Raw genomic sequence first — 57,671 nt, forward strand, 5'->3', positions numbered from 1 at the left:
AGATAAATCCCGTCACGCGGGTCGAGAAAATGTGGCAATGCCAAGTGTCTTGCTCGTGCATGTAGCATGCAGCGGCGTCGTTACGATGCTTATGCGCAGCTATGGATCACCAACGGGAACACGCGTGACAGCCTCGATATGTTGATCGATACCGACTTCGTACTGCCTAAAAACTACTTGACGTCTTGCAGGAGAAAAATAGGCGAGGACGAGTATCAGGAGGGCGCTATTGCAAGGCACCGCGCGGCGGCACAGCGCTGACCTCATGCATCATCGGAGGCGGCGTGGCCGCTCGATGCTTGCTCCTGTCAGCGCAGGTAGCCCTGCCTGGCTTGAACGGGCATGACCGAGCCAAGGTGAGACCTCACGCTCGCAGCGGCTGCTCCGTTGCGCAATGAGTGCGGATCTTTTAGCGGCGTGGGCTGCGCACCCTCAATTCGTCGGGCGCTTGGTGCGGCTCCGCATCACCGGTGGATGTATAAACACGGGGTATTCGCCGAATGGCAGCATCCGAGGGCTTCGCAGGGCAATGGCCGCCCTGCTTGTAGGAAAAGGACTACAAGGAAGTCAGAAAAACCTGCCTTGCATTGCGAAATGCACATCGCTTTCACCAGTGGCATATTGTCACTGCAGCGCGGTCCAACAGGGGAAAGGGACATGGAGCGGCAGTTGTTTCGGCAACAGGTCGTAGAGGCGAAGTCTGCTAAGTCATTTGGGGCGGTCCGCTTGGCCACTCCGCTCTCATTTCAACTGTCTGCAGCAGCTGCGCTAGTGATGGGTGGGAGCATTCTGCTGTGGCTTCTACTTGGAACCTACACTCGGCGCGAGCACGTCGATGGAAATCTGATTCCTCAAGCGGGCCTTATCAATGTCACCGCCCGGAGCACCGGCGTGGTGTCGTCCGTCGAGGTGTTTGACGGCGACCTCGTAAAAAAGGGTGATGCGCTCGTATCTCTTTCCGGAGAACGAAGTAGCAAATCCATGGGGAACACCTCGGCTGATATCAGCCAAACGCTACGTAGCCAGCAAGAGCAGTTGTCCGAGGAACTTAAGAATACACAGCGTCTGGCAGACGAACAGCGGACCGACTTGGAAATGCAGCAGCGCATGCTCGAACGAGAGATTGAGCAGGTCGGCGATCAAATCGGCATCGAGCAGCGAGAAGCATCCGACCAAGAAAACCTTCTGCGGCGGATCGAGAGCTTAGGTCCTAAAGGCTACATTTCAGCATTGCAAATCCAGCAACAGCGCACGCAAGAGATGGATGCCGAGCAGCAGGTTAAAGCGCTCGAACGGCAGCGTACCGAGTCGCTACAGCAGCTTAAGGGCGTTCAAGACCAACTGACGCAACTTCCATTAGTCACGCAAGGGAAGCTTGACGAGACGCGTCGGGAGATCGAGCAAAACACCGCGACGCTCGCCCAAAATGAAGCTGATCGGGAGTCGATCATTTCGACACCCGAAGATGGCCTGGTAACAGCGGTGCTAGCGAAGCCTGGTCAGTCCGTCTCGCCTGGACAGACACTTATGTCCGTCATGCCAAAAGGGTCGTCGTTACAGGCGCAGCTATTCGTTCCGAGCAGCGCTATCGGTTTTGTTCACGTAGGAACACCCGTCGTGCTGCATTACCAAGCGTTTCCGTATCAGAAATTCGGCATCCAGCATGGCTCGGTTGTGGATGTCTCCAGGAGTGCGCTGACGCCGGTAGAAATTGGGACGGCTTTGGGTCGTCAGGCGCCGCCGGAACCGCTCTATCGAATCGTGGTGGCGCTTCAATCCCAGGCGGTCCAGGCTTACGGCAAACCCGAAGCATTGAAACCCGGAATGCTGCTGGACGCGGACCTGCTTCTCGATAAGCGCCGTATTTTTGAATGGATCTTCGAGCCTCTTTTTGGCATGGGACGTCGCTGGGCGAGTGCCGGATGATGAAACCAACGAATTCCGAAGCTGTGACCGGTGGTCGAGGCTCAACCGGCGATTTCGGGGGCTCGGTCGAACTGTCCTCGATGTTGCGGTTCAAGCGTGCCAGGCGTCTGCCGCTGATCCGCCAAAGCGAGGCCTCCGAGTGCGGCCTAGCTTGCCTTGCGATGATTGCCGGCTATTACGGACACCACGTCACGTTACCTCATCTGCGACAGCGTTTTGCCCTGTCCTTGAAGGGCGTGAATCTGGCGCGGCTGATCGAAATGGCACAGGAAATCGGCTTTTCTTCACGCCCGATACGGGCGGAGATCGATGAGATTTATCTTCTTTCAACCCCGTGCATTGTGCATTGGGATATGGACCACTTTGTGGTGCTTGCGAAAGTCGAGCGCAGAAGCATCACCATATTTGATCCTGCTGTAGGGGAACGGACGATCTCGTTCGCCGAAGCCGGTTTGCATTTCACCGGTATCGCGCTGGAATTGACCAAGGGGCCGAATTTTCAAAGGAAGCGCCCCGATCCCCCGGTGTCCCTCAGAGCCCTTGCCGGTTCGGTACACGGCTTGGGAAAGGCGCTGACGACAATCTTCGGGCTGGCGCTGGCACTTGAAATCTTTGCGCTGCTCACTCCGCAGTTTTTACAGATGATCGTGGATCAGGTGCTTGCTGACGGCGATCATGATCTTCTGACGTTCCTGGGTTTGAGCTTTCTATTGCTGTTGTTCTTGCAGGTGACTGTATCGGCGGTCCGCACTTGGACGGTCATGTGGCTCAACGCCAACATCACTCTGGGATGGACCGGAAACGTCTTTCAACATTTGCTGCGCCTGCCACAGGCATATTTTCTAAAGCGTCACATGGGTGATGTGGTGTCGCGCTTCGGAGCCGTGGACGCCATCCAACGAACGCTGACCACTCAGTTCGTCGGCGTGATTCTGGACGGCATCATGGCGATCTTCACGCTGGCCGTGATGGCCCTCTACAGTCCCATGCTCACCGCCATCACGATCCTGGCAATGGCCCTCTATGGGATGTCACGAGTGCTGTATTTTCGTGTGTATCGCGAATCCAATCTGAGCCAAATTGTGGTCGCCGCTAAACAGCAAAGCCACCTTATCGAATCTGTCCGGGGGGCACAGACCATCAAACTGTATGGACAGACCGCTCGCCAGACGGCGCGGTACTTGAATGCTACGGCCGACACGGTCAATACCTCGATCGCGGTGCAGCGGTTGAATCTGCTGTTTGGCTCACTGAACAGTGTAACCAGCGGCGTGCAACGTATTGTCATTCTTTGGCTGGGTGCATGGCTTGCTCTGAAATCGCAATTCAGCGCAGGTATGCTGATGGCCTTTGTGGCTTACTCGGATCAGTTTACCGGGCGCGCGGGTAGCTTGATCGATTATCTGGTCCAACTGCGTTTGACCCGCCTGCAGGGGGAGCGCCTGGCAGACATTGTGCTCAGTCCAACCGAGAGTTTCGGCGAGGGAAGCTACGCGGATGTCGTGCCGGAGGCTTCCATCAAGTTCGACAACGTGAGTTTTCGCTACGCGGACGGTGATCCGTGGGTGGTTCGCAATTGCTCGTTTGAGATCAAAGCTGGTGAGTCCGTGGTCATTACAGGCCCGTCAGGGGCGGGAAAGAGTACGTTGGTGCGCCTCATGCTGGGCCTCATCGATCCGCAGCAGGGGTCCGTAATGGTCGGAGGCATCGATATCAGGCACTTTGGGAAGGATGCCTATCGCAAGATGATCGGTAGTGTCATGCAGGATGACACCCTTTTCGCCGGCTCGATTGCTGACAACATCAGCTTTTACGACGAACACGCGACTCCCGAGCGGATTCAAGTGGCGGCGCGTCAAGCGTGCCTGCACGATGAGATCATGAGAATGCCCATGGGATATCAGACGCTCGTGGGCGATATGGGTTCCGCGCTCTCCGGCGGCCAGCAGCAGCGAGTGCATCTCGCCAGAGCGTTCTATCGCAAACCAAAAATGCTTGTTTTGGATGAGGCATCGAGTCATCTGGACGCGTCGCGCGAGATGAAGATTAATGAGGAAATCGAAAAGCTAAACGTGACGCGTATTGCTATCGCGCATCGCATAGAAACGGTGCGAGCAGCTAAACGAGTGTTTGTATTTCTGGATGGAAAGGTAGTGGAGACGCAAGTGGAAGCTTCTGCGGAAGTGGAAATCGCGTGATACAAGTCGGGCGGATGGCATTAGCTCCTGCTGCTTGTGATGGCCTTAACCGATGGAGGAAGAAATGCGTAAACACGTAGTGATGAAGTGGGTGGTCGTTTCTCTGACCATGCTGGTGAGTGGAGGCGCATTTGCCGGATCTTGTTCTGCGCTCACACAGGCGATGAAGGAACAAGCGCAAGCAGCGTCTGCCAAGGGGGACGTTAACGGTGCGTTGGAGTTCGCTGCAATGACGGGGGACGTCAACGGCGTGCGCGCCGCTGTGGACGCACTAAAGCGAAACGAACCCTCAGCGACGGAAAATTCAAGCGTCCTCAAAGCCTTGAATAAGGCGCTCTACGATGCGGCGATGGTTGGGCAAGTATCAACCATACAGGCCCTTGCCAATGCGGGCGCGAATGTAAAGGCGGCCGACGCGCCCGCGCTCATTGGTGCTGCCGAGTGCGGGCAGATTGAAAGCATGCGGGCGCTGGTGAAATTGGGTGCCGATGTGTCGCAGCGCGCTGCTATCGAAGTTCAGGCCAATGTGCCCAGCACGCCCCTAGAGACGGCGCTTGGCGGAAATCAGTTCAAGGCCGCGGCTTGGCTACTCAATCAAGGCGCGGACACATGCTCGGCACAGACTCGCAGTCGGCTGGGCCGCTTCATACAGAGCCCGACCGTGAGGAAGGGGCTGTCTACCGAAGACTTCAGCAGGCTTCGGTGCAAGTCGTAGGAAGAGTGCTTAAACCAATCGTGTGCAATCTGACAGAAGGATATTGAAATGAGAGCAGTGCGAGCAGAAGAACTGAAATATATCGCCGGAGGACTTATACCTCCAGGTGGCGGTGGAGGCGGCGGCGGCGGTGGTGGCGGCGGGGGCTCCGGGGGTGGCGGTGATAGCGGTGTGACAGAAGCCGAATTGGAAAATGGCTTGAAATCCGCACTGGACCTGGGGTCGGAAGGTCTGCTGGATACCGGCCTGGTGGGTGCGGCGTTCAAGGATACCGATTGGGCAGCGATGCTCGCGGATGTCAACAGCACACTCTTTCAACAGGGCGAACACGACTACACCACATTTGAGAACAGTGGTATTGGCGAGCACGATCCGCCGCAATACATCAACGTCATCCAGTGGAATCACATCGATTGGCATGCGTACGACAATGGAGGCAAAGCGACTCCGGCGCAGGCCATGCAGAATCTGCTTAACGACATCAATAACCACCATCACGTGTCGCTCGATCCAAACACGACACAGAGCGGCGTGAACTACGGCGCCTACGTGGGCGGGTGGGATGACGATGGTGCGGACGGTGAGTTTATTGCAGTGAACGCCAACTTCACCGTCTTCGACCCGTCGGTGACGGTAGGTGATCTGGTCGATATCTGAGCCGACGTTGCAACCGTGACCGTGATGCCACGGTATCACGGTCACCCTGTTCTGCTGCTTTCGAAGAGAAAAGTGTCCATGACCTCACGGGACGACGCTGCTCGAGCGCGCGAGAGACCGCAACGCGTATCATCTGGCGCCTGTCCGGCGACGGTCGAGGACGGGGCGTTTTCTCGTCTTCCGTCGGAGTCCTTTGTACCGTTCAAGGCTCGGCGGCTCAGTCATGCATCGCTGATTTACAGAGATGAGATTCTCGGGCCATCAGCCGAGCGGATCGTCGGTGAGTTCGGATTCGCAGTTCCCTCCGAGCTTGATCGGGACGGTTTCGGGAAGGAGACCCGGACATTTCATGCCGATCGTTACGGAGGGCTTGGCGTATCGCGGCACGGCGGAAGTGGTCGGTGCGGTGCGGCTGGACGGTGGCAAATCAAGGGCATCGGTCGTACCCCGTTGCTTGATCGCCAACCTACTGAGTCCTTTTTTTGGCACTCCCATGGCGGCGTCGCGCTCAGTGATGGGCTACAGGAGGTGATATGGAGCCGTCTGTTTCAGACAGCCCTTCCTTATGGTGCAGTCGAATCACCGGCACTCATCGCTACCAACACAAAAACCTGGTTCGAACATGAGATTGGCGAAAAGGGGCAGGCGCCGCGCGTTTTGATAGTGCGCGACCAGGCGATTCGTCCTGCGCACTTCGAGCGATCTGTCCATTTCAGTTTAAAACCGGTGGGGCGCGTCAACGACGATACGGAACGGGTGCGAGCTGCCATATTCCACTTGCCCACACTTCTCCCCCAGCCTCGGCATCGATCTGTGCTTTCGCAGCATGATGCCTGTGAGGCGTTGGAAAGCGGTCTGCAGGAAATGCTTCGTCGCTTCGCGGCCCAGATCGCCGTCTCGCAGTCCAAGCGATTAGTTCACGGTGCGCTCGGGTCCGCCAATTTTTGTCTGGATGGTCGGTATATTGATTTCGGGACAGCGTGTCAATTTCCACATTACCTCGATTCGCGCAGTTACAAACTTCCGGATAATTTGCCGACGTTTTGGAGACAGCGAAATCAACCCGCTGAAATCGTGGACAGCCTGTGCTTTTATATCAATAAATACTTTCCGTTCAGCGAAGGTCGCAGGAAGCTCAAGTCAAAAGTGTTTATTGATGGGTACTTTGATTCCTACCGCGATGCACTGCACCGATCATTGCTGTCCTTGTGTGGTTTTCCGGAGCATTTGATTAGCAAAGTGTCTTCAAGGAGCGAACTCAGGCTCTTGGCGGGACTCCTTTTCAGCCATGTACGCAAACGCCGCGGAGTGGTGCTTCCGGCACAGAGTGATCTTCGTGTCTTGGGGCCGAACGACCTGGAGCATCTGCTACGACTGTTCATGAGCGTTGACATTTTGAGGGGCGATGACTCCCGGTCCAATTCTGGCGATGTCAGTGCGCAGGATGAGATGTTTGCTGAGGTCTACAGACGAGCGACTCGAGTCATCGCTGAAGAGGCGGAAAAGGAAGGGGTGAGCGTTCATGCTCTCGGAAGGATGATGAGACTTCACATGGCAAAGCAATTGGTGTTCATGCCAGAGTTGTCGCGCGATGGCATGAGAACGAACAATATCGAATTGATGAGCAATTTCGATGCCGGTGTGGTTGGCAGAGATGATATCCAGCGATACGTCGACGAGCTCTGTTGGCGCGGGATGGTTCTTTTCGCGCCGATTGGCGATTTCCGTACGCTTCTGTGGCGAGACCGCGGAAATGAGTTGCTGTTTGACGCCAGGCAAGACTGTTTGGTGTTGCAAAGGGTGAGCGGACAAAGCGCAACGCGCTACTCGTTGAATGACTCGACCGTTCCGTATGTGTCAGAGGCGAGTCTGCTGTTGGGGCTATCTCTGCCTGACATGGCGGCGATGGCACCGGCGCACTGAACTATGGACCATTTCTTTGAAAAGCTTGGCATTGCGACGCGGCTTTTAGCGGAAGCCGATCTGCGTGGTTCTATTCATAGTGGCTACATCGTCTCGAATATCATGGTCGCTATCGCTCATGAACAGATTCGGTTCGGCTTCGACGACGCCGCACGTCCGATTTGTTTTTGGACTTGGGCCTATCTGGCTGCCGATGTTGAGCGACGCATATTGTCCTCGAACGACGCTTCCCTTCATTTGAGCGAATGGAATGAAGGTGGCAACCTCTGGATCATTGATTTCGTCGCGCCGCACGGCCATCTGCGGTCCATCATCGAGTACATGCACCGGTACTTTTCTCCGGGGCATTCCAGGGGCTATTCGATGAGACGTCGTGAGGACGGTGCGGTGCGCAAAATCAACGGGTGGGACTGTGGACGCGCTCAGAAGTTGAACCAGACTGAGTTTAGATTACCGGATACGGCGTTCGCGGACAGCAAAACGTCGTGGTTGGAACAGAAGAGGGCGCGGTAAGAGGAAGAGTGTTCTCGAACTAAAATTCAAGAGGAGGGGCAATGATCGCTGTTGCTAGTGTTTCGCGCGATAGTTCATCCGAGTCGACTAGACAGGTTATAAAACCTGGGCTTCGTGCAGTGGTCATAACGGGCATTGCGGCGCTGGCATTGTCGGTCGGTTGGCCCGCCTATAGCTCAACCATTGGCGACCCGGGTCGCTTTGCTTCCTATAATAGACAGGGTCTTCCAAGCAATCGTTTGATGCGAGGGCTTGGAGACCCCGATCGGATCGAACGACGGGAGGATGGCACCTCGATATTTTGGTATCGCTGGATCGTTGAGCGGCGTGATGGTCACATCGCGGCACGCGGAATGGCAGCGTTCTCATTTGCTAAGAACAGTAGGTTGAATGGATTTGAGATCCTGACGATGGATGAGAAAGGCAAATACGTCGATTCAACGCTTGATTCGATTTTAAGCCTTGCAAAATGATGAGGTGGCTGCTGCGAGGGAAAGGTGTCGCCTGCGCGTAGCGGCGGGGGCATTCACCCACAACCTTGGTTTACTAGTGAAGGCGAGATCACAGCGCTGCCTGTAGGTCGGCCAGCGTGATCATCAGCACCAATGGGTCAAGCGGCGACGGATCGAAGCCGAGCCGTTCGTAAAACGCCTTGGCATCGGCAGAGAGCGCATGCACCAGCAGACCGCGCACGCCAATCGCGTCGGCGGCCTGCAGGACACGACGGCCGGCATCTTGCACGAGAGCGCGGCCGATGCCTTTCCCTTGCTGCGATTGGTCTACCGCCAAGCGGCCGAGTACCACCACAGGAACCGGGTCCGGCATATTGCGCCGGAACCGGCCCGGTGCTGCCTCAACCGTCACGGCACTGGCTGCGAGCGAATAGTAGGCCACCACGCGAGCACCTTCGCAGACGACGAATGTGCGGGATGCCCCGCTGCTTTGATTCTTTAGGGCGCGCCGCTTCAGCCAGGTGTCCAGTGTTTCGACGCCGGATTGAAAGGGCTCTACATCGTGCTGCGGCCCGAGCGGTTCGGGCGCGGCAAGGGTCACACCTTCTCCCAGGGGGCAGGGGTCTGCATGGTTTTACGCAGGCGTTCATTTGGCCGCGGCGGCATGTCCAGGCGGGCCAGGAAGGCAGCGTAAGCCTTCGCGTCGGCCGTGATGCTGGTTCGGTCCAACAACGCTTCCTCGGCGGCCGCGCGCGCAGCATCCAGCACGAACGAGGTGCGGTTCTTTCCTCGCGCTTTGGCCGCCCGGTCGATCAAGCTTCGTTCCTCGGGCTTGATCCGAAGGTTGAGCGCTTCCCGCTTGGGATGGTCGGTGGTGGTGGACATGGCGCAGGCTCCTGTGTTTCGCCTAGTCTACCATGCTGTAACGACATCGTCATTACAGCTAGACCATGCCGTCGCGCTTTATGCCTTCGAGCGCCCAGGGGTGGCCCGTTGCTGCTACTGAGGTCCGATTTTACTTATGCACGTGGGAGGTAGGCGGGCATATCAGAGCGTGCGTTGGTATTTCTGTTGGTATAAATACTCATGGAGTTTAGAAAAGTATTTATACATCAATAGGTTATGGAGCGATATGGATGCCTCTCTCCGCCACTAACGCAAAGACGCCCGAGCGGGCGTTTTTGCGTTAGTGGCGCCGATAATGTTTCGCGAGCGAGCATTTGTTGTCCATGATGAAGGCGGTGCAGGTCAGCGAATAACTGTTCTGCAGCGAAGACATGCAGCAGCCGACGATACCGGACTCAGTCATCGCGTTGCGGGATTCGGCCTACGTAGCTGGCGCGTGGGCGAATCAAGTTACCGCCTTCCTGTTGTTCCAATGCATGCGCCAGCCAGCCCGCCATGCGGCCGGCTGCAAACATTGAAAGCGCAGCATCGGCGTCCAGGTCATAGGCCGAAGCAATAGCGGCCAGTGCAAAATCCAAGTTGGGTCGCCGACCGCATTGTGATTGCGTCGTGTCAACGAGCTGCTGAATGGCCGATAATTTCGCGGGACGCGGATGCGTCGCATGCAAAGCGTCCAACAAAACCTTCGCGCGCGGATCACCCTCATCGTAGAGCGGATGCCCAAAGCCGGGCAGGACATCACCGCGGCGAAGTCGCTCGCGCACGCGTTCAGCAGGTTTTTGTTCGCGCAGTATCTCTTGAATGAAGGCGTGCGCCCGTCGAACTGCGCCGCCATGATGCGGCCCGGAGAGCGTCACTAAGCCTGCGCACACTGCGGCGTGCAGGCTGCTTCCGGTCGACGCAGCCACGCGCGTTGCAAAGGACGATGCATTCAGTTCGTGGTCTGCACACAATACCAGGGCACAACGTACCAGTTCGAACAAGTTGGCTTCATCCTTATGCCAGCTTGTAACCATCACGTGATGTATCGGCTGAGTGTTCCATTGGGTTGCACATAAAAGCGCTGCTGTTCCACGCAGCAATCGCGCCGCTTCGTAGCGACGATGACGTGGATTCGTGCTGTGTGCGTGAGTCGCGTCAAGGGCGAGCAGTGGTAATGCAGCGAGGGTCCTTTCAAGCGGAGGTAGATGAGGTTGTTGCAATAACAGCGCTATGGCGTCGGACCATTGATGCGGCAACGCGACAGCAAACGGATCGTAATCTCCGCAGTCCCACAGGAGTCGAGCTGCGTCTTCCAGCGTGCTGCCGCCCTTTGCCAGTGCTATGGCCGATTCGCCGCGGTAGTAGTGCCCGTGCGAACGAATCAGCGAGATTCGGGTTTCCATCACCGGCAAGCCCCAGGCAAGACTGTGTGCGGCCCCTTGAGCTGCGCCACGGCCAGCTTGCTTTCGTTCGATCAGTTGCTCGACATCGCTGGCGCTGTATTCGCGACTGCGGCGGTCGGCGGCGGGACGAGAGTCGATTCGGCCGCGGCTTACATAGGCATAGAGCGTGGCAAGGCTGACGCCAAGCTTCGCTGCGGCCACTTGGGCAGAAAGGTAATCCGTACGCATGTATATATATTGATCCTATCAATCAAGATTGATCAACATATTTTGGCGTGCGAAAGTGGAGTCATCCCCATCGCCTACGCGCCTCCCCATGTCCCGTTGGAATTGGCAAACAGTGTGCTTACCCCACAAGATTTGGGAGGTGGATGGCCCGGTCCTTGTCGTATGCGCCTTCATGACGTCACTAGTACTTGTCATGGCTGGCTTATGTCATTGGCATGGTGGCGGCGCGCAAGATCTGTCGCGTGTTTCCTGCGCGTTCGGCGGGCAGGTACTGCGCCGCGACATGGCCGTAGTGAGCAATCACTTACAATTTACTGTTTTGGAGAACCACGATGACTCAGCTTGATTCTGCTGGCTCCCGTTTTCGCGCTGCGCTCGCTGCCGAAAATCCCTTGCAGGTGATTGGGGCGATCAATGCCAATCATGCGTTGCTCGCTCAACGGGCGGGATATCGGGCTATTTACCTTTCCGGCGGTGGTGTCGCGGCAGGGTCGCTTGGCTTGCCGGATCTGGGTATCAATACGCTGGATGACGTGCTGACGGACGTGCGTCGCATTACCGATGTCTGCGATCTGCCGCTGATGGTAGATATCGATACGGGGTTTGGACCGAGTGCATTCAATATTGCACGTACGGTGAAAAGCTTGATCAAGTTCGGCGCTGCCGCTTGTCACATCGAGGATCAGGTGGGCGCCAAGCGCTGTGGCCATCGCCCGGGTAAGGAAATCGTGCCAGCGGCTGAGATGGCCGATCGCGTCAAGGCGGCTGCGGATGCCAAGACGGATTCCAATTTTTTCCTGATTGCGCGTACTGACGCTATTGCGGTGGAAGGTGTCGACGCTGCCATTGAGCGTGCGGTGGCATGTGTCGAAGCAGGCGCGGATGGCATCTTTGCCGAAGCTGCCTACGATGTGCCGACTTATCGGCGCTTTGTCGATGCGGTTAAGGTGCCGGTGCTTGCCAACATCACCGAGTTTGGCAAAACGCCGCTGTTCAGCGTCGATGAATTGCGTGCCGCCGGTGTCGGTATCGTGCTTTATCCGCTTTCTGCATTCCGCGCGATGAATAAGGCGGCGGAAACGGTTTATGAAGCAATTCGGCGCGACGGCCATCAGCGCAACGTGGTGGACATGATGCAGACCCGTGAAGAACTTTACGAGCGCATCGGCTATCACGATTACGAAAAAAAGCTGGATGCGCTGTTTGCCGACAAGCAATAAATCGACCTGATTTCCAGTGGCCAAGTTTCGTTGACGGTCACGACTGATGTATCGCACCCTGGAGCACTACCGATGAGCGAACAATCCACAACCGCCCCCAAGCCGAAGAAATCCGTTGCCCTGTCGGGTGTGACGGCGGGCAATACAGCCCTGTGCACGGTTGGCCGCAGTGGCAATGACCTGCACTACCGTGGCTATGACATCCATGATCTGGCAGCCAAGGGCTGTTTTGAAGAAGTGGCGTACTTGCTGGTGCATGGCGTGCTGCCGAACTGGGCCGAGTTGAATGCTTATCGCGCCAAGCTCAAGCGCCTGCGTGGATTGCCGGCGCCGATCAAGAGCGCACTGGAACTGCTACCTGCGGCCACGCATCCGATGGACGTGCTGCGCACCGGTTGTTCGGTGCTGGGCACCGTGCTGCCTGAGAAAGAGGATCACAGCATTACCGGCGCCCGCGACATCGCCGACCGCCTGATGGCCAGCTTTGGTTCGATGCTGCTGTATTGGTACCACTTCAGCCACAACGGCAAGCGCGTCGAAACAGAAACAGAGGACGAGTCGATCGCAGCGCATTTCTTGCATCTTTTGCACGGCAAGAGGCCGAGTGAACTGCATGCACAGTCGCTGGATCGCTCGTTGGTGCTATATGCCGAACACGAGTTCAACGCGTCTACCTTCACAGCACGCGTCATCGCCGGCACCGGCTCAGACATGTACTCATCCATCACCGGCGCGATCGGGGCCTTGCGCGGTCCCAAGCACGGAGGCGCGAATGAAGTGGCCATGGACATCATTGCCCGCTATCGCAATGCTGCAGACGCAGAAGCGGATATCCGTGCGCGCGTGGAACGCAAGGAGATCATCATCGGCTTCGGCCACCCTGTTTATACGGTGTCCGATCCGCGTAACGAGATCATCAAGGAAATTTCGCGCAAGCTTTGCACGGACGGTGGCAACCCCACCTTGTTTGAGGTTTCCGAGCGTATCGAAAAGCTTATGTGGGAGCAGAAAAAAATGTTCCCCAACCTCGATTGGTACTCTGCCAGCGCCTATCACATGATGGGTGTGCCGACGGCCATGTTCACTCCGCTGTTCGTCATTGCGCGCACATCCGGATGGAGTGCACACGTTATCGAGCAACGTGAAGATGGCAAGATCATTCGGCCCAGTGCGAATTACACCGGGCCGGAAGACCGCGCCTATACGCCAATAGAAAAGCGTTGATCGTTGATTAGGTGTCGTGGATATAAAAAAGGGCCTTCGGGCCCTTTTTTACGGCTTTTTTTATCCATAGGTGTTGCAGCAGCGATACATGAGTGATGCAGGCGGGCGGCTCGTGTAATGCGCGGTCTTTTTGCGGCACACAGCGGCAAACAAAGCGTGTTCGAGGTTTGTGATGTTCGCGTTGTTTCATGCGCGTTGCACTTTTCACATTTCACCACCTTTGCACGTGAGTGATGCGACGGACGCAATCCATTGATTTGCCTCGTTGCTTTAATTTCTGATGCGCTTTTGCCGGCGTGGCACGCGGTTTGCCTCATTCAGTAGCTGCATGAGGTGAAAAACCAGGGGGTTATTGCATTCGTTCCGGGAGGAATACATATGCGCAAGACTCTTCTTTTTACGGCATTGACGCTTGGCTTGGGACTTGCTCTCCCGGCTATGGCACATAACAGCCAAGATCCGAGTCAGATCAACAACTCCAGCACCCACACCAAGACCATCACCACCAGCGGTGACGATCGCAATAATTCCGGCGACGTCTACAGCGACGGGATGGGGACTTCGGCGGCGAACAATGGTGCAACGGCCACCTCCACGGTCAGCGATGCATTCAATACCAGCAAGGCTATTGCAAAGACCGACCTTAATGGGGCCGTGAGCAATGTTTCCGTCTGGGGCATCGGTAATTCTGCCGTGAACAATGGAAATGCCAACGGTGGCAAGGGTGGCAGTGGTGGCAACGGCTTTGGAGGCAAGGGCTATGGCGGGGACGGCGGTGCCGGCGGATACGGTGGCGACTCCCATGCGCGTAGTGGCCATGCGGGCGGTTCCGGCTCAAGCAGTGGCGATGCTTATTCAGGTAGCGGAGCAAACGGCGCCGGTGCATGGGGCGATGGCGGTGACGCATACGCTAATGCCCACAGGCATAGCAATAGTGGCAACGCCACTGCAGGGAACAGCGCGAGTACCGGCGGCTCCAACACTGCGGGCTCGGCGACATCCACCAGTGGTAGCAGCAGCGCCACAGGAGGAACCAGTGGCATGGTCGCGAGCGCGGGAGGAAACGGTGGCGCAGGCGGTAGCGGTGGATCGGGCATGGGTGGCGCGGGAAGCGGTGCCTCGGGCGGTAATGGCGGTAATGGCGGAGAGAACCTGGCGGATGCTGGCAGCTTCGATATGTCCAACACGATGGACAGCGCTGCAGCAGCGGCGGCGGGAATCACCACCATTGCACAGAACAGCGGCGCAGCCGCTTTAATCCAGCAAGGCGTTACGGTTCAGGCGAATCTGAACGTAGGCGGCCATTGAGTCCAACTGTCCGACTGGTGTAGTGGAGCGCGCATCGCTCCACTACGTCCAGGGCTGGCCAGCGGTGAATTCCGCTGGCCAGCATAGGGTCGTATGCGATGCGCCGATCAGAACTGGAGTGATGCCATGGCTCACGCAAATCCCGTCATAGGGCTGGTGCTGTTGTGCATTACCGGGGGGGCGCTCGCGGCAAATCCATCGCATGTGAACCATGAGCAGAACAAAGGTGACAGGTCTGCAATGCCGTCGGTGATGGTGGATGGCTTTGGCGCCGCGGTAAGCGGTAACACGCTGCAGCACTACGTCGGTGCCGGCCTCGTGCAGGACACTATGACGATGACTGGCGCGGTGACAGGGAATAGCGCTACGCAAGTCAATACGGGTGCCAATTCCATTACGGGTGACTCCTTTTCAGGTGCTTCAGGCTTGCCCACCGTCATCCAGAACACTGGCAATAATGTGCTCATTCAAGATGGCGTGATCGTCAACGTGCAGTTGAAGCCATGAAGCTTTCGCTCACATCACTCATCGTCATCTTGCTTGCGTGTACTCCGATGCATGGTTTGCGTGCGGCCAACATGGCGCTGAACGATAACGCCGGGCAAACCTACAGGTTGCACATCACTACGCTGAAGGAAGTGAAGTATCGCAACACCATTCATCAAAGGTACGACTTCAGTTGTGGTTCGGCGGCAGTGGCAACGCTATTGACCTACCAATATGACTATCCGGTCAATGAACAGGCCGTGTTTGAACAAATGTACTCGCACGGCGATCGCAAGAAGATCAACAAGGAAGGTTTTTCATTGCTGGATATCAAGCTCTATCTGGCGAGTCTGGGTTTCGAAGCCGATGGTTTTCATGCGAGTCTTGAACAGCTGCAGCGGGCGAATTTACCCGCGATCGTGCTGATTGAAGACCGCGGCTATCACCATTTTGTGGTGATCAAGGGTGTGCGCTACGGGCGCGTGCTGGTGGGCGATCCCGCCCGCGGTGCCCGTGCAATTCCGTTGACCCATTTTTACCAGTTATGGAAGAACGGACTGGTTTTCGTTATCCATAACCGACGCGATCTGGCGCATTTCAATACTGATAGCGATTGGCGCAATGCGCCGATTGCACCGTTGGGAATAGGGATTGATCGTCGTGGGTTGGACACGATCACCCTATCCAAATACGGACCTGGCGATATATGAGGTGACCTGTCATGTCTTATGGTCTCTCGTTGCGCGTAATCACCCTATTGGGTGTGTGGGGATGTGTAGCCGTAGCGCACGCACAGCAACATGTGTCTGTTACCCGCTCGGTGGAAGGCCTGGGTATTCCGGTTCCAATGGAGCGGCTGGCCAATACACGTGGGGGCTTCGATCTGGGAGATGGGTTGAACATATCGTTTGGAATTGAACGGGCGATATATGTCGATGGCAACTTGGTGACCTATCTCAACGTTTCGATTCCCGACATTGCGCATATCACTACTCAACAAGCGATGGCACTGGCTACGGCACTCAGCACAGTTAACGTGCAGATTGGTCCTGGCAACACCTTCGATCCTTCTTCGACAACGCCGGCCAGTATGAGCGCAGCGGGGCAAGTTCCCGTGAATGCTCAAGCCGGCAGCAGCGGTGTCAACGCCGTGCCTGCGACGCAATCAAATATGGCGACGGTGATTCAAAACGCGTTGAGCAATCCCGCTGTACGTAGCAGTGTGACTCCTTCGTCGCTGTCGCAAGCGAACGCCGCCACTGTTATTCAAAACACAGTGGATAACCAAGTTATCAGCAGCCTTACTACGTTGAATGTAGCAGTCAATGCGTTGAATGCCCTTCGTAATCAAGGGCTGCAGCAGAGCTTACAGGCATCACAATGGCAGGCTCTGTCGCATTGATGCGGGCATGTGCGGGTACTGTTTTGCGGGGAGAACAGCATGAACAAGAAGGAACGGAAGTCTAAGCGCGTTGCCTCAACCCAAGCATGGGCTTGTGCTGCCGGCTGCGCCGGGCTCATGCTCTTTTGCGGCTTAGCGGTTGCGCAAGAGGCAACAAGCACCACCGCGTCGTCTCAAGGGGACGATGCCTCCTCGCCAGCTATACGCCAACGTTTGGCGGAGCAGGGAGCTCGCATCGAGACGATGCGTGGCCAGATCGAGGCTTTGCAGCGACAGCTTGCGCAGCAAGAAGCGGATTACAGAGCGCTGCGTCACGCCGTGGGCATGGATGTATTGGCGAGCCAGCGCGGAGGCAGTATCGCGGCCGGTGGCGCAGGGGCTGCAGCATTGTCGATGCCCTCGCCGGATGCTTCCGCGGCGATACAGGCGCAACAAGGCTCGTCGACGCCTGCCGCACCTGTTGGTCAGGCGCCAGCAGAAAATTCACGCCCGCCCGAGGTGGCTCCTATTTTTCAGCAGCCTGGCGTACTCACTCCAAAGGGGAAAGTAGTCATTGAGCCGACATACCAGTTCGGTTATTCCACCGCCGATCGCGTGGCTTTGGTGGGATACACCATCATTCCGGCCATTCTGATCGGGCTGATCGATGTGCGTCAGGTGCGCAGTACGACCCAGACGGCCATTCTCACGGGCCGCTACGGCATCACCAATCGTCTGGAGTTGGAGGTTCGTATTCCGTATGTTTACACGCATACGGATACAGTAAGCCGCGAGGTGCTTACAGGGACGGCGGAAAACAATGTATTCAGTTCCAGTGGCAAGGGTTTAGGCGACGTCGAGGCGACGATTCGCTATCAGATCAATAACGGCGGTGCGGACAAGGCTTATTACATAGGGTGGTTCCGCTTCAAGTCGCGTACCGGCACTGATCCATTTGAGGTACTGACGGACTGTGTGACACGCTGCGTACAAAATCTCACGGGCACCGGTTTGCCGTTACGCCAGCCGACAGGTTCCGGGTTCTATACCTTGCAGCCAGGATTGACCTGGTTGTTTCCTTCCGATCCAGTGGTGTTTTTCGGTAACTTCAGTTATCTGTACAACGTCGAGCGCCATAACGTCTACGAACATATTCTTCTCGGAGGCACGCAATATCTCGGCAACGTGAAGATGGGCAATGAAGCCGACATCAGCATCGGCATGGGCATGGCGCTTAACGACAAGGCTTCTCTCAGTATTGGCTACGACCAGACCTTCATCGGCACGACTTATGAATCCGGGCAAAAGCTACCGGGCTCGACGAAGGTATGGCTTGGCTCCTTGCTGATCGGCGGCTCTTATCGTTTCAATGAGAAGCACACACTGAATTTCACGCTCGGTGTCGGCGTGACGCGGGATACACCCGATACCACGCTGATCGTGCGTGTCCCCATGACGTTCTGACGACAGCGAGCGGCTAGGTACGGATATCCGTGCACTAATTCTCTTGCTGCATGGGTGTATTTGGTTGAATGCAGTATTCGTGTGCAGAAAAATGCCGCGATTTCCACGGTGTGTGCACAACCTGGCTCCCTAGTATCCGAAGCGAAAGGCTTTCGTCCTTTTTGGCAACGCCGTGCAGTCGTTTCGGCGCTTTCGTTGAAGGAGCTATGGAGTCCCATTATGCGTTGTGCCGCTTCAACACGCAGCTGCCGCTGCTTTGTATTCGCCGTTCTGGCTTTGTCGGCAGGAACAGCAACAGCCGATAACGCAGATCCGGATGTTTCCCCTGCACTCGATCGCATCAGCTTATGGCTCGGTGGCTATTACGCCGATACAAGCACGACCATCAGTGCAGGTTTGAATAATCCGAACGTCAAGGGTCGACTCAATCTCCAGCATGATCTTGGCTTTCCATCGCATCAGACTGTGCCGCGTGCGCGTTTTGATTTTCTCCTGGGCGAAAGCCAGGGTTTTTCGTTCGACTACTACCAGATCGATCAATCGCGCACTAAGTCGCTCAGTACGGCCGTCGGCTTCAATGGGAATACGTTCGGTGCGTCTGCTTCAGTAACCGGTCGCATCGATTTTGATTTTGGCAGTGCCGCCTATCGATGGTGGTTCGGCCATGGAATCGACGTGTTCGGTATAGGCGTGGGTGCTGCTTATTATCGAGTGCATGCGGGTATTAGCGGCGAAGCGACGCTCCATGCTGGTCCTTTTGGGCAGGCGTCGGGATACACCTCGGCCTATACCACTGAAAGTGCATGGGCGCCGGAGCTGCAGCTGGGTTGGCGGCACGCGTTCAGCAATAATCTGCGCATGTACTTCAACGCTTCAGGTGTAAAGAAAAACGGCAGCCATCTAGGCGGTCATATTTACGATGCTGCATTGGGCATGGAGTGGTTCCCATGGCAGAACGTTGGATTTGGTGCCGAGTACGATTACACGCGCATCACAATCCATCAACGCCATACCGATTACAACGATGCCTTGGCTATGCGAATGGATGGACCGTCGGTCTTTCTGCGTTTGCGTTTCTGAGGCGGGGCTCGGAGCCGGCTATCTGCTTGCAGATTGCGGCCGGCACCGAGCAGGAGGTAGCACGCGGGTCTTATGGGCCGTTGGCCTCCATGACGGCTTCCACGTGGGGATTCTCGTCTGAATGCTTCCAGGATTGAGAAGGCCGCTGAATCTACCTGTCTGCCTTTCGCTCATCGAAGTACTAACAAAAAGGTAAGCATCTGCCCACGGGGCGATAGCTAGCGAGCCACTCGCGAGCCTTCCGTTGGGTGTTCAGTCGCCGAAACCGATTATGCAAACGTTGGCCCGCCGATGCGCGCAATGCGGGGTTGGGGTTTCGTCAGCAAATAAAGCGTTGAGCGCCGAACGAGGGTTTGAACGCCAGGTCCACATCTGAACTGGGAAACGCACCCCAGCGATTTACTTCAGGCGTGCCCTTGGCGAGCCATTTCCATTGCGGCGCGTTAGGCCTTCAGGCCTTTTTCGTATTGCGATTGAACAAGTATCGGCCGCCGCAAATCAGCAATACCAGGCTTATTTCCAGCAAATGTTTTATCCAGCTATGCCCATCAAACCAATGGCGCCACAGCAGCTCATGGCTGATCATCCTGCCGGCTGTCCATGCGATGGCCGCAGCGCCTGCGTAGACGATGATGGGCAGGCGTTCGATTAATTTCAGAATCAGCGTCGAGCCCCACACCACGAGAGGTATGCTGATAAGCAGCCCCATTACGACCAAGCCCATATGTCCCTTGGCAGCGCCGGCGATAGCCAGGACGTTATCCAGGCCCATTAATACGTCGGCGAGCACGATCGTACGAAGCGCCGCCCAAAAGCCTGTTGCCGCAGCAACGGATCGATGAGTGTCTTGCCCGGGCTTCAACAGTTTCCAGGCGATCGGGATCAATAACAGGCCGCCTGCCAGCATCAGGCCGGGTAGTCCCAGCAAATACACCACCAAGACGGTAAGGACTATCCGTATGACAACGGCGCCCAGCGTGCCCCATAGCACGGCTTGTGTTTGTATTGGGCGGGGGAGGTTGTGCGCGGCGAGCGCAATCACAATGGCGTTATCGCCGGCCAGGACCAGGTCCAGCAATACGATGGTAAGCAGGTCTGAGAACAGATGCGCGGGGAAAGCCATGTGGGTTCCTTGGCACGCGACTCAAGCGGCGACGACGGGCGCGCGCCGGCCCGTCACCACCGCAAAAGTCTCGTCCGAGGCCTTGGCCACTGCGGCGCCCGGAGCGATATGTCGCTCGTGATGACGATCGCCGCACGGATACGAAGGCCGTATCCGGAACTACTCCCCTTTGGGATGAACCAGCATTCTCGGAAGTGAGGGCACGCAGGTCAAGTTTTTGCGTGTGCGGGAGTGGGGGCGCCGCGTTCAGTTGGCGGCGTTAAACAGGGCAGCCAGTTACAATGTACGTTTTCCTAACCCACGAGATCTCCCATGAGTGCGCACGATATCCGCTCTGCCAAGCGTCCTGATCCTGATCAACCGCTGGTCGACATCGCCCATTACGTTGCCGATTACCGAATTGATTCGACCGAGGCTTACGACACCGCGCGCTACATGCTGCTCGACTCGCTGGGTACGGCCATGCTGGCGATGAAGTTTCCGGAGTGCGTGAAGCATCTGGGGCCCATTGTTCCAGGCGCCACCTTGCCGGGGGGCGCGCGCGTCCCGGGTACGAGTTACGAGTTGGATCCGGTACAGGCGGCTTTTGCCATCGGCACGCAGATTCGCTGGCTGGATTTCAATGACACATGGTTGGCCGCAGAGTGGGGGCATCCTTCGGACAACCTTGGGGCAATCCTTGCGGTGGCGGATTACCTCGGACGCCAAGCCCAGCGCGAGGGCGGCAAGGCGCTGACAGTGCGAGATGTGCTGGCGTATGCAATCAAGGCCCATGAGATCCAGGGCTGTTATGCGTTGCTAAATAGCTTCAATCGTGTCGGACAAGATCACGTGATCCTGGTGCGTCTTGCCTCTACGGCGGTGGCCACGGCCATGCTGGGTGGTAACAAGGATCAAATCATTACAGCGGTGTCCCACAGTTGGATCGACAACGGTGCGCTGCGTACGTATCGCCATGCTCCGAACACGGGGCCACGCAAGAGCTGGGCGGCCGGTGATGCCTGCCGTCGCGCGGTTACTCACGCCATCAATGCAGTGTATCGCGGCGTCGTGGGGTATCCATCCGCCCTCACAGCCAAGACCTGGGGTTATTACGACGTGGCGTTCAAGGGCAAACCCTTCGAGTTCGAGCGCCCATTCGGCAGTTATGTGATGGAAAACGTGCTCTTCAAGATAAGCTTCCCTGCTGAATTTCATGCGCAGACAGCGGTTGAGTGCGCTATGAAGCTACACGCGCAGGTGGCCGGCAAGCTCGATCAGATCGAGAAGGTGGTGATCGAGACACAGGAAGCGGGCTGCCGCATCATCGACAAGACCGGCCCATTGGCCAATTATGCTGATCGCGACCATTGCATCCAGTACATGGTGGCGGTTCCGCTGATCTTTGGCCGCCTTACCGCGGATGATTACAACGATGACGTGGCGGCCGACCCCCGCATCGATACGCTGCGCGAGAAGATGGTGGTGACAGAGAATCCGCAGTTCACCAAAGATTATTTCGACCCGGAAAAACGCTACATCGGAAACTCGGTGCAAGTGTTCTTCAAGGACGGTTCCAGCACCGAGAAGGTTTCTATCGACTATCCGATCGGCCACCGCAAGCGGCGGGCGGAAGGTATCCCTGTACTGCTGAAGAAGTTTGAAGCTGCGATGCGCGGTCACCTGCCTGCCCATAAGGTTAAGGCCATTCTGGACATTACCGCGGACCCTGCGAAGCTTGATGCCATGCCGATCCATGCCTTCCTGGGCCTTTTCGCGAGTTAAACCTTCTAAATTTCTTCACGTTGTAAAGACAGCGTGAGCAGAAAATCTAAGGAGCATGAGCAAGAAGCCCTGTCTGGTTTCGACTGGACGGGCTTCTTGGTCAATATCAGAAAGTGGTGGTTTGTCCATGGGCGGGTTGGTGTCTTGATTTTGCAAACTGTTTAGTTTTGGTTAAACTGCGTGACACCGGGTGCGATCCACTGCAGGAAATTTCGTTGCCCGCGTAATTTGGTTATTTGGACGCGGTAAGACGGTTTTCCACGCTTGGCGGGATAAATGCCCTACTCATTAAGTAAAGAGGAGACACCTGATGAAACGTAAGGGCCTATATTTTCTGATTGCTCTTGCCCTGGGCGGCGTAGGTGCCGTTCACGCGCAGGACAATACGGCAGCTGCGGCAGGCAGCAGCACGGAGACCAGCGGAGCGCCGGCATGGCCGAACGGTTTTGACGACCGTTGGTACATTGCCCCGACGGTGGGTGGTTACTACAACGACACTGATCGCCACACGCGTAGCCGCCAGATTTTCTATGGACTGTCGGTCGGTAAATTCATCAGCCCGAACGTGGCGGTGGAACTGTTCGTGGACCGTACCAAGCGCAAGGCGGACACGGCGGTGTTTGGCCAGGGCAACAACTGGGCGAACAACAACTACGGCGTGTCGGCTCGCTATTTCTTCGGTGATGCCAATGCTTGGCGTCCGTACCTGATGGGCGGCGTGATGGGCAGCTATCACCACAACCCGCTCAACCAGGATTGGGCGCCGGCTGCGCAGGCAGGCGTGGGTATCTCCAAGTCGATCACGGACAGCGCGTCCTTCCGCGTGGAAGCGGCCTATCGCTACGACTGGGACGACAAGACCCTGCCGCAGCATAACGGTTATGGCGACTGGTACCTGGGCTTCAGCCTGGTGGCGAAGCTGGGTTCGGTGCCGGCTGCTGCCGCACCGCCGCCGCCGCCGCCGCCGGCCGCACCGGACTGCTCCAAGCAGTTCCGCAATGGTGTGAACCTGTGCGACAACAAGTGCCCGGACCTGCCGGAAGGCACGATCGTGGGTCCGGATGGTTGCCCGCAGAAGGTGGTGATCGACCTGAAGGGCGTGAACTTCAAGTTTGACCGTCCGAAGAAGGGTGAGACGAACATAGGGCCGACGCTGGCGGAACCGAGCTCGGATTCGCTGGCGATCCTGGATCAGGCGGTAGACACGCTGAAGCGCTATCCGCAGGTGAAGGTGATGGTGGCCGGCTACACGGACAGCGTGGGCACGGCGAAGTACAACCAGGGCCTGTCGGAGCGCCGTGCGAAGATCGTGTACGACTACCTGACCTCGCACGGTATCGACGCGAGCCGCCTGGAAGGGCCGGTGGGTCATGGCGAGGACGACCCGATCGACACCAACAAGACGGATGCGGGTCGCGCTCGCAACCGTCGTACGGAGTTGCAGGTCCAGCAGTAATTGGACGACGTGTTGTCAGGGAAAAGCCCGGCCTAATGCCGGGCTTTTCTTTATGGAAAATTCGCACAGGTTATAAATCGTATTCATACGTAACCAAATGCGTTATATAGCTGAACAAAGCTTCACTGAAACGGTATGCCTCACGAAAGACTGGCGTGCGAATCTCTTAACGGTTTTGCTACACTTTGCGCGCTTGCTGTTAGGGACACCAAGCAAGGTAGCGAATAAGTCCCCCCGCATACCTAAAGTTCTGCCGCGCGATTTCCGTCTGGGGTGGAATGGACGCGAACACCAATAATCGAGGAGACACCTGATGAAACGTAAGGGCCTATATTTTCTGATTGCTCTTGCCCTGGGCGGCGTAGGTGCCGTTCACGCGCAGGACAATACGGCAGCTGCGGCAGGCAGCAGCACGGAGACCAGCGGAGCGCCGGCATGGCCGAACGGTTTTGACGACCGTTGGTACATTGCCCCGACGGTGGGTGGTTACTACAACGACACTGATCGCCACACGCGTAGCCGCCAGATTTTCTATGGACTGTCGGTCGGTAAATTCATCAGCCCGAACGTGGCGGTGGAACTGTTCGTGGACCGTACCAAGCGCAAGGCGGACACGGCGGTGTTTGGCCAGGGCAACAACTGGGCGAACAACAACTACGGCGTGTCGGCTCGCTATTTCTTCGGTGATGCCAATGCTTGGCGTCCGTACCTGATGGGCGGCGTGATGGGCAGCTATCACCACAACCCGCTCAACCAGGATTGGGCGCCGGCTGCGCAGGCAGGCGTGGGTATCTCCAAGTCGATCACGGACAGCGCGTCCTTCCGCGTGGAAGCGGCCTATCGCTACGACTGGGACGACAAGACCCTGCCGCAGCATAACGGTTATGGCGACTGGTACCTGGGCTTCAGCCTGGTGGCGAAGCTGGGTTCGGTGCCGGCTGCTGCCGCACCGCCGCCGCCGCCGCCGCCGGCCGCACCGGACTGCTCCAAGCAGTTCCGCAATGGTGTGAACCTGTGCGACAACAAGTGCCCGGACCTGCCGGAAGGCACGATCGTGGGTCCGGATGGTTGCCCGCAGAAGGTGGTGATCGACCTGAAGGGCGTGAACTTCAAGTTTGACCGTCCGAAGAAGGGTGAGACGAACATAGGGCCGACGCTGGCGGAACCGAGCTCGGATTCGCTGGCGATCCTGGATCAGGCGGTAGACACGCTGAAGCGCTATCCGCAGGTGAAGGTGATGGTGGCCGGCTACACGGACAGCGTGGGCACGGCGAAGTACAACCAGGGCCTGTCGGAGCGCCGTGCGAAGATCGTGTACGACTACCTGACCTCGCACGGTATCGACGCGAGCCGCCTGGAAGGGCCGGTGGGTCATGGCGAGGACGACCCGATCGACACCAACAAGACGGATGCGGGTCGCGCTCGCAACCGTCGTACGGAGTTGCAGGTCCAGCAGTAATTGGACGACGTGTTGTCAGGGAAAAGCCCGGCCTAATGCCGGGCTTTTCTTTTGCCGATCATTTTAGTTTTCTAACGTCATGGCTAAATCAGGTATACGGCATGCTGCCACACCTACTCCGAACCCTCGGTTCGGGCTTGCACGTGTGCTTAGCAAGTTAGGTGTGTGTTCGCGGAACCAAGCCGAAAAAGCGGTGCGGGATGGGAGAGTGAGCGTGGATGGTCGCACTGTGCGCGATCCTGAGCGTGCGACGAATCCCGACCATCAACGCATTTGCTTGGACGGCAACCCAATCTCTGCCGTTGAGCGTGTCTACATCGTGCTCAACAAGCCTCGCGGTATCGTGGTGAGTGCTGCCGATGAGCGCGGGCGCGAAACGGTATATGAGCTGCTGGCGGACTCAGGCTTACCCTGGTTGGGTCCGGTTGGCCGACTCGACAAAGCGAGCGAAGGTTTGTTGCTGCTTAGCAATGACAGCAAGTGGGCTGAAATGCTCACCGATCCGCGTTATCACGTGGACAAGACCTATCACGTGCAGATCGACGCTATTCCTGACCAGACTCAGGTCGATCGCTTGATTCAAGGTGTTTCAGATAAAGGCGAGCGTCTGGCAGCCAAGCGAGTGTCGTTGCTGCGCGTGGGAGAAAAGAACGCCTGGTTGGAAATTACCCTCGACGAGGGGCGCAATCGCCACATCCGTCGCCTATTGGCAGCGGAGGGTATCGGTGTTCTGCGGTTGATTCGTGTCGCCCTCGGCAGCTTATCCCTGGGCAAACTTGCGAAAGGCCAGTGGCGGCACCTGACCGCAGCGGAAGTCACGAGTTTGGCTGGCCATGCGAGCGCTGCCGGGAATTTATCTGCGAGCGAAGCCGCGCAGGCGCGACCTGCAAAGTCCATTCAACTTCAATCTCGGCATGAGCGTGGACGGCATTCAACACGCCGTAGGTAGCACTGCGGCGTCACGCAGAGCTACGTTATTGCGTGTTGTGTGCCTTCATCATGCAGCTGCAATATGAAAAAGGAGCAATGGACTGCGGTGTTCCCATGCGCGCCGTTGCTGGGGCTTGCATGTGCTAGCCCCAGCACCGTATCAACCAATCACGCCCACTGAGCGCCCAACTTTAGTGAACGCAGCAATTGCGCGATCCAGATGCTCGCGCGTATGTGCCGCGCTCATCTGCGTGCGGATGCGTGCCTGTCCCTGTGGCACTACCGGATAGAAAAAGCCCGTAACGTAGATCCCCTCGTCAAGCAATGCGGACGCCATCGCCTGTGCTTTCTTCGCGTCATAGACCATGACAGGCACGATCGGGTGCACACCGGGTTTGATGTCGAAGCCTGCCTTGGTCATTTGTTCGCGGAAATAATGCGTGTTTTCCTGTACGCGCTCACGCAAGTCGCCGGCTGAACCGAGCATGTCGAATACTTTGATGGCGGCGGCGACGACGTGAGGGGGCAACGAATTGGAGAACAGATAAGGCCGTGAACGCTGACGCAGCATCTCGATGATGTCAGCATGACCGGTGGTGAAGCCACCCAGCGCTCCACCCAATGCCTTGCCTAACGTTCCGGTAAAGATATCGATCTTATCCATCACGCCATGCACCTCCGCCGAACCGCGCCCGTGTGGACCTAGGAAGCCCGTGCAATGACATTCATCGATATGCACCAGCGCGTTGTATTTCGCCGCCAGCGCCGTGATCTTGTCCAATGGTGCAATAAACCCGTCCATGGAAAACGCGCCATCGCTGGTGATCAGCTTGGTACGGGCACCTGCGGCGTCGGCCGCTTTCAATTGTGCTTCCAGGTCGGTCATGTCGCTATTGGCATACCGGAAGCGCTTGGCTTTACAAAGGCGAATGCCGTCGATGATGGATGCGTGGTTCAAAGCATCGGAAATGACGGCGTCTTCTTCCCCCAACAGCGGCTCATAGAGACCGCCATTTGCGTCGAAACAGGCTGCATACAGGATGGTGTCTTCAGTGCCGAAGAACTCGGCGATCTTTTTTTCCAGCTGCTTGTGCAGATCTTGTGTGCCACAGATGAATCGCACCGACGCCATGCCAAAACCGTGTGTGTCCAGCGCTTCCTTGGCTGCCTGGATAACGTCGGGATGATCCGCCAGGCCGAGGTAATTATTGGCGCAGAAGTTGAGCACTTTGCGACCGCCTTCAAGCTCGATCTCGGCCGACTGTGGCGACGTGATCACGCGCTCAGCCTTGAACAGGCCTTGCTGGCGAATGGATTCAAGTTCTTGGGCAAAACGTGCGTGGCCGGGATAACTCATGGGGGTGTGCCGCTGTAGGGAAAGCGTCCATTTTCGAACTTTCAAGCCTCGGGGGGAACCCGGAATTAGCCAGATTTGTATGTTCGGGTGATGAAGGACCTCGCGTGATGCGCGGTTTATTCCCGTGTACGCAAAGGCACGGCTGGTGATACGCCCTGCCGATGGCGCTCAGCAGCGCGCGCCGTGGTTCATCCAGCCCTTTTCCCATAACAGGGAAGAGGATGCCAGCCTACTGATGTAAGCCAAAGTCGTCGCGAGTGCTCTTGCCTTTGTCGTCGATGCCTTTCGCATTGAGCCTGGGAGCCAATACGAACACACGGTCATCTGCGATCTTTCCATGCATATATTGTCGCGCGGCATCGGCCCTGCGTTCTGCCAGATGGCGTAGAGCGTCCTGGTCGACCGTCACATTGGCCTCCATAAGCTTGATCATTTCCTCCGGAGGCTGTGATTTGGTCAGTCCCAGGAAGTCGCGCGGCTTCTTGAATTTCGCGTGTTTGTAAGCTTTGGTGAGATATCTGTTGTAGTCGTCGGTTCCCGGTTTGACAGGTGCGGCTTTGGCTGCCGCGGTGCCGATGTCGTCGGCCTCCTCTTTCTGCACCATGTCATCCACGGTCACCTTGCGCAGACCGTTCTCATCAAAAGCAGGATCGACCCTACCGGTAATGTCCAATTTCAACGAAGGCTTCTTGGTGAGAATGCCCACGATTTGGGCAAGGCGTGCATGAGCCTGTGCATCAAGTACTGCAGATCCCGGAGCAAATTCCACATACCCCAGGTCCTGCTGCCCTCCACCTGCTGAGGCCAGCAAGCGGAAGGGGGAGGTTACGGCGCGTTTGATTATGTTCACGAAAGCCTGCCAGATCACCCCGCCCAGGCTGAAATGGGGATCGTTCAACGAACCGGAGACGGGCACATGGATATCGATGTTACCGTTCGAATCCTTGAGCAACGCGACGGCTAGCTTTACCGGGAGATGGCCGATGCCGGGGCCTTGCATGCGGTCGCCGAAGGTCAGCTGATTGAGCATGATGTGGTTGTCGGCGTTGAGCTTGCCCTGATCGAGCTGGTAATGGACGTCCATTGTCAGGCGACCTTTGATGATCGGGTAGCCAGCGTACTTTCCGGAGTAAGGCGTCAGATGAGTCAACTCGACATCATCCGCTTTGGCCTTGATGTCCAAAAACGCGACGGGCGTAAGCGGGTTGATGGTCCCGTTGATGTTGACGGGCGAATTGTCGTCCAATTCCCCCTGAAGCGTTACGTCTGCCGGTGCGCCACTAGCGGATGTGCCAAAGGCACCAATCTTGCCGGCTAATTGGGTGATATTGGCCGTGTAATTGGGCTTAATGAAATTATCGGTGTAATTCAGATTGCCATTGGCCAGAATAATCTGGCCAATGTGGATTTGAGCTGGAGGTGCCGTTGCGATCGTTTCTGCTTGTACTGGCGTGGTGCCGGGCGATGTACCTTGCTCAGCAGGCGTATGGATTGTCGTTGTGGGTGAAGGGGGAGCGCTTGCTGCTGGAGCGGGGCCATTTTGTGCACGCGTCACGGAAACGGGTGCTTCAGCCGGATTGGAAATGACGTCTTGCAGGTTAAGGCGCCCGTTCGTATTGACGATGACGCGCGCATAAAAATCATTGAGGGCTAGACCGCCCACATCGATTTGAGGGGCACCTTCACCCATGCGCACTTTCAGGCCATTGGCCGCCAGCGAATTCCAGCGCAGAAAGTCGTCGTTGGAGACTTTGTCCAAAACACGCACACGTCCAAGTATGACTCGCCCTTGATAACTAACCAGGGGTTCCGGCTTGCGGTCACGGTAACGGACGCGGCCATTCGCACTTAGTTCTGCACTGTCGATGCGAACGTTCAGCGGCACCTGAATGAGCGACTCAAATGGCGCGACATCGAGTCGTGTGGCGACAATGCGCAAATTGGCGTCAGCCGGCTCCGGCTTCAGGGTACCGCTCACCTGGAACTTGCCGCGACCCATTCCGCCCTTCAGGTCCAGCTTGATCGGCTTGTGCATGTCATCGGAAAGTCCTGCCATGCTGAAGTCGTCGGCCTTAATCACCAAGCGACCACTTCTACTTGGAAGACCAGGGTCACGCAGCGTAAAGCTGCTGCCGTTAACCCTTAGCTGGGTAATGCTCCAATGCCATGCTGGTGCTGCTGCCTGTTTGCTCTTTGCGTGCGACGACGGCGATGTCTTCATCAGGTTTGCTAGATCGACCTTTCCACTTTTCAGGCGCCGTGCTTCGATCTTAAGACCTTGCAACGTGACATCGTCGAGTTGCGCCGTACTACTGCCCAAGTCCAAATGATGGATATCCGCCGTCAAGCTCTGCCATGTCACGGGTTTACGCCGGTGCTGTTCCAAAGCAAAATCGTTGGCGGTGACCTTGCTGTTATCCATCGTCAACGCGAGCGTTTTGCTCCAGTCGACCTGCACGTGTGCGTTGCCATCCAGGGTGCCACTGGCAATATCCGCATTGAGCATGGAAGGTGCCATAGCCATAAGCGGCTGCAGTGCCGCCTTGCTCATGTCCACCTTGCCACTAAAGCGGCTGGCGCTCATCAATAAGCTGCCGCTGGCATGAAGAGAGCCTCCGGCCAAATCGGATGTCAGATCGATCGAGCCTGGCTGCGTTGACACCGTGGAAAGAGCGTGAATCGTACCGTGCAGATTGTCCAGCAGCAGATGCGTCGGCTTGGGGCCGGTGAGGTCAGCGTAGTCGAGTGTGCTGTTTTGCAATGACAGCGCAGTGATTTGCGCGTCGGTAGGGTTCGCGTTCGGATCGGCCGGCTTGTCCTTGCCCAGCAAAGCATCGAAATTGGTGCGATTCCCCGGCAGGGCATCGTAGTAGAGTTTGGCGCCATCCAGCTGCAAGGCACTGAAGTGGTAACGGGATATCAATGGCTGTACATCGGCCAGCGCGGCGCTGCCATGCGCCAAGTCCAGCATCGGTGTGTTGGCATGCGTCGAGAGGACGAAATGGTCGAGCTGCAAGTTTCCCTGTAGCACCAATTGAGGAGTGGGTTTGGTCTCGACGAAATGCACATCCAGCTTGCCTGAAAGCTCCCCACTAGAAATAACCGCAGGCAGTTCCTCGGGCACGTAGCTGAGATACTTCGCCAAATCCAGGTGGTCCATGTTGAAGCTGATCACCGATTCATGGTTATCGGCAAAAGGTTTTGTCTGGCCCCGAATTTGTAGGGGACTGCCATCGACACGCATTGCCAGTAGCGGCTGCACAAAGATATTGGTGTCGTGCGGCAAGTTGGCCAGGAATGGAATGCCCAGCTCGATCTGATCGACGCGGTGCGTGGTATTTTGAACCTTGTCGTCGAACGTGATTTCGCCGTTATGCACGCTTATGTTTGAGAGTGCAAAACGGGTGGGTGAGGCGTTGGGGGCAGCGGGCTTGGAGGTGAAGCGCTGCACGATGTCGCTGAAATTGAAGACCTGCGGCGCCGTGCGTGTAATGTGAAACTGAGGGTGCTGCAGCGATAGTTCGTCGAGCACGGGTGCGAAGTGAAACAGGGATCCCCATGACGCACTGACCACCAGGGCATCGATATCCACAAAGGGTGACGTGCGATCCCGCTCGCCGATGTGCAGCTTATCGACTTCAAGCCGCATGGTGTAGGGATTGAGATGAATCGCGCCAATGGTGACCGGTCGGTCGAGTTGCGCCGCCAGTTGCTTTTGCAATTGACTCTTGATGATTCCGGGCGCGACGAAAAAACCGAACAGTCCGAACAGAATCAGAAGGACGGCGATGATGACTGCCGTGATGCGAAGGCGATGGGATCGAGACAGTCGTAATGCGTGTTCACGACCTGCTTTCATCCATGCGTTGAGTGGCCTGCCCCGGTTTGTCATGCCGTCGATGCTCCTCCGTTACATCGCGGACCGACTTGTGCGCGGTAGGAACCGTGCACTCCCTTAAGCCGTGACACTCACGTCGGCACGCTTGCGGCGCAGTGTAGCGTGCGATGCAGGGGATTGTGCACACGATCACGCGATTTCGTGCGGCTGTGCGGCTTTCACTCGCCTGGACCAAAAGAAAACGCCCCGCATGTTGCCGAAACATCGGCTTGCGGGGCGGTTTTCAGTGGGCTGCCTTCTGATCGGACGGAAGGGGCGCGGCGATCAATGCCAGGAGCAGACGACCTTGCCGCAGTTGCCTGCATCCATCAGGTCAAAGCCCTTCTGGAAGTCGTCAATGTGGATCTGGTGGGTCAGTACCTTTTGCAGCGGGAAGCCGGTAAGCACCATTTGGGTCATCTTGTACCAGGTTTCGTACATGCGGCGCCCGTAGATGCCTTGCAGGGTAAGGCCCTTGAAGATGACCTTGTCCCAATCAATGCCGGCCCCCTTGGGAAGGATGCCGAGCAGGGCGATCCTGCCGCCGTGATACATGCAATCAAGCATATCGTTGAAGGCACGCTGGTTCCCGCTCATTTCTAGGCCTACATCGAAGCCTTCCATGTGCAAGTCCTTCATCACATCCTTCAGCGACTGGTTCGACACGTTCACAACGCGCGTCGCGCCCATGTCGGCTGCCAGTTTCAGGCGGTAATCGTTGATATCGGTAACGACCACATTGCGCGCGCCAATGTGCTTGGCGATCCCTGCAGCGATGATGCCGATCGGGCCGGCACCGGTAATCAGCACATCCTCGCCGACCATGTCGAACTCCAGCGCACAATGCGCTGCGTTGCCGTAGGGGTCGAAGAACGCCGCCAACTCGGATGGAATCTGGTCGGGGATCGGCCAAAGGTTGGACGCCGGCATGGACATATACTCGGCAAACGCACCGTTGCGGTTCACGCCGATACCAACGGTGTTCGGGCACAAATGTTGACGGCCGGCGCGACAGTTACGGCAGTGGCCGCACACGATATGACCCTCGGCGGAAACGCGATCGCCGACTTTATAACCGGTAACGCCAGGACCGATCTCGACGATACGACCGACGAACTCATGGCCGATGGTGAGGCCGGGCTTGATCGTACGCTGTGACCACTCGTCCCACTTGTAGATATGCAGATCAGTACCGCAGATGGCGGTCTTCTCCAACTTGATCAGTACCTCGTTCGGGCCGGCTTCCGGTATCGGGACTTCCTCCATCCAGATGCCTTTTTCGGGGTTGCGCTTAACGAGGGCTTTCATAGTCTGCGGCATGGGGACTTCCAGGGACGAGCGGAGGGGAAGGCAAGCCGTCATTATATCTGCATGACCTAGATGGAACTTAGTGCGCTGCCGCAACAGCTAGGTGCATGAGCGCTTGCCATTTCACCTGCCGGACGCTTGTTGACCTCACATGTCCAGCCGGTCGTAAACGCGTTTGAACACAATCGGCTGCTCCACCTCATCGGTGCTCCATGTTTCCGTTACGGTCAAGTGGTGACCATCCGATGATCGGACCCATGTTTCGTCAAGTCGTGTGCCGTCGTCGAACGCCATCGACACTTGCATGCCGTTGGGTGTGAATTGCGTTTGCACTCGGGCATTGCTATTGAGGGTTTGGCGCGGAACGCCGTCAAATCGAGTATCGAGACGGTCGGTATTATTGAAGTCCACGCGCATACCCGTGCTGGTCTGCTGCACGTTCAAGAAAGAATCATCCGCGAGTAGCGGTGGGGTCGGATCTTTCGGTGGAGCGCTGTGATCGCCAGATGACTCCTGGGCGTCGTGGTTGCCGTGCCCACCTCCCCGCATTCCGTGCCCACCTCCCATGCCCCCCATGCCGTGCCCGCCACCGCCGCGGCCGCCCCATCCACCATTTGATGATGGCGACCCGCTGTTTGGATTTGCGGATGCAGGCTTCGACGAAGGCGCTTGCTCGCGCCGTTTTTCTTTATGCAGACGTTGTTCGATCACGATGCTGCTGTCGCTGTCTTTATCATCGAGCTGCCAGATGCCGCTGAAATCGTGGTCTGGAGAAGTGGTCTGGGCCGTGGCGCGTCCAATCACGAGTAATGCCGCTACAAGAACGAGGTACGGCACGCGACAAGGTTTTTGAAATGGCATGAGTGACCTCGTGATAAGGAGCAAGCGTCCATCGCGCTGAAACGCAATGAGAAAGTCCTGGCTCTCAACGCATAAGCGGCCGGTCAGTGCACACGCGGCCACAATCTGGCCCCTGGATGACAACATGCTCGATAAAATGGAGGGATGCCTGTTGATCGACGTCCTCTCGCCATCTTCCTTATGGGCCCGACCGCATCGGGCAAAACGGCGCTTGCCTGCAGCTTGAGCGAACGCTTCCCACTCGACTTGATCAGCGTGGATTCGGCCCTGGTCTATCGCGGCCTGAACATCGGCGCGGCCAAACCGGATGCCGCCACACTGGCTCGCTACCCGCACGCCTTAATCGATATCCGCGACCCTTCGGAGCCTTATTCGGCTGCCGATTTCAGCAAAGCTGCGCAGGCAGCGATGCAGGCCATCACTGAAGCGGGTCGAATCCCCTTGCTGGTGGGCGGTACTGGGCTTTATTTCCGCGCACTACAACAAGGCCTGTCCAGCCTGCCTGAAGCCGACGCCAGCGTGCGTGCACAACTTGCCGAAGATGCCTCCATGATCGGCTGGGTCGGTATGCATCGCCGGCTGGCAGAACAAGATCCGCAAGCGGCTGCGCGCATCAAGCCTGGCGATGTTCAGCGTATTCAACGTGCGCTTGAGGTCATTGTCTTGACCGGCAAGCCGCTCAGCGCGCAGCAGCAGGGGGGGCGTGGGCGTCCGTTTCCCTGGCGGGTCTTGAAGCTGGCCCTCTTGCCTGAAAATCGGGCCGCCCTGCATGCCCGGATCGCCAAGCGGTTCGAGGACATGTTGCGCCAGGGCCTGCTCGACGAAGTGCAAGGTTTGCGGCAGCGCGGGGATTTATCCAGCGATTTACCTGCCATCCGTGCTGTGGGTTATCGGCAGGCCTGGGAATATTTGGACGGACTTTACGATGCGGCTGAGTTGCACGATCGGGGCATCTTTGCCACACGTCAGCTTGCCAAACGGCAGATTACATGGCTGCGCGGTGAGCTTGATGCGCGGATTCTGGACCCTGAGCGGTTCGATGCACTCCTGGCATCGGCCGATGCCGTCGAGCTGTTTCTTGCTGGAATGTGAGATGCGCTCGTAAAGGTCATGACGCGGTTTTGTTATCTATTTGTCATCACTTACAAAACTCTTTCATCCACGATTTAAAAGCGGTTAACATTCAAGAACTCGGGTCGGGGCGTCGTTGGCGCCGCTTTTTTTCGGCCCATCCGATGTGATGAGGGGGAGAACAAAAATGTCAAAAGGGCAATCCTTGCAAGATCCATTTCTAAACGCACTGCGCCGTGAGCGCGTACCCGTCGCCATCTACCTCGTAAATGGGATTAAGCTGCAAGGCACGATCGAGTCGTTCGATCAGTTCGTGGTGCTGTTGCGCAACCAGGTGAGTCAGATGGTCTATAAACATGCCATCTCTACCGTGGTGCCCAGCCGCAACGTGCGTGTTGGCAACGGCCACGAAGGTCACGATGGCCACGAAAGCCACCTTGAGCACGTGTCGGCCGAAAGCGAAGGTTGATTAACTCTGTTTGACAGACAAAAGAAGGGTGAGCGCGCGGTACTGATCCTCCCGCATTCGCGGGGCGGAGACGATGCTGCCGAGCGCGCCCAGGAATTCATTGAGTTGGTGAAATCCGCTGGCGCGGAAGTGCTGGCCAGTGTTCCCGCTCGCGTGGAAACCCCCAATCCGCGCTATTACATCGGTACCGGCAAGGCCGAGGAAGTGGCCGAGGCTGTGCGCGCCCTGGAAGCAGACGTGGTGCTGGTCGACCATCTGCTGTCTCCCGTCCAGGAACGCAACCTCGAGAAGCTGTTGAATGTGCGCGTAGTTGATCGCGCAGGCCTGATCCTGGACATCTTCGCCCAGCGCGCCCGGTCCCACGAGGGCAAGCTGGAGGTGGAGCTGGCTCAGCTTAAGCATCTTGCTACGCGCCTGGTTCGCGGCTGGACCCATCTTGAGCGACAGCGCGGTGGCGCCATCGGCCTGCGCGGCCCCGGCGAAACGCAGCTGGAAACCGATCGCCGCCTGCTCGGCGAGCGCGTCAAGATGCTTACCAAGCGCTTGGAAAAGGTGCAGACCCAGCGTGGTCAGCAGCGTCGGGCACGCCTGCGCAATACGGTGCCGCGCGTGGCCCTGGTGGGCTATACCAACGCGGGCAAATCCACGCTGTTCAATGCGCTCACCCAGGGCGAGGTCTACGCGGCAAACCAGTTGTTCGCCACGCTCGATCCCACGGTGCGCAAGCTGGACGATCTGAGCTGTGGTCCGGCCGTTTTGGCCGACACCGTAGGGTTTATTCGCGAACTCCCGCATGATCTGGTTGCCGCATTCCGTGGCACGCTGGCCGAAGCCCGTGACGCCGACTTGCTGTTGCATGTAAGCGATGCCGCCGACGAGGAGCGTGAGCGGTTGCATCAGGTCGTCGATCAGGTGCTGGAGGAAATCGGCGCAGGCGAGGTTCCCCAGCTGCAAGTCATGAACAAAATCGACCTCACGGATGGCGAGCCACGGATCGTGCGCGACGCCGAAGGGATACCTCGGCAAGTGTGGCTGTCTGCTGCCACCGGCAAAGGCCTGGGCTTGCTGCGCCAGGCTTTAGGCGAATGCCTGGGGGGCGAGCGCGTGCAGTCTGAATTGCGCTTGCCGCTGTCCGCCGGACGATTGCATGCCCGTTTGCGAGCGGCGGGTGCCATTGCCGAAGAAGCGGTAGACCAGGATGGTTGGCGGCTGCGAATCGATGCCCCGAGGAGCGTGCTTGCACCGCTTACGGGTGGCCCAGGCGGAGAAGGTGAATTGTTGCGGGGATTATTGGGAAGCCCAGACGCCGCGGTTGAATGAGCGATCACTCCCTCGCGTCCTTCGATGGAGCGAGGCGGGCTTACCTCTGCTATGAACTTCACCGCCTTGCTTTGTTCTTACGGGTTCCTCCGTCAAGAGGAACACATTAAGGTGTTGCCCAACGAGGATGCCGGCCGGCACGATACAGACCCGGCGTAGATCGTGCGGAGATGCCGGACAGGCTCCAAGTCACCCGTCTCTGCTAGAATGCGACCGTTTGTGCACCGCCCCAACCGGAGTGCTTGCACGCTAACGATCCGTCACCATGTCCCATCTTGCACTTAGCGTTTTCCGGCCGTTTTTGCCGGCCTCCCAGCGGCCCCAAGGAGACTGACCATGGCCTGGAACGAACCCGGCAACGGGCAACGCGATCCATGGAACAAAAACAAGCGCAACGCCGGCAACAAGCCGGGTGTCCCGGGTGCGCTCAAGGATCTGTTTAAGCGTATCGGTCGGCTGGGTGGTCCTGGCGGCATCCTCACCATCGTCATAGCGATCCTGTTGGCATGGTTGCTACTGACCAGCTATACGGTGATAGACGCAGGGCAGGTTGGCGTGGTCCAACGCTTTGGCGCCTATGCCCGTACCGTAGGGCCCGGCTTCCATTTGAAACTTCCGCTGCCGGTTGAAACCGTACAGCCGGTGGCGACGTCACGCGTACGCGCCATCTCCGATCAGATCCGCATGCTGACCCGCGATGAAGACATCGTCTCGGTCAACTTCAACGTCCAGTATCAGGTCACTGATCCGCAGAAATACTTGTTCAATACGCGCGATCCCGATGGGACTTTGAATGAAGCAGCGCAGGCTGCCGTGCGCGCAGTGGTCGGGGCACAGTCTATGGACGACATCCTTACTGGCCAAGGCGATAGCGCTGCCGCGGCCCCGAATCTGACCACCCTGCAGCAGCAAGTGCACAAGCGGTTGCAGCAAACGCTGGACGCTTACGATTGCGGTCTGCAGGTTACCCAGGTGAGCTTCGAGGCCATTTCGCCGCCTCAGGAAGTGAAGGACGCGTTCGATGACGTGGTGGCTGCCCGCCAGGATCGCCAGGGACTGATCGACCAGGCGCATGCCAGCACTGGCCAGGAAATTCCCAACGCCAAAGGCGACGCCAAGCGCGTTGCCGCCGAGGCCGAGGCATACAAGGCCGAACGCATCGCGCGTGCGCAAGGCGACGCCGAACGATTCGATCTGATCCTGAAGGAATACAAGACGGCTCCCGAGGTGACGCGCCGCCGACTTTGGCTGGAAACCATGGAAGACATCCTTCATGTCAGCAACAAGGTGATTGACGGCTCCGATGGGCACAGTGTCATCAATATCGGTAGCGATCGCACCGATACGGCGGTTCCTGCAACCAACCTCCCTGGTGTCGGTGCCGTGGCTCAGCCGAACAGCTCGCTTGGCGATGATGCGGACAAAGGGAAGCAGCCATGAAGACCACCGCAGCGATCATCATCATTTTGCTCATTCTCGTCGGCTTCAACAGTTTCTATACGGTCGGCGAGGGCCAGCGCGTACTCGTGCTGCAGTTCGGCAAGATTCTCCGCACCGATCGCGCGCCCGGCTTGCATGCCAAGGTGCCTTTGCTGCAGCAGGTGCTGACGCTGGACGATCGCATTCTTTCTTTCGATGGTCCGCCCCAACGTTATGCCACGGCCGACAAGCAGAGCGTCAACGTCAATTTTTATGTGAAGTGGCGTATTGCCGATCCCGCCGATTACTACCGTGCCACCAGTGGCGATGAATTGCAGGCGGGTCAGCGTTTGATCCCGATCGTCAGCAACGCGCTGCGCAGTGTGGTGGAAGCGCACACACTGCAACAGCTGGTTGACGGTGAGCAGAGCAACATGGCGGCAAGCGCACTGCAGCAAGCCAACGCGCAGACCAAGTCATCGCTTGGCATTTCGGTGGTGGATGTGCGCATCACCGGCGTTGAATTCCCTGATGACATCAAAGCAGCGGTCTACAAGCGGATGCAGACCGAGCGCCAGCAACAGGCCGCAGCCATTCGAGCCGACGGCAAGCAACAGGCGCAAGCGATCAAGGCCGAGGCCGACCGCGAGGTACAGGTCATTCGCGCCGATGCAGAGAGCGATGCGGAGAAAATACGTGGCGAGGGTGATGCGCAGGCCGCGCAGATCTACGCCCAGGCGTATAGCCAGGATCCGGATTTCTTCGCCTTCTATCGCAGCCTGGAGGCGTACAGAAAATCCTTCGGTGACGGTAAAGGCACCATCATCCTCAAGCCTGACTCGGAATTCCTGCGTTACTTCGGCAACCCGACATCCGTGCCGGCGCGGCATTAAGGATTCAAACAGGCCTGAACGTCATGCCACATGATTTCTACGCAGCGCTGTGCCTTGTGCTGGTGATCGAAGGCCTGGTGCTGTTTGCAGCGCCGCATGGCTGGCAGGCCATGATGCGTGAAGCTTTGAAGCTGGACCCTCGTACCTTGCGTGTATTTGGTGCGATAGCCATAGGCATCGGTTTACTGACGCTACGTCTCGTACATTGAAGAACATTCACTACGCGGTCATTGCCGCGAGCTAGGGTACTGCTGTCATCCAGGGTATCTGCGGGACAGGGACGTCTCGTCCGCGCATCAAGTGCGCAGGTGTTTGATGCCGCGTTTGAAGAAGTAACATACGTCATTTGTCCGTTCCGCCGATCGGAACGTCCTTTAGAGCGAGAAATATCATGGGCAAGTCAGTCGTAATTCTTGGCGCACAGTGGGGCGACGAAGGCAAAGGCAAGATCGTCGACCTGCTGACTGAACGCGTCGGTGCCGTGGCGCGCTTCCAAGGCGGCCACAACGCCGGGCATACCCTTGTCATCAAGGGCAAGAAGACCGTGCTGCACCTGATTCCTTCCGGCATTCTGCGCGACGACGCGCTGTGCCTGATCGGCAATGGCGTGGTGTTGTCGCCGGCTGCCCTCAAGCAGGAAATCGAAGAACTCGAAGCCCAGGGCGTCAACGTGCGCCCGCGCCTGAAGATCAGCCCGGCCACGCCGCTGATCATGCCGTATCACATCGCCGTGGATAAGGCACGCGAAGCGGCCGCCGGTGGCAAAGCCATCGGCACGACCGGCCGCGGTATTGGCCCGGCTTACGAAGACAAGGTTGCCCGTCGCAGCGTACGTGTGGCCGACCTCATGTATCCGCATGAGCTGCCAGCCCTGATCGAGTGCGCGGTCGATTACCACAACTTCATCCTCACTCAGTGGCTGAAGGCTGAGCCGGTCGAGTATCAAAAGGTGCTTGACGATGCGATTGCCTACGGTGAGTTCATTCGCCCGATGGTCGACGACGTCGCCACCATCCTTCATGACGTACGCAAGGAAGGTGGCAACATTTTGTATGAAGGTGCGCAGGGCGCCTTGCTCGATATCGATCACGGCACCTATCCCTATGTCACTTCCAGCAACACCACCGTGGGTGGTGCGCTTGCCGGCACCGGCGTTGGCGCTGGCGATATCGACTATGTGCTGGGCATCTGCAAGGCCTACGCCACGCGCGTGGGCGGCGGTCCGTTTCCGACCGAACTGAACGATGAGATGGGCGAGCGCCTGCGCAAAGTCGGCAACGAATTTGGCGCCAGCACCGGCCGCCCGCGTCGCTGCGGCTGGATCGACCTCGTCGCGCTGAAGCGCGCCGTGCAAATCAACGGCATCAACGGCCTGGCCATCACCAAGCTTGATGTGCTCGACGGACTGGAAGCCATCAAGGTCTGCATTGCCTACGAATACCGTGGCAAGCGTCGCGAACTCGCACCGCTCGACGCGGATGGCTGGGCCGAATGCAAGCCCGTGTACCTGGAATTCCCCGGCTGGGCAGAGTCCACCGCTGGCATCCGTGACTGGAATAAGTTGCCGCCCGCCGCGCGCGCTTACTTGCGTGCCGTGGAAGAACTCTCCGGTTGCCGCCTTGCCATCGTCGCGACCGGCGCGGATCGCGACGATACGATCGTGCTGGACGATCCATTTGCATAAACCGACATCAAGCTCGTGTGACAAAGGCCCCGTCAGGGGCCTTTTATTTGGACACGCGACTAGCGGGACAGGCTGCGAAGGATAAATAGAAGAGACATTGCCGTGATCGAATTCGCCTATTCAGAACTCGGCCTGGATTCCTCCTTCCGCCTGTTCAATTTGCCCTCTCGCCCTGGCCTCCGACGCGAAGCATTTTTCAGCATCGCAGCGGGGTATTCCATTTTTATGGATGCATCAGACCGGAATGGATTCTTGCCTCTGCGGGAATGACGAGTGAACCTTCGACCGTGCGTCATCGATCGGGGTCGAGACGGGACTGCTCGAAAGATGAGCGGCGAAGCCCGACCGCTCTGGCGCGATATCGGCTTTCAACGTTAATGCGGGGATATCGTAATCGCCGGCATTTTGCTTGCGAAATGGAAGTGGAGTTGTCGTCCAAAGTGTGTCCAGCCGCGCTCCCAGTGCCGCGCAAATCTTCGTGAATCGCGCCTCGTCCGTGCGGCCGGTTCGGTAAGTGAGGTAGGGCGGCAGCACGTCGAACCCCGGGTAATAGAGCATCCCGTGATGAATGGGAAACAGAATGTCATCAATAGGGCCATTGATGCCGCGCGGGCCGTAATGCGATTCCCATCCACCAGTGGTGACAATCAGCATCGCGCGCTTGCCCGTCATCGAGCCCTCTCCATAGCGATCGCCCCAATGCGTGTCGGAATGCTCGCCCACGCCATAGGCGAAACCGTACGCATAGACACGTTCCACCCATCCCTTCAAGATCGCTGGCATCGAGAACCACCACAGCGGAAATTGCAGGATCACCGCATCTGCCCAGCGCAGCTTTTCCTGCTCGCGAGCGATGTCTTCGCTCTGTTTGCCATTTTCGTATGCGCGCAGGGAGTCGAGAGAAGGATAGAAGCGCTCGCCGATCTTGCCGTCCAGGCTATCGTTTTCGTCCAGCACCGCCTTCCACTGCATGGCGTAAAGGTCGGATACCTGCACTGCATGTCCAGTGGCTTCAAGGTGTTTTACGGCAAAATCCTTGAGCGCGCCGTTGAGTGATTTCGGCTCAGGGTGAGCGTAGACGAGAAGGATGTTCATAAGCGCTGCCTCTGGCTTGAGATGGCAGCAGCATAGGCGTGGATGAGCTATATTTAAAATTAATTACTAAAATTACAGGTATTTCTATGAGTAATCTCAGACGCATGGATCTCAACCTGCTGCTTACTCTCGATGCCCTGCTTACCGACCACAACGTAACGCGCACGGCGCAACGCCTGAATTTTTCACAGCCCGCAGTAAGTATCCAACTCAGCAAGCTGCGCGATTTCTTCGGCGATCCACTGTTGCTGCCGGGACCGCGCGGCATGCGTCCGACTGCGCGCGCGGAGGCCTTGCGTGAACCGTTACGGCAGGCCCTTGTCGCGCTGGAAACGGCAGTCGCGCCCGCCAGTGCCTTCAACCCCGCCCAGGCACGACATACCTGGCGTATCGCCGCCACCGACTACGGAGAATCCACTATTGTCTTGCCCGCCTTGAACGATCTGCGCGCCCTGGCTCCCGGCACCCGGTTGGCGGTCATGGAAATGGTGCCGCAGCGGATCGCCAAGCAAGCAGAGCAGGGTGAGATCGATCTGGCGTTCCACACTTCTGACGGCGCTCCCATGGAGCTGCGTCGGCGCACCTTGTTCAAGGAACGCTATGTATTGGTGGGCCGTGCAGGGCATCCCCACCTCAAGCGGCGTCCGACGCTCTCCCAGTTCTGCGCGCTTGAACATGTGATCGTGTCTCCTGATGGAGGCGGCTTTTACGGCGTTACTGATGAGGCGCTGGCGAAGGTCGGAGCAGCGCGCAAGGTCGTACTATCCGTTCCTCATTTCCTGTTCCTGCGCTCGGTGTTGGCAAGCACGGATCTCGTTGCCATGCTGCCGGAACGGCTGATTCGGGGCATGGCCGAGTGGAAGATGGTTGAAGCGCCCGTCGAGGTGCCAGGGTATGAGATGTCCATGCTGTGGCATGAGCGCGTTCATCGTGATCCTGCCCATCGATGGCTGCGCGAATTCATCGCCGCTGCGGTGTGAGCAAGGCGAGGCAAGTCGATGGGGTCTGCTTCAATTCCTGAAACGAGGAGCCGTTGTCATGGTTGCAATGTGGCGACTGCTCGACTCTCTATGGAGATTACGCGTAGTTCGTCGTGCGGAGTTTCGAATAGCATCAAAGACCGGCCCTGATAGGCTTATTTTTGCAGGGATAGCACAAAGTCCAAGAAGGCCCGCGTCTTTGCCGGAACGTAATGACGCGATGGATAAAGTGCATAAAGCGGAAACTGTTCATCCGGCCAGTCGGGAAATAACACCACCAACTTGCCGCTAGCCAGGAGTGGCTCGATGCCCCATGCCATCACCTGAGCGATGCCATAGCCGGCCACGCATACGCTGTGCATCGTGCCGACGTCGTTGAGGGTCAGCTGACCAGTGTTGGCAATCGGGATGACTTTGCGACCGCGGTGGAACTCCCATCCGAAAGGCCGGCCTGTTTCCGGATCGCGATATTGGATGCATACATGGTTGTCCTTGATCAGATCGCTGGGATGGGAAGGGCAACCATGCCGTTTAAGGTATACAGGCGAGGCGACGGTAAGAATGCGTGTATCCAGAAGTTTGCGGGCGATCAGGCTGGAGGGGCGTGGTTCTCCGAAACGGATGGCAAGGTCGAAACCATCGGCCACGATATCGCCGAGCTGATCTCGTGTGATGAGCTCAAGCTGCAGATCGGCATGCTTTTGCAGGAAAACGCCTAATCGTGGGCCTAGTGCCAAGCGCGAAAAGAATGGGTCAATATTCACGCGCAGCCGTCCTCGCACTGCCGTGCCGCCTTGAGCTGCAATGGCAGCGGCTTCTTCCAGGCCGCTCAGCAACGGCATTACTTGCGTATAGAAACGTCGCCCCTCGTCCGTCAGGCTGACCGAGCGGGTGGTGCGATCGAACAAGCGAATGCCCAAACGTGCTTCGAGCCGTGCGATGGCGCGGCTGACCCCGGGTTGAGACATGTTCAAAGCGTCAGCGGCCGCGGCAAAGCTGCCGCAGTCGACGATCGCGCATAACACGCTCATACCGTTCAATAGGCGCTCATCGAAAGTCATGCTGATGCTGTTTAGTCATGAATGTGATGACATTCATGTTATCGCGAAATGGGTACCGGGGAGGGAAAATGCCTATCAACGCGACATCGGTCGCTCGATATGGGACTTATTACGATGTTTACCGTCATGGGTGTAACGGGGCAGGTCGGCAGCCAGGTGGCGTGTCGTTTATTGAGTGCCAAGCAACGCGTGCGCGCTGTAGTGCGCGATGCTGCCAAGGGTGCTTCATGGGCCAGCAAGGGATGCGAGTTGGCGGTGGCCGCCATCGAAGATCAAGCAAGCCTTGCCAACGCCTTCGCTGGCGTGGATGGCGTATTTTTGATGATTCCTCCCGACTACGATCCGGCTCCCGGATTTCCTGCGATGCGCGCACTGATCGGCAACGTCGTCGCTGCGCTTGAAGCGAGCAGGCCGGCGAGGGTGGTGTTTCTATCGACCGTCGGCGCACACGTCGAACGATTCTCGCTGCTGAATAACTCGAAGATGATGGAAGAAGCGCTGCGGCGGCTGAGCATGCCGGTGGGTTTTCTACGGGCGGCCTGGTTCATGGAAAACGCACGCTGGGATCTGGAGGCGGCCAGGAAGGGCGTACTGCACAGTTTTCTGCAGCCGCTTGAACATCCCATTCCAATGGTGGCGACGGCTGATATTGCCAGCACCGTTGCCGGGATGCTGACGGAAACCTGGCATGGCACGCGGATAGTCGAGTTGGAGGGGCCGCGGCGCTACAGTGCGAATGACATTGCCGCCGGATTTGCCGCGACGCTAGGTCATTCGGTGCGGGCGGAGATCGTTCCTTCCGAGACGTGGGAAGCTTTGTTTCGCTCGCAAGGCATGCGATATCCCGAACCGCGCATGCGCATGCTCGACGGTTTTAATGAAGGATGGATCGACTTCGAGTACGGTGGAGCGGAGCATCGATTAGGCACGGTTCCGTTGGAACAGGTGCTGCAAACCTTGAGCGGGCAGTCACGGTAGCTGGGTGCCCGCGTGTTGCGCTTTTCCATAGATGAGGCAATCCATGACGATTTCAAAAACACGCACAGCTCTCATTGTCGGAGCTTCTCGCGGGCTCGGTTTGGCCTTGGCAAAGGAATACCTGTTACGCGGATGGCAGGTCATCGCCACTGTACGTGGCAATGCGCGCACCGCCTTGCACGACGTGCAGGCAGACGCTCAGGATCGACTGGACATCGAACATGTCGATATCAATGAACCTGCTCAGGTCAAGGAGCTGCATGCGCGCCTGCGCTTGCGTCCGCTGGATCTTTTGTTTCTCAACGCAGGCATCGCGCCCAATCCCGATACGCCGATCGGGCATGTAAGCACCGAAGAATTTGCGAGTGTGATGATCAATAACGCGCTGAGCCCCATGCGCTTTGTCGAGACTTTCGGCAATGTGGTGCAAGCCAGGGGTACCATTGCGGTCATGTCTTCAGGACTGGGCAGCGTAACCAACAATACAGACGGGGGTTGGGAAACCTACCGCGCCAGCAAGGCATCGCTCAATACATTGATGCGTAGCTATGTGGCGCGCCAGAGCGATGAGCGAACCTATCTGCTGATCGCCCCCGGCTGGGTGCGCACCGACATGGGCGGCCCGAACGCTACGCTCGGTATCGAAGAGAGCATTCCGCGAGTGGTCGATGTGGTGGAGGCGCAAACCGGCAAGGGCGGCTTGCGCTATCTCAGCTATCAGGGCCAGACGGTCGCGTGGTAAATCCTTTACGCAGGCACCCTCGTCAATCGTTGACGAGGGTGTTCCGGCCGCGTTGCTTGGCCTGATACATGCGTTTGTCGGTCAGTTCGATAAACGCGCGAACCTGATCCCCGTGCCTGGGCATAAGGGTGCCGAGCCCTATGCTGGCGGTAACGTATGTGCTGACTTCCGATCCCTTGTGCGGAATATGTTCGCTGGCAATCAATTCACGAAAACGCGAGGCAATTTTGTAAGCTTCGCTTTCGTTAGTGTCAGGCAACACGGCAACGAACTCCTCGCCGCCGAAGCGGGCGACAAAATCCCGCGGGCGATTGGCGGCAAGGGTCAGGAGCTTGGCAACTCGTTTCAGACACTGATCGCCTTCCAGATGCCCGTAGTGATCGTTGTATTGCTTGAAGCAGTCGATATCCAGCATGAGCAGGGATAGCGGCTGTTCACGGCGGCAGGCATTATTCCACTCGGTTTCCATGACGACGTCGAAGCGGCGTCGATTGGCTACGCCGGTCAGACCATCCTTGAAGGAAAGTTCTTCCAGTTCGCGGCGCAGTGCGGCGAGCTGTTCTTCCGTGCGTTTGCGTTCGCTGATGTCGAACATGAAGCCGACCAATGCATCAACGGTGCCGTCTTCGCGCCGTACCACATGCACGACATCGCGAATCCATACATATTCGCCGTCCTTTTTCAGGCCGCGGTAATCGGCTTCGTGATCCAGGCCCGCCTTGGACTGCGCGACGCAGAAGTTCACCGCCCAATCCCGGTCTTCGGCATGAATGCGGTCGGCCCAGTCCTGCACCGTCACCCAGCTCTCGGGTGCCCAGCCCAGCAGTTCTTCGATCTGAGGGCCGATATAGGCGAATTGCATCGTCGCCCAATCGATTTTCCATGGAATAGCGCGAGTCGACTCCAAAAGCGTTTTGTAAGTAGCTCCATCCAGTTCCATCTTGGAATCGAGGGTGGCGTTCATCAGTGGGCTCCGGATTGGGATAATGGGTGCAACAGGGTCTTGTTGCCCACCATGATCCTCATGGAGGCGGGCATGCTTTAAACCTGGGGGCAGCATGCAATCGTCATGCCCATTCGGAACCTCCGCTTTTGCGTGGCACATGGCGTGTGGCGCGAGGCCTATAACTTGCTAGGGTTCTATGGAATTGCGCGCTAATGGCGTAGAAAAGGAAGTGCGGACGAGGGTCCCGGCGTGTGAATGATGCCATCGACGCAGTCAGGGGATGGAGGGCTTTTATTCCAAGGTGACCGGTTTGGGCCATATATGCCGCGTCACTCCATGTCATGCAGGGTGGGGAGGATTCGCTTGCGTTTCGCATGGGCACTCGTTTTATTGCTGATCGTCCATCTGGTTCTGGCGAACTGGAGCGGCCATGCGCAAGATGCGTGGCCCCAACTGGCCATGTTGGTGGTGCAGGGGATGGCCGTAGGGATCGTCTTTGTGCGATTCCGGCGCAGTCCGGCATTGATCAAATTGCCCTGGCTGCTGCTCGCACTCGCGGCCATGATGCAGATGCTATGGGCGGCGACCAATCTGCTGACGACCCTTCTGGACGATAAAGGCGGCTATCTCACCGCTATCGGCGTGGTGATCTCGGGCCTGTACATGATCCCTTCCATGTTCATGCTGGCGCGATCGTTCGGGAGGGATGAGCCACGGGCAGTGGTGGCGCTGGATCTGATTTTGTCTTGTTTGGTGGCCGTTCTGCTGTATCAGCTGGTGACGCAATTATTGAGCGGTCCACGGGCATCGGATCCGTCCAGCATCTATGTGGTCATCTATCATGCGGACGCCGTCGACTATTCGCTGGCAGCCATGGCAGTGCTGCGCATGGCCGGTGCCCATAGTTTCAGGTGGCGCTTCTTCTATTACGCGGCTGCTAGCTATCTTTTGAGCAATGCAGTCGTGGCGTCTGTCTACAACCGCGTAGAGCTGCATGGGCTGCCTTGGTGGGCCGGATCGTTGGTGGATATCCCCTATGTGTTGTTGATCATGGTGATACTGCGCCAGCCGCCGCGGCTCTTGCGGATTTACCATCCCTCCTTGGCCGTTTCGCAAACCATTGCTTCGTTTGCGCCGATCATGATGTCACTGATGATTTTGATGTTGGGCATCAGTGTGTCGCGGATCAGCTTCCTTCCCGGCGTCGTGGCAGCATGCATATCGGTACTGTTCTATGGCTTGCGCGTTGCTTTTATCCAGAGTCGTCACCTGGATAGGCAGCGGGCCGTCGATCTGAGTACGTGGCGGCTGGAGCAGCAAGTAGGCCGCGATCCCCTTACCGGCATAGCCAACCGCGCCATGCTGGACACCCGTTTGCGCGAGGCTTTGGAGGAAGGGCGACGTACGGGGAGCGCCTGCTCGGTCTTGATGATCGATATCGATTTTTTCAAACAGTACAACGACACGCTCGGCCACATTGCCGGCGATGCGTGTCTGATCCAGGTTGCTTGTGCGTTGCGCAGCACCCAGGTGCGGGCACGTGATCTCGTCGCGCGCTATGGGGGTGAGGAATTCGCGGTAGTGCTTGCCGATACCCAGACAGAAGCTGCCCAAGAGGTGGCTCACAGGTTGATCGGTGCTATCGAGCGACTGCAAATAGCTCATCCCAGCTGTCCACTGGGCCGCGTGACAGTGAGCATCGGCATTGCAACGCAGACACCCGCGACGCCTATTGACCCGAAGGTTGTTCTGGATGAAGCCGATCGCGCCTTGTATTACGCCAAGAGCAAAGGGCGCAATCGCTGCGAGCTGTTTGCAGGCGCCACCGGAAAATCCGGATTGCATGGAGAGAGCGGCACCATACCGACCTGATGTCATGGCGCCTTGTCGCGTTGGAGTGGGAGCCGTCGCTGTCATCCTGGCGGCGCTTGTGAGCGCTAGGATGGCGCCCTGACAGCGTCGTCGAGACAAGGAGTGTTGTGCATGCCAAAGCAAGCCCGGAAGATAGTCGTTGGGTTGTTGCTGATCATGTCCTGGTTAGCAGCAAGCGCGGCAGCGCAGGATCCCGCTTCCGCCGGCAGCAGTGACCATGCGCCCAGCGATAGTGACCTTGCTGCGGCTCAATGCGTGATTGGCGAGGAAAAATTTTTGCCCGGCGATTATTACTATTGCCTCGGCGGTCTCAGCTATGGCCAGCATAACTATGGTGAGTCCGTTCGCTTTTTCACCACAGCGGCAAGCTGGGCCAGTAAGCCCGCGCAATACGTATTGGGTGTGATGGCTTTAAATGGCGATCATCAGTCAGTGAATCGCGCGTTGGCGCTGGCCTGGCTGGCCCTTGCGTCCGAGCGGCCGGATTCGCGCTTCCGTGCCGCTTATGAACAGATCTATAAAGCGTCGACAAGCGGCCAGCGGTTGGCAGCCGATGCGCTATTGAAGAAGATGCGGCCTATCTATGGGGATGCCACTGCGGCAGTGCGCGCCGAACGGCGCTATGAAGATGGCATGAAGCGGCTGGCCCAGGTCGATGACCATGGCGGACACTATTGCATGGAAGGATTCTCCACGCTGGCTCGTCCCAATACCGATGCTTCCATCTGCCCGCCGGTACAACAGGTTTCGGCGTTGATTGACCGGCAGGCTGCGACGGTCTTCGAAGGATGGGCAGGGCATGTGACAGTGGGACCTTTGCAGCAGGTGCCCGTGCATTAAAGTGCGGGTCAGTGCAGAAAGGCGGCGCAATCGGGTCACAGACTCTTGCATAGACCTCGCATCGACGCCTTGCTGACTGATAAAGGTTCACCCTGGACCTCTCTTCTTCGGAGCAGACGTCATGAGTGGTGAGCGTTCATTCCCCAAGCAACCTGGTAGCACCCCTGAGAAAGCTTATCCGCAACCTGCCGACGAGGCTGCGAAATCCGTGGCGTCCCGTGCAGTAAAAAAGGAAGGTGGTACAGGTGGTATCAGTGGCACGGGACAAGCGCTTCCGCACCACGGTTTCGCGGAGCCGGAGCGAGAGGCATTGGGCAACCCGGTGGGTGAAGAGGCTGCCATGTCCACTCCCGACAATGGCAGTACTTACCAAGCAGGCAGCACGCACCGTAATCGCCTGCGGCAAGAGCAGACACGAAAAGAGCGGTTGGCCGGACGCACGATAGCGAACCAAGGGCGCGGCGGTTCCGATGCCGTACCGGGCGTACCTGCGGAGCGTCGATAGGCAACTGCAGAAGCAGGCTTTGCAGCGAGTGAGAACACGCTGTCAGGAGTAACCCCTGCCGCACGCGCCTGAGCGGGGATGCAGACGTGTTTGCGCGCGAGACGTAGTGGGCTGCATCACCATGCCTTGGAAAGTCCGCATCCCGTTGCCGCATGACTTTTGGCGCTGTCTGCGATCGGGCACAAGCCCCACCATGACAGGTTCGAGCAGGCCGAGAGGATCGGCTTGCCATCTGCTATCCGCATCATTCAATCAAAGGAGAATTTATGCGCAGGCTTCTGTTTTCTGCGATTGCCTTGGCGCTGGCCGGGACATCGATAAGTGGCGTGGCCGTGGCGCAGCCGGTGGTGCCGTCCGCGGAGGTGATCGGCACCACGCAGCTGCCGCGGAGCGTGCGGCCCACGCATTACGATGTGGCGATATCGCCACATGCGGATTCGCTAACCTTCGACGGTAAGGTAACGGTGACCGTCGATGTATTGCAGCCGACGGCCAGCGTGACTTTGAATGCGCTCGGTTTGACGTTTTCTTCGGCAAACCTGGTGTCAGCATCGGGCAAGGCCAGTTATCCGGTACCGAAGGTAACCATAAACGCCAAAGACCAGACCGCCACCTTCACCTTTCCCAAAACGCTAGCTGTCGGCAGTTATCGCCTGACGATGGCTTATACCGGCAAGATCAATACGCAGGCTTACGGCCTGTTCGTGATCAACTATGACACCAAGGCTGGCCATAAGCGGGCGCTGTATACGCAATTCGAGAATTCCGATGCGCGTCGCTTCATTCCCTCCTGGGACGAGCCGGCTTACAAGGCCACCTTCCATCTCACGGTGACCGTACCCACCGGCCAAATGGCGGTGAGCAACATGCCGGTGGCGCAAGCGACCGATCTCAAGAATGGCTTGACTCGCGTGACGTTCCAGCCGTCGCCGAAAATGTCCACCTATCTGTTGTTCTTTGGTACAGGTGATTTTGATCGCGTCACGACCCATTCGGACGGCACGGAAATCGGAGTGGTTACGCAAAAGGGCCTTTCTTCGCAGGCCACGTTTGCATTGGATTCGGCCAAGACCATCCTGCACGAATACAACGATTATTTCGGCACGCCCTATCCGCTGCCCAAGCTCGACAACATCGCTTCTCCCGGCAGCAGCCAGTTCTTTGCTGCGATGGAAAACTGGGGCGCCATCTTTACCTTCGAATACGCCATGTTGCTGGATCCATCGATCTCCACGCAGGCGGACAAGGAGCAGGTATTCAGCGACGAAGCGCATGAAATGGCGCATCAGTGGTTTGGCGATCTGGTGACCATGCGTTGGTGGGACGACCTCTGGCTCAACGAAGGGTTTGCATCGTGGATGGCCACGCGTACCACTGAAAAGCTGCATCCGGAATGGGATGCGCAGTTGGGTACCGTCACCATTCGTGAAATTGCCATGGGTCTCGATGCGATCGCTACCTCGCATCCCATTGTGCAGCACATCGAAACGGTCGAGCAGGCCAATCAGGCGTTCGATGCCATCACCTATTCCAAGGGCGAGTCGGTGATTCGCATGCTGGAAAACTATCTGGGTGCGGATACCTGGCGCGACGGTGTGCGTCGTTACATCAAGGATCACGCCTACGGCAACACAGTTTCCGACGATTTGTGGCACGCGATGGAAACGGTGACGAACAAGCCGGTCACCACCATCGCGCATGACTTCACACTGCAGCCTGGTGTGCCGCTTATTCGTGTGGAATCGGAAACCTGCAAGAACGGCCACACCACACTTGAGCTTGCGCAGGGACAGTTCACCAAAGGCCCCGCCAACCGGATGATGCGGCACTGGCATGTGCCGGTCATCGCACAAGCGCTGGGCAGCGCGCCTGCGAGCACGCTGGTCGATGGCAAGGCGTCGCTGGTTGTGCCGGGGTGTGGTCCGGTGGTGGTCAATGCCGGCCAGAGCGGTTACTACCGCACCTTGTATACGCCCCAGAACTTTGCGGCACTTCATGCAAGTTATGCCAAGCTTGCGCCGATCGATCAGCTCGGCCTGATGGACGACACCTCGGCATTGGGGCTCGCCGGGCTTGAACCGGCGTCACATGTGCTGGATCTGATCAAGGCTACGCCGGGCGATGCCAATCCGGTGCTGTGGGGCAATATCGCCCAGCAGTTGCGCAGCCTGAATCTCTACTATCGCGATGGCGACGCAGGACAGGCATCTTTCCAGGCCTTCGCCATAGCCAGGCTCGAGCCGGTCTTCAATCGTATTGGCTGGCAGGCCAAGGCCGGCGAACCAGCCACCGTCGCGATCCTGCGTAACCAGCTCATTGTTGCGCTTTCCGACCTGGGCGATCGGAACGTAATCCAGGAAGCACGCCGTCGCTACGCTGCCCAGGCCACCGATCCATCGGCCGTCCCGGGCGCATTACGCAAAGTCATTACGTCGGTCGTGGCGTATCACGCCGACGCCGCTACGTGGGACCAGTTGCACGCGCAGGCGCAGGCGGAAAAGACGCCGTTGATCAAGGATGCGCTGTATTCGATGCTGGCGAGCACGAAGGATGAGGCGCTGGCCAAGCGCGCGCTTGACCTCGCCCTGACGAATGAGCCGGGTCCAACCAACAGCGCAAGCATGATCGCCACCGTGGCACGCCAGCATCCCGAACTGGCCTTCGATTTCGCTGTCGCACATCGGCCCCAGATGGACAAGTTGGTCGACGTTACCTCGCGCGGCGAATACTACCCAAGGCTGGTGTCGTCCTCGTTGGACCCGGCCATCATCGGCAAGATGCGTGCGTTCGAGCAGGCTAATATCGCACCGACGTCGCGCCGCGTGGCGGATACGGTCATCGCCAATATCCAATACCGTCTCGGCGTGCATAAGGATCGGCTGCCCGACGTGGATGCCTGGATAAAGAAAAACGGTTGAGGGATGCAAGCTAGGGTCTGTAGTGTAAACAGCCCCTAGGAAAAAGCCCCGCCAGTGACTTGTGCGGGGCTTTTTTTGTGGCAAGCGAAGCAAGGGAGAGGAGGGCGATTACGCCTCGGCTTCTTCTTTGTAGGCGTCGATCGGAATGCAGGCGCACATCACGTTCTTGTCCCCGTAGACGTTGTCGACGCGCGCGACCGGCGACCAGTATTTCTGCAGCTTCAGGCTCGGTAGCGGGAAGGCGGCAAGTTCGCGTGGATAAGCGTGCGTCCATTCGGTGCCGCTGACCATCGTGGCGGTGTGCGGTGCATGCTTGAGCGGGTTGTCGTCGCGATCCAGGCGCCCATCTTCGATAGCACGGATTTCCTCGCGGATCTGGATCATCGCGTCGATGAAGCGATCAAGCTCGTGCTGCGATTCGCTTTCGGTCGGTTCCACCATCAAGGTGCCGGCGACGGGGAAGCTCAGCGTTGGCGCGTGGAAACCGAAATCGATCAGGCGTTTGGCAACGTCTTCGGCGCTGATGCCGGTGCTGTCCTTGAGCGGACGCAAGTCGAGAATGCATTCGTGCGCCACCAGTCCATTGCGGCCGGTGTAAAGCGTTTCGTAATGCGCTGCGAGACGCTTGGCGATGTAGTTGGCGTTGAGCAGCGCTACCTGGGTGGCTTTGCGCAGGCCTTGCTGGCCCATCAGGGTGATGTACATCCACGATATCGGCAGGATGCTGGCGCTGCCATAGGGTGCCGCAGACACCATTCCGCCCACATGCTTATTAGGAGTAGGGCCATGCGTGGCCGCTTTCTGATCTTTGCCAGCAAGGAAGCCGGCACTCGTTTTGGGCAGGAAGGGGGCCAGATGTGATTTCACTGCGCAGGGGCCCACGCCCGGACCGCCGCCGCCGTGCGGAATGCAGAAGGTCTTGTGCAAGTTGAGATGCGAAACGTCCGAACCCCATTTGCCGGGCTTGGCCAGCCCCACCAGCGCATTCATGTTGGCGCCATCGGTATACACCTGGCCGCCGTGCTGGTGCACGATGTCGCAGATGCGTACGACGTCTTCTTCGAACACGCCATGCGTAGAGGGATAGGTGATCATCAGCGCGGCGAGGCGATCGGAATACTTCTCGGCCTTGGCGCGGATGTCATCGATATCGACGTTACCGTTGCTGTCGCACTTGGTCACTACCACGGTCATGCCACACATCTGCGCGGAGGCCGGATTGGTGCCATGCGCGGATTCGGGGATCAGGCATACGTCGCGCTGGTCTTCGCCGCGCGAGCGGTGGTAGGCGCGAATGGCCAGCAGGCCCGCATATTCGCCCTGTGCACCGGAGTTCGGCTGAAGGCTGACCGCATCGTAGCCGGTGCACTCCACCAGCATCGCTTCCAGTTCGTCGATCAGCTGCTTGTAGCCCTGCGTCTGGTCGGCTGGCGCGAGCGGATGGATCTGGCCGAATTCGGGCCAGGTCACCGGAATCATCTCGGCGGTGGCGTTGAGCTTCATGGTGCAACTGCCCAGCGGGATCATGGTGCGATCCATCGCCAGGTCCTTGTCGGCCAGCGAACGCATGTAACGCAGCAGTTCGTGTTCGCTGTGATGCGTGTTGAACACCGGATGCTGCAGGAAAGCATCCTGGCGCAGCAGTGCGGTCGGCAGTTCGTCCGGCGTACTCGCATCGAGTTCGTCGATATCGTCCAGTTCGGCGCCGAACAGTTTGGCCAGGGCCAGCAGGTCGGTGCGCGTGGTGGTTTCATCCAGGCTGATGCCCACGCTTTGACCATGGATCTGTCGCAGGTTGATGCCTTGGCTTGCCGCTTTGGCATGGATCACATCCGCATCGACATCGATGATGTGCAGGGTGTCGAAGAAGGCCGTGCCGACATTCATACCCGCGCGGCGCAAGGCAGTGCCCAGGATGGCTGTGAAGCGGTGAGTGCGCTGGGCAATCCGCTTGAGACCGTCGGGACCGTGATACACCGCGTACATGCTCGCCATCACCGCAAGCAGCACCTGCGCAGTACAGATGTTGGAGGTGGCCTTTTCACGACGGATGTGCTGTTCACGCGTTTGCAGCGTGAGGCGATAGGCAGGCTTGCCTTCCGTATCCACCGATACACCGATCAGGCGTCCTGGCATCGAACGCTTGTAAGCATCACGGCAAGCGAGATACGCGGCATGCGGGCCGCCGAAGCCGAACGGCACGCCGAAACGCTGGCTATTGCCGATCACAATGTCGGCGCCCCATGAGCCGGGCGAGGCGATCAGCGTGAGTGCCAGCAAATCGGTCGCCACGGCCACGATGCCGCCGCGCGCATGGACTGCATCCGCGACTGCGCGGTAGTCGTGAATCTCGCCGTAGGTGTTCGGGTACTGCAGCAGCACGCCAAAACTGTCGACGCTGGAGACTTCCGCCGCGTTGCCTACGTGCAGTTCGATACCGATGCCGTCGGCCCGCGTGTGCAGCACTTCCAGCGTCTGCGGATGCACATCGCTGGCGACAAAGAATACGTTCGATTTCGATTTTGCCGAACGCTTCGCCAGGGTCATCGCTTCAGCCGCCGCGGTGGCTTCATCCAGCAGCGAGGCGTTGGAGATGTCCATGCCGGTGAGATCGGCCACCATGGTCTGGAAGTTGATCAACGCTTCCATGCGACCTTGCGAAATCTCTGCTTGATAGGGCGTATAGGCAGTGTACCAGGCGGGGTTTTCCAGGATGTTGCGCAGAATGACATTCGGCGTGAGCGTGCCGTAATAGCCCTGTCCGATGAAGTTGCGGAAAACCTTGTTCTTCCGTGCAATGGTACGGATCTTCGCCAACGCTTCCTCTTCCGTGATGCTTGGTGGCAGGTCGAGCGGCTGGGGAGATTTGATCTGGCCCGGCACGATGGCATCGGTCATCGCTTCCAGCGAGTTGTAACCGATCACGTCCAGCATCTGCGCGATTTCGGCATCGTTGGGGCCGATGTGACGCTCGATGAAAGCGTCGTGGTGCTCAAGTTCGCGCAGCGATGGGGAAGCTGAGAGAGATGAAGATGCTTGGCTCATGAGTGGCGTCCGAAGAAAGCGCGCAGGCCGCACGCGGGGCGCCCCTCTGTCCTTTTGCCTGAGAGTTTGGAAGCGGGGAGGCTCACGCCTTGCTTCGTGCCCCTTCGGCGCCGGATTCAACCGGTCTCTCCAGAGTCTTGGTCCACGGCGGTATGGAGCCTGAGCGATTACGGGCGTTGCGCCTTCGGCAGCGGGTATTACCCGCTTCTCCCACCATGTACATCAAGGCGGCAATTATACCCTGGGTGGCTGTCGGCGTACGGCCGTTTCGGTGCGGGCGAGAGTAGCCTGGGGAGCCTCGATTCACACTCCCCACCTTGGTTCGCAGCCTATGAGCAAGCCGCCTTTTCACCTTGAGGAGCTCGACCACCTCGTCTTGCGTGCCTAGGGCCTGTTTACACTACTGGCGTAGCTCGCGCTGGGAGCTGTTTGCGCGCCAGACAAGGAAGAGCGAAGGCGTGTACGTCGGTCCACGACTGAGCGATGACGCGGTATGGCGAGCAAACAGACCCAGCCCTTCGGGTTGCCGTTGCGTAGCCGCCATGCGGCAGCGCGCGGCTTGACCTGGCAGCCAGCCAGGCCTGCGCCACGCACTACCACCTGACGGCTACGCAACGACAACGCGTGCCACGCCAGTAGTGTAAACAGGCCCTACGACATTCCCACCATGACGGCCTTTTATTGCGATGTGCTGGGATGCGTTATCGAGCGCAGGCAGGACGAGATCGGCCTGGTGCAGCTACGCGCGGGCCGTTCGCTCATCGACTTGGTCAGCGTGGACGGAAAGCTGGGCCGTCACGCTGGCGCCGGTCCCGGGGCAGAAGGGCACAATCTGGATCACCTTTGTCTGAGCGTGGCGGGCTACGACGAGCATGCGATCGTGACTTACCTGAAAGAGCAGGGCGTGCATGTCGGTGACATTGGTAGGCGATACGGTGCCAAAGGCGAAGGACCTTTCATTTATCTCTTTGATCCGCAAGGCAACATGATCGAACTCAAGGGGTCGCCTGCCATCTCAAACGAGTGATCGAAATTATTCGTTCCCAAAAAGCATGGGCCATTAGTCACGAATTTAACGTTTGTAATCGAGTAATCGGTATAATGCGCGCTCCCCAGGCATTCGCGCGCAAATCGCCGCTACGGCGAACATCGACGCAAGAGTGCGTGCAGTCTCGCAAAGCGATATCCCCCTCGGCCTTTGCGCAGGACTTCACGACAGCTTTTCATGGTTACGCGGATCTCAGAGACGCTTGTACGTCTGCCATAGCCGATCCGGGCTGTTCCTGGTACATGGAGCTTGAGGCATTGGTCGGCTTCCCCACCGGCCACGCCATGTCAACGCGAAGGTAATCGCAACGCTGCCCGCAGTGCGTCGGAGGTGTTTCCTCCGCGCGTGGTCGTGTGTGGCTGCGACAGTCCGATAGAAGTAATGCTGCGCTGCCGAGGCGCTCCTTGACGTGCTCTCAGCCACGGATGTTCTGGCGATTCTTCAATGCGCCGCGCAGGCGATGGATGCTGCCGCGCTCGCTTGTAGTTCGAGGATCTCGGTTGTGTGTGAATCGGATTGTTTGGCACGGTCGCCCGCTGGTGCGTTGGACGCCGCCACGGTCTCGGATCGTGAAATAGGAACCTTGCTCAGTCATCTACCGTCGGCGCATGACGCACAGCCGGCTGGGTATCGTGTAGCAGGAACAGCAGCGCAAAACGGCCGCCCGCATGCCTGGAAGCGACGCTTGCATGACCCGGCGAAGCGGGCACGACGTGCCGCGCGCGCCATGCGGCATGTCCGCTTCGTGTACTTCACCCATGTGGACGACGATAGCCTGTTCGGGGAATACCACCACGAATTGGTTACCGCCGAAGTCTTGATGGATCGCGTGCTTGCCGCTCGCGCCTCGGGCATGAAGGCGGTGCATCCTGATCTGTCGGGAGACGCCGAAGAGCGGCTCTTTACGCGTCCTCCGCGAGGCAGCTTTTTGCAAGTCACGCCAGAATACATTCGCTGGTATGGGCGTTACGGCATACGCCGGGACGAGCCGATGGTGCGCGAAGAACTCGCGATCGAATTGATGGGTGAGTATGCCTACAGCTACAGCGAGGCACTGGATATCGCGACCAGCAATTCCGGTGCGTTATCCCGCACGGAGCAGACGTGGCTGCTGGCGCGTGCCAAGACGCCGATCTACTGCCGGCCATTGCATGCCATGGAATTCAAGCAAGTAGTAAAAGCCATTGAATCGGCTTACGACGTTCCGCACGGCGATGCAGTCGTCGCGCGCGCCAATGCCGAGATCGCGCGACGTGCAGCCGCCGTGCTTGGCATGATGTTCGATGAATATGTGGAGACTCCATTCCGTACGCCTGCATTGGCGCAAGCGTTCGCGGAATTTCATGGCGCCCATCTGCAACGGGTTGCCACGGCGCGGCTTGCTGGTTTGCAGCCGATGCCGGTGGTTGGTGTCCTTGGCTGGTTCTCGGCTCGGCGTGCACGCATTTATGCCGAGGTACAGGCGCGTCTGGCAGCGCGCTGACACGCGCCGCCAGACCGCAACCATCACAGCGTGATGGGTTTATTGCCCGCTGCTTTGAGCTTTTCGTTGAGTGCACCCACGTCGTGCTCTTTCAACTGCTG

Annotated in this window: 48 protein-coding genes, 1 pseudogene and 2 riboswitches (1 of these 51 running past the window's edge); of the genes and pseudogenes, 36 read left to right on the forward strand and 13 right to left on the reverse strand. The window is 58.0% G+C overall.

The features are described 5' to 3' along the window. The first annotated feature begins 66 nt into the window (after positions 1-66). The 8 genes from AC4HNJ_RS12520 to AC4HNJ_RS12555 all read left to right on the forward strand — a co-directional run bounded on the left by AC4HNJ_RS12520 (position 67) and on the right by AC4HNJ_RS12555 (position 8,405). The gene (locus tag AC4HNJ_RS12520; RefSeq protein WP_490479918.1) at positions 67-261 is read left to right on the forward strand and encodes a hypothetical protein; all 195 of its coding nucleotides are present in this window, start codon (positions 67-69) and stop codon (positions 259-261) included. Between the two features lie 396 nt (positions 262-657). After that, positions 658-1,926: an HlyD family secretion protein gene (locus AC4HNJ_RS12525; RefSeq protein ID WP_490479919.1), complete on the forward strand. Its 1,269-nt coding sequence runs from the start codon at positions 658-660 to the stop codon at positions 1,924-1,926. A gap of 80 nt (positions 1,927-2,006) precedes the next feature. After that, positions 2,007-4,124, forward strand: a complete 2,118-nt coding sequence (locus AC4HNJ_RS12530; RefSeq protein WP_490480092.1) for a peptidase domain-containing ABC transporter — start codon at positions 2,007-2,009, stop codon at positions 4,122-4,124. Between the two features lie 64 nt (positions 4,125-4,188). Further along, positions 4,189-4,839: an ankyrin repeat domain-containing protein gene (locus tag AC4HNJ_RS12535; RefSeq protein WP_490479920.1), complete on the forward strand. Its 651-nt coding sequence runs from the start codon at positions 4,189-4,191 to the stop codon at positions 4,837-4,839. 48 nt (positions 4,840-4,887) lie between these two features. Beyond that, on the forward strand, positions 4,888-5,496 hold the full coding sequence (locus AC4HNJ_RS12540; RefSeq protein WP_490479921.1) for a hypothetical protein: 609 nt from the start codon (positions 4,888-4,890) through the stop codon (positions 5,494-5,496). 78 nt (positions 5,497-5,574) lie between these two features. Continuing rightward, positions 5,575-7,419, forward strand: a complete 1,845-nt coding sequence (locus AC4HNJ_RS12545; protein ID WP_490479922.1) for a hypothetical protein — start codon at positions 5,575-5,577, stop codon at positions 7,417-7,419. A 3-nt stretch (positions 7,420-7,422) separates the two neighbouring features. Continuing rightward, entirely contained in the window at positions 7,423-7,932 is a 510-nt protein-coding gene (locus AC4HNJ_RS12550; RefSeq protein ID WP_490479923.1) for a toxin-activating lysine-acyltransferase, read from the forward strand. 41 nt (positions 7,933-7,973) lie between these two features. Continuing rightward, a complete protein-coding gene (locus AC4HNJ_RS12555) occupies positions 7,974-8,405 on the forward strand; it encodes a hypothetical protein (protein WP_490479924.1) in 432 nt (143 codons plus the stop codon). An 88-nt stretch (positions 8,406-8,493) separates the two neighbouring features. Here the strand turns inward: AC4HNJ_RS12555 and AC4HNJ_RS12560 are convergent, their stop codons facing one another. The 3 genes from AC4HNJ_RS12560 to AC4HNJ_RS12570 all read right to left on the reverse strand — a co-directional run bounded on the left by AC4HNJ_RS12560 (position 8,494) and on the right by AC4HNJ_RS12570 (position 10,903). Further along, entirely contained in the window at positions 8,494-8,985 is a 492-nt protein-coding gene (locus AC4HNJ_RS12560) for a GNAT family N-acetyltransferase (RefSeq protein WP_490479925.1), read from the reverse strand. Continuing rightward, positions 8,982-9,269, reverse strand: a complete 288-nt coding sequence (locus AC4HNJ_RS12565; RefSeq protein ID WP_490479926.1) for a type II toxin-antitoxin system TacA family antitoxin — start codon at positions 9,267-9,269, stop codon at positions 8,982-8,984. Before AC4HNJ_RS12565 ends, AC4HNJ_RS12560 begins: the two co-directional genes overlap by 4 nt. A gap of 416 nt (positions 9,270-9,685) precedes the next feature. Continuing rightward, positions 9,686-10,903, reverse strand: a complete 1,218-nt coding sequence (locus AC4HNJ_RS12570) for a citrate synthase family protein (RefSeq protein WP_490479927.1) — start codon at positions 10,901-10,903, stop codon at positions 9,686-9,688. Positions 10,904-11,235: 332 nt separating this feature from the next. Here AC4HNJ_RS12570 and prpB point away from each other — a divergent pair, with 332 nt between their 5' ends. From prpB to AC4HNJ_RS12610, 8 genes are all read left to right on the forward strand, one after another. Continuing rightward, complete coding sequence (prpB, locus tag AC4HNJ_RS12575; protein ID WP_490479928.1) at positions 11,236-12,123, forward strand: methylisocitrate lyase; 888 nt, start codon at positions 11,236-11,238, stop codon at positions 12,121-12,123. A 72-nt stretch (positions 12,124-12,195) separates the two neighbouring features. Next, complete coding sequence (gene prpC, locus AC4HNJ_RS12580; protein ID WP_490479929.1) at positions 12,196-13,347, forward strand: bifunctional 2-methylcitrate synthase/citrate synthase; 1,152 nt, start codon at positions 12,196-12,198, stop codon at positions 13,345-13,347. A gap of 378 nt (positions 13,348-13,725) precedes the next feature. Then, complete coding sequence (locus AC4HNJ_RS12585; RefSeq protein WP_490479930.1) at positions 13,726-14,655, forward strand: hypothetical protein; 930 nt, start codon at positions 13,726-13,728, stop codon at positions 14,653-14,655. A gap of 126 nt (positions 14,656-14,781) precedes the next feature. Continuing rightward, entirely contained in the window at positions 14,782-15,162 is a 381-nt protein-coding gene (locus AC4HNJ_RS12590) for a hypothetical protein (RefSeq protein WP_490479931.1), read from the forward strand. After that, on the forward strand, positions 15,159-15,851 hold the full coding sequence (locus tag AC4HNJ_RS12595) for a C39 family peptidase (protein ID WP_490479932.1): 693 nt from the start codon (positions 15,159-15,161) through the stop codon (positions 15,849-15,851). The genes AC4HNJ_RS12590 and AC4HNJ_RS12595 overlap by 4 nt, the downstream gene beginning before the upstream one ends. An 11-nt stretch (positions 15,852-15,862) precedes the next feature. After that, entirely contained in the window at positions 15,863-16,543 is a 681-nt protein-coding gene (locus tag AC4HNJ_RS12600; protein WP_490479933.1) for a hypothetical protein, read from the forward strand. Between the two features lie 243 nt (positions 16,544-16,786). Then, positions 16,787-17,986 carry an acetate kinase gene (locus AC4HNJ_RS12605; RefSeq protein WP_490479934.1) on the forward strand — a complete coding sequence of 400 codons (1,200 nt, stop codon included), beginning with the start codon at positions 16,787-16,789 and terminating at the stop codon, positions 17,984-17,986. Positions 17,987-18,205: 219 nt separating this feature from the next. Continuing rightward, positions 18,206-19,066, forward strand: coding sequence for an autotransporter outer membrane beta-barrel domain-containing protein (locus AC4HNJ_RS12610; protein WP_490479935.1), 861 nt, complete (start codon positions 18,206-18,208; stop codon positions 19,064-19,066). Between the two features lie 451 nt (positions 19,067-19,517). On the opposite strand, the gene AC4HNJ_RS12615 is transcribed toward AC4HNJ_RS12610, so the two are convergent. Continuing rightward, positions 19,518-20,189 (reverse strand): YjbE family putative metal transport protein, encoded by a 672-nt coding sequence (locus AC4HNJ_RS12615; protein ID WP_490479936.1) that lies wholly within the window; start codon positions 20,187-20,189, stop codon positions 19,518-19,520. Positions 20,190-20,501: 312 nt separating this feature from the next. Here AC4HNJ_RS12615 and AC4HNJ_RS12620 point away from each other — a divergent pair, with 312 nt between their 5' ends. The 4 genes and pseudogenes from AC4HNJ_RS12620 to AC4HNJ_RS12635 form a co-directional block, all read left to right on the forward strand. Then, the gene (locus tag AC4HNJ_RS12620; RefSeq protein ID WP_490479937.1) at positions 20,502-21,953 is read left to right on the forward strand and encodes a bifunctional 2-methylcitrate dehydratase/aconitate hydratase; all 1,452 of its coding nucleotides are present in this window, start codon (positions 20,502-20,504) and stop codon (positions 21,951-21,953) included. A 310-nt stretch (positions 21,954-22,263) separates the two neighbouring features. Next, a complete protein-coding gene (locus AC4HNJ_RS12625; RefSeq protein WP_490479938.1) occupies positions 22,264-23,409 on the forward strand; it encodes an OmpA family protein in 1,146 nt (381 codons plus the stop codon). 313 nt (positions 23,410-23,722) lie between these two features. Then, positions 23,723-24,868, forward strand: coding sequence for an OmpA family protein (locus tag AC4HNJ_RS12630; protein ID WP_490479938.1), 1,146 nt, complete (start codon positions 23,723-23,725; stop codon positions 24,866-24,868). Positions 24,869-24,947: 79 nt separating this feature from the next. After that, positions 24,948-25,715: pseudogene (locus tag AC4HNJ_RS12635) on the forward strand (pseudouridine synthase); the annotation flags it as partial. A 243-nt stretch (positions 25,716-25,958) separates the two neighbouring features. Here the strand turns inward: AC4HNJ_RS12635 and kbl are convergent. The 4 genes from kbl to AC4HNJ_RS12655 form a co-directional block, all read right to left on the reverse strand. After that, entirely contained in the window at positions 25,959-27,155 is a 1,197-nt protein-coding gene (gene kbl, locus AC4HNJ_RS12640) for a glycine C-acetyltransferase (RefSeq protein WP_490479939.1), read from the reverse strand. Between the two features lie 229 nt (positions 27,156-27,384). Next, a complete protein-coding gene (locus AC4HNJ_RS12645; protein ID WP_490479940.1) occupies positions 27,385-31,047 on the reverse strand; it encodes a DUF748 domain-containing protein in 3,663 nt (1,220 codons plus the stop codon). Positions 31,048-31,317: 270 nt separating this feature from the next. Then, positions 31,318-32,352, reverse strand: a complete 1,035-nt coding sequence (tdh, locus tag AC4HNJ_RS12650; RefSeq protein WP_490479941.1) for an L-threonine 3-dehydrogenase — start codon at positions 32,350-32,352, stop codon at positions 31,318-31,320. 135 nt (positions 32,353-32,487) lie between these two features. Then, a complete protein-coding gene (locus tag AC4HNJ_RS12655) occupies positions 32,488-33,201 on the reverse strand; it encodes a hypothetical protein (protein WP_490479942.1) in 714 nt (237 codons plus the stop codon). A gap of 144 nt (positions 33,202-33,345) precedes the next feature. Between AC4HNJ_RS12655 and miaA the strand changes: the two genes are divergently transcribed. From miaA to AC4HNJ_RS12690, 7 genes are all read left to right on the forward strand, one after another. Beyond that, positions 33,346-34,293, forward strand: coding sequence for a tRNA (adenosine(37)-N6)-dimethylallyltransferase MiaA (gene miaA / locus AC4HNJ_RS12660; protein WP_490479943.1), 948 nt, complete (start codon positions 33,346-33,348; stop codon positions 34,291-34,293). 166 nt (positions 34,294-34,459) lie between these two features. Further along, the gene (gene hfq / locus AC4HNJ_RS12665) at positions 34,460-34,741 is read left to right on the forward strand and encodes an RNA chaperone Hfq (protein ID WP_490479944.1); all 282 of its coding nucleotides are present in this window, start codon (positions 34,460-34,462) and stop codon (positions 34,739-34,741) included. Positions 34,742-34,747: 6 nt separating this feature from the next. Further along, on the forward strand, positions 34,748-36,061 hold the full coding sequence (gene hflX, locus AC4HNJ_RS12670; RefSeq protein ID WP_490480093.1) for a ribosome rescue GTPase HflX: 1,314 nt from the start codon (positions 34,748-34,750) through the stop codon (positions 36,059-36,061). Positions 36,062-36,397: 336 nt separating this feature from the next. Further along, positions 36,398-37,501 (forward strand): FtsH protease activity modulator HflK, encoded by a 1,104-nt coding sequence (gene hflK, locus AC4HNJ_RS12675; RefSeq protein ID WP_490479945.1) that lies wholly within the window; start codon positions 36,398-36,400, stop codon positions 37,499-37,501. After that, a complete protein-coding gene (gene hflC / locus AC4HNJ_RS12680; protein ID WP_490479946.1) occupies positions 37,498-38,373 on the forward strand; it encodes a protease modulator HflC in 876 nt (291 codons plus the stop codon). Before hflK ends, hflC begins: the two co-directional genes overlap by 4 nt. A 23-nt stretch (positions 38,374-38,396) precedes the next feature. After that, complete coding sequence (locus tag AC4HNJ_RS12685; protein ID WP_490479947.1) at positions 38,397-38,582, forward strand: DUF2065 domain-containing protein; 186 nt, start codon at positions 38,397-38,399, stop codon at positions 38,580-38,582. Positions 38,583-38,764: 182 nt separating this feature from the next. Next, complete coding sequence (locus AC4HNJ_RS12690; RefSeq protein ID WP_490479948.1) at positions 38,765-40,057, forward strand: adenylosuccinate synthase; 1,293 nt, start codon at positions 38,765-38,767, stop codon at positions 40,055-40,057. 234 nt (positions 40,058-40,291) lie between these two features. Here the strand turns inward: AC4HNJ_RS12690 and AC4HNJ_RS12695 are convergent, their stop codons facing one another. Continuing rightward, a complete protein-coding gene (locus AC4HNJ_RS12695) occupies positions 40,292-41,152 on the reverse strand; it encodes an NAD(P)H-dependent oxidoreductase (RefSeq protein WP_490479949.1) in 861 nt (286 codons plus the stop codon). 86 nt (positions 41,153-41,238) lie between these two features. Here AC4HNJ_RS12695 and AC4HNJ_RS12700 point away from each other — a divergent pair, with 86 nt between their 5' ends. Further along, positions 41,239-42,132 (forward strand): LysR family transcriptional regulator, encoded by an 894-nt coding sequence (locus tag AC4HNJ_RS12700; protein WP_490479950.1) that lies wholly within the window; start codon positions 41,239-41,241, stop codon positions 42,130-42,132. A gap of 155 nt (positions 42,133-42,287) precedes the next feature. Here AC4HNJ_RS12700 and AC4HNJ_RS12705 read toward each other — a convergent pair whose 3' ends face one another. Beyond that, the gene (locus tag AC4HNJ_RS12705) at positions 42,288-43,193 is read right to left on the reverse strand and encodes a LysR family transcriptional regulator (RefSeq protein WP_490479951.1); all 906 of its coding nucleotides are present in this window, start codon (positions 43,191-43,193) and stop codon (positions 42,288-42,290) included. Positions 43,194-43,307: 114 nt separating this feature from the next. Here AC4HNJ_RS12705 and AC4HNJ_RS12710 point away from each other — a divergent pair, with 114 nt between their 5' ends. Together AC4HNJ_RS12710 and AC4HNJ_RS12715 are read left to right on the forward strand one after the other, a co-directional pair. Then, entirely contained in the window at positions 43,308-44,171 is an 864-nt protein-coding gene (locus AC4HNJ_RS12710) for an NmrA family NAD(P)-binding protein (RefSeq protein WP_490479952.1), read from the forward strand. Between the two features lie 43 nt (positions 44,172-44,214). Next, positions 44,215-44,913 carry an SDR family NAD(P)-dependent oxidoreductase gene (locus AC4HNJ_RS12715; protein WP_490479953.1) on the forward strand — a complete coding sequence of 233 codons (699 nt, stop codon included), beginning with the start codon at positions 44,215-44,217 and terminating at the stop codon, positions 44,911-44,913. A 22-nt stretch (positions 44,914-44,935) separates the two neighbouring features. Here the strand turns inward: AC4HNJ_RS12715 and AC4HNJ_RS12720 are convergent, their stop codons facing one another. Next, positions 44,936-45,877, reverse strand: coding sequence for a GGDEF domain-containing protein (locus AC4HNJ_RS12720; protein ID WP_490479954.1), 942 nt, complete (start codon positions 45,875-45,877; stop codon positions 44,936-44,938). Positions 45,878-46,222: 345 nt separating this feature from the next. Between AC4HNJ_RS12720 and AC4HNJ_RS12725 the strand changes: the two genes are divergently transcribed. The 4 genes from AC4HNJ_RS12725 to AC4HNJ_RS12740 all read left to right on the forward strand — a co-directional run bounded on the left by AC4HNJ_RS12725 (position 46,223) and on the right by AC4HNJ_RS12740 (position 51,994). Next, positions 46,223-47,731: a GGDEF domain-containing protein gene (locus AC4HNJ_RS12725; RefSeq protein ID WP_490479955.1), complete on the forward strand. Its 1,509-nt coding sequence runs from the start codon at positions 46,223-46,225 to the stop codon at positions 47,729-47,731. Between the two features lie 111 nt (positions 47,732-47,842). Then, positions 47,843-48,571, forward strand: a complete 729-nt coding sequence (locus AC4HNJ_RS12730) for a hypothetical protein (RefSeq protein WP_490479956.1) — start codon at positions 47,843-47,845, stop codon at positions 48,569-48,571. 121 nt (positions 48,572-48,692) lie between these two features. Then, complete coding sequence (locus tag AC4HNJ_RS12735) at positions 48,693-49,076, forward strand: hypothetical protein (protein ID WP_490479957.1); 384 nt, start codon at positions 48,693-48,695, stop codon at positions 49,074-49,076. Positions 49,077-49,342: 266 nt separating this feature from the next. Next, entirely contained in the window at positions 49,343-51,994 is a 2,652-nt protein-coding gene (locus tag AC4HNJ_RS12740; protein WP_490479958.1) for a M1 family metallopeptidase, read from the forward strand. Between the two features lie 108 nt (positions 51,995-52,102). Here the strand turns inward: AC4HNJ_RS12740 and gcvP are convergent, their stop codons facing one another. Beyond that, the gene (gcvP, locus tag AC4HNJ_RS12745) at positions 52,103-55,039 is read right to left on the reverse strand and encodes an aminomethyl-transferring glycine dehydrogenase (RefSeq protein WP_490479959.1); all 2,937 of its coding nucleotides are present in this window, start codon (positions 55,037-55,039) and stop codon (positions 52,103-52,105) included. A gap of 44 nt (positions 55,040-55,083) precedes the next feature. After that, positions 55,084-55,174, reverse strand: a riboswitch (glycine riboswitch). Between the two features lie 3 nt (positions 55,175-55,177). Then, a riboswitch (glycine riboswitch) is annotated at positions 55,178-55,262 on the reverse strand. Between the two features lie 444 nt (positions 55,263-55,706). On the opposite strand from gcvP, the gene AC4HNJ_RS12750 reads away from it, so the two are divergent. Then, on the forward strand, positions 55,707-56,066 hold the full coding sequence (locus tag AC4HNJ_RS12750; protein ID WP_490479960.1) for a VOC family protein: 360 nt from the start codon (positions 55,707-55,709) through the stop codon (positions 56,064-56,066). Positions 56,067-56,772: 706 nt separating this feature from the next. Continuing rightward, on the forward strand, positions 56,773-57,570 hold the full coding sequence (locus tag AC4HNJ_RS12755; protein WP_490479961.1) for a hypothetical protein: 798 nt from the start codon (positions 56,773-56,775) through the stop codon (positions 57,568-57,570). Positions 57,571-57,593: 23 nt separating this feature from the next. Here AC4HNJ_RS12755 and AC4HNJ_RS12760 read toward each other — a convergent pair whose 3' ends face one another. Then, positions 57,594-57,671 carry the 3' portion of a WD40/YVTN/BNR-like repeat-containing protein gene (locus tag AC4HNJ_RS12760; protein WP_490479962.1) on the reverse strand. It continues 3,045 nt past the right edge of the window, so the window shows 78 of its 3,123 coding nt (coding positions 3,046-3,123); its start codon lies beyond the right edge, outside the window; its stop codon occupies positions 57,594-57,596.

The organism is Dyella sp. SYSU CM1112 (genome assembly GCF_058216415.1).

Bases quoted from the DNA above. Each gene is read 5' to 3' on its own strand.
- AC4HNJ_RS12610 (WP_490479935.1), top strand. From the start codon at position 18,206: ATGCGTTGTGCCGCTTCAACACGCAGCTGCCGCTGCTTTGTATTCGCC.
- hflK (WP_490479945.1), top strand. From the start codon at position 36,398: ATGGCCTGGAACGAACCCGGCAACGGGCAACGCGATCCATGGAACAAA.
- AC4HNJ_RS12720 (WP_490479954.1), bottom strand. From the start codon at position 45,877: ATGAACGCCACCCTCGATTCCAAGATGGAACTGGATGGAGCTACTTAC.
- AC4HNJ_RS12690 (WP_490479948.1), top strand. From the start codon at position 38,765: ATGGGCAAGTCAGTCGTAATTCTTGGCGCACAGTGGGGCGACGAAGGC.
- AC4HNJ_RS12620 (WP_490479937.1), top strand. From the start codon at position 20,502: ATGAGTGCGCACGATATCCGCTCTGCCAAGCGTCCTGATCCTGATCAA.
- AC4HNJ_RS12570 (WP_490479927.1), bottom strand. From the start codon at position 10,903: ATGCGTACGGATTACCTTTCTGCCCAAGTGGCCGCAGCGAAGCTTGGC.
- AC4HNJ_RS12540 (WP_490479921.1), top strand. From the start codon at position 4,888: ATGAGAGCAGTGCGAGCAGAAGAACTGAAATATATCGCCGGAGGACTT.
- hfq (WP_490479944.1), top strand. From the start codon at position 34,460: ATGTCAAAAGGGCAATCCTTGCAAGATCCATTTCTAAACGCACTGCGC.
- AC4HNJ_RS12615 (WP_490479936.1), bottom strand. From the start codon at position 20,189: ATGGCTTTCCCCGCGCATCTGTTCTCAGACCTGCTTACCATCGTATTG.
- gcvP (WP_490479959.1), bottom strand. From the start codon at position 55,039: ATGAGCCAAGCATCTTCATCTCTCTCAGCTTCCCCATCGCTGCGCGAA.
- AC4HNJ_RS12740 (WP_490479958.1), top strand. From the start codon at position 49,343: ATGCGCAGGCTTCTGTTTTCTGCGATTGCCTTGGCGCTGGCCGGGACA.
- AC4HNJ_RS12545 (WP_490479922.1), top strand. From the start codon at position 5,575: ATGACCTCACGGGACGACGCTGCTCGAGCGCGCGAGAGACCGCAACGC.
- AC4HNJ_RS12520 (WP_490479918.1), top strand. From the start codon at position 67: ATGCAGCGGCGTCGTTACGATGCTTATGCGCAGCTATGGATCACCAAC.
- AC4HNJ_RS12705 (WP_490479951.1), bottom strand. From the start codon at position 43,193: ATGACTTTCGATGAGCGCCTATTGAACGGTATGAGCGTGTTATGCGCG.
- AC4HNJ_RS12525 (WP_490479919.1), top strand. From the start codon at position 658: ATGGAGCGGCAGTTGTTTCGGCAACAGGTCGTAGAGGCGAAGTCTGCT.
- AC4HNJ_RS12715 (WP_490479953.1), top strand. From the start codon at position 44,215: ATGACGATTTCAAAAACACGCACAGCTCTCATTGTCGGAGCTTCTCGC.
- prpC (WP_490479929.1), top strand. From the start codon at position 12,196: ATGAGCGAACAATCCACAACCGCCCCCAAGCCGAAGAAATCCGTTGCC.
- AC4HNJ_RS12630 (WP_490479938.1), top strand. From the start codon at position 23,723: ATGAAACGTAAGGGCCTATATTTTCTGATTGCTCTTGCCCTGGGCGGC.
- AC4HNJ_RS12600 (WP_490479933.1), top strand. From the start codon at position 15,863: ATGTCTTATGGTCTCTCGTTGCGCGTAATCACCCTATTGGGTGTGTGG.
- AC4HNJ_RS12695 (WP_490479949.1), bottom strand. From the start codon at position 41,152: ATGAACATCCTTCTCGTCTACGCTCACCCTGAGCCGAAATCACTCAAC.
- AC4HNJ_RS12700 (WP_490479950.1), top strand. From the start codon at position 41,239: ATGAGTAATCTCAGACGCATGGATCTCAACCTGCTGCTTACTCTCGAT.
- hflC (WP_490479946.1), top strand. From the start codon at position 37,498: ATGAAGACCACCGCAGCGATCATCATCATTTTGCTCATTCTCGTCGGC.
- AC4HNJ_RS12685 (WP_490479947.1), top strand. From the start codon at position 38,397: ATGCCACATGATTTCTACGCAGCGCTGTGCCTTGTGCTGGTGATCGAA.
- prpB (WP_490479928.1), top strand. From the start codon at position 11,236: ATGACTCAGCTTGATTCTGCTGGCTCCCGTTTTCGCGCTGCGCTCGCT.
- tdh (WP_490479941.1), bottom strand. From the start codon at position 32,352: ATGCCGCAGACTATGAAAGCCCTCGTTAAGCGCAACCCCGAAAAAGGC.
- AC4HNJ_RS12565 (WP_490479926.1), bottom strand. From the start codon at position 9,269: ATGTCCACCACCACCGACCATCCCAAGCGGGAAGCGCTCAACCTTCGG.
- kbl (WP_490479939.1), bottom strand. From the start codon at position 27,155: ATGAGTTATCCCGGCCACGCACGTTTTGCCCAAGAACTTGAATCCATT.
- AC4HNJ_RS12735 (WP_490479957.1), top strand. From the start codon at position 48,693: ATGAGTGGTGAGCGTTCATTCCCCAAGCAACCTGGTAGCACCCCTGAG.
- AC4HNJ_RS12595 (WP_490479932.1), top strand. From the start codon at position 15,159: ATGAAGCTTTCGCTCACATCACTCATCGTCATCTTGCTTGCGTGTACT.
- AC4HNJ_RS12730 (WP_490479956.1), top strand. From the start codon at position 47,843: ATGCCAAAGCAAGCCCGGAAGATAGTCGTTGGGTTGTTGCTGATCATG.
- AC4HNJ_RS12710 (WP_490479952.1), top strand. From the start codon at position 43,308: ATGTTTACCGTCATGGGTGTAACGGGGCAGGTCGGCAGCCAGGTGGCG.
- AC4HNJ_RS12585 (WP_490479930.1), top strand. From the start codon at position 13,726: ATGCGCAAGACTCTTCTTTTTACGGCATTGACGCTTGGCTTGGGACTT.
- AC4HNJ_RS12590 (WP_490479931.1), top strand. From the start codon at position 14,782: ATGGCTCACGCAAATCCCGTCATAGGGCTGGTGCTGTTGTGCATTACC.
- miaA (WP_490479943.1), top strand. From the start codon at position 33,346: ATGCCTGTTGATCGACGTCCTCTCGCCATCTTCCTTATGGGCCCGACC.
- AC4HNJ_RS12655 (WP_490479942.1), bottom strand. From the start codon at position 33,201: ATGCCATTTCAAAAACCTTGTCGCGTGCCGTACCTCGTTCTTGTAGCG.
- AC4HNJ_RS12530 (WP_490480092.1), top strand. From the start codon at position 2,007: ATGTTGCGGTTCAAGCGTGCCAGGCGTCTGCCGCTGATCCGCCAAAGC.
- AC4HNJ_RS12605 (WP_490479934.1), top strand. From the start codon at position 16,787: ATGCGTGGCCAGATCGAGGCTTTGCAGCGACAGCTTGCGCAGCAAGAA.
- AC4HNJ_RS12750 (WP_490479960.1), top strand. From the start codon at position 55,707: ATGACGGCCTTTTATTGCGATGTGCTGGGATGCGTTATCGAGCGCAGG.
- AC4HNJ_RS12625 (WP_490479938.1), top strand. From the start codon at position 22,264: ATGAAACGTAAGGGCCTATATTTTCTGATTGCTCTTGCCCTGGGCGGC.
- AC4HNJ_RS12555 (WP_490479924.1), top strand. From the start codon at position 7,974: ATGATCGCTGTTGCTAGTGTTTCGCGCGATAGTTCATCCGAGTCGACT.
- AC4HNJ_RS12550 (WP_490479923.1), top strand. From the start codon at position 7,423: ATGGACCATTTCTTTGAAAAGCTTGGCATTGCGACGCGGCTTTTAGCG.
- AC4HNJ_RS12645 (WP_490479940.1), bottom strand. From the start codon at position 31,047: ATGACAAACCGGGGCAGGCCACTCAACGCATGGATGAAAGCAGGTCGT.
- AC4HNJ_RS12535 (WP_490479920.1), top strand. From the start codon at position 4,189: ATGCGTAAACACGTAGTGATGAAGTGGGTGGTCGTTTCTCTGACCATG.